Annotated in this window: 48 protein-coding genes and 2 tRNA genes (2 of these 50 running past the window's edge); 22 read left to right on the forward strand and 28 right to left on the reverse strand. The window is 71.5% G+C overall.

Annotated features, from left to right (window positions below; all coding sequences use genetic code 11):
- A protein-coding gene (tig, locus tag ACZ7L4_RS17590; RefSeq protein ID WP_472103411.1) for a trigger factor crosses the window boundary here: on the reverse strand, nt 1-1,026 show its 5' portion. 360 nt of this gene lie to the left of the window's left edge; 1,026 of the gene's 1,386 nt are visible here — the first part of the coding sequence; its start codon is at nt 1,024-1,026; its stop codon lies beyond the left edge, outside the window.
- A 160-nt stretch (nt 1,027-1,186) separates the two neighbouring features.
- A tRNA-Pro gene (locus ACZ7L4_RS17595) sits at nt 1,187-1,263 on the reverse strand.
- A gap of 139 nt (nt 1,264-1,402) precedes the next feature.
- Here ACZ7L4_RS17595 and ACZ7L4_RS17600 point away from each other — a divergent pair.
- Nucleotides 1,403-1,473: transfer RNA gene (locus ACZ7L4_RS17600), tRNA-Gly, on the forward strand.
- A 90-nt stretch (nt 1,474-1,563) separates the two neighbouring features.
- Here ACZ7L4_RS17600 and ACZ7L4_RS17605 read toward each other — a convergent pair.
- A complete protein-coding gene (locus ACZ7L4_RS17605; protein ID WP_399230785.1) occupies nt 1,564-1,758 on the reverse strand; it encodes a hypothetical protein in 195 nt (64 codons plus the stop codon).
- 510 nt (nt 1,759-2,268) lie between these two features.
- Here ACZ7L4_RS17605 and ACZ7L4_RS17610 point away from each other — a divergent pair.
- Both ACZ7L4_RS17610 and ACZ7L4_RS17615 read left to right on the forward strand, forming a co-directional pair.
- Entirely contained in the window at nt 2,269-3,420 is a 1,152-nt protein-coding gene (locus ACZ7L4_RS17610) for an acyltransferase family protein (RefSeq protein ID WP_472103413.1), read from the forward strand.
- Between the two features lie 30 nt (nt 3,421-3,450).
- Entirely contained in the window at nt 3,451-4,245 is a 795-nt protein-coding gene (locus ACZ7L4_RS17615; protein WP_472104046.1) for an SDR family NAD(P)-dependent oxidoreductase, read from the forward strand.
- A 35-nt stretch (nt 4,246-4,280) separates the two neighbouring features.
- Here the strand turns inward: ACZ7L4_RS17615 and ACZ7L4_RS17620 are convergent, their stop codons facing one another.
- Nucleotides 4,281-4,718: an HD domain-containing protein gene (locus ACZ7L4_RS17620; RefSeq protein ID WP_472103415.1), complete on the reverse strand. Its 438-nt coding sequence runs from the start codon at nt 4,716-4,718 to the stop codon at nt 4,281-4,283.
- 143 nt (nt 4,719-4,861) lie between these two features.
- On the opposite strand from ACZ7L4_RS17620, the gene ACZ7L4_RS17625 reads away from it, so the two are divergent.
- Nucleotides 4,862-6,043, forward strand: coding sequence for a cation:proton antiporter (locus ACZ7L4_RS17625; RefSeq protein WP_472103417.1), 1,182 nt, complete (start codon nt 4,862-4,864; stop codon nt 6,041-6,043).
- 6 nt (nt 6,044-6,049) lie between these two features.
- Here ACZ7L4_RS17625 and ACZ7L4_RS17630 read toward each other — a convergent pair whose 3' ends face one another.
- Nucleotides 6,050-7,222 carry a SpoIIE family protein phosphatase gene (locus ACZ7L4_RS17630; RefSeq protein ID WP_472103419.1) on the reverse strand — a complete coding sequence of 391 codons (1,173 nt, stop codon included), beginning with the start codon at nt 7,220-7,222 and terminating at the stop codon, nt 6,050-6,052.
- Nucleotides 7,223-7,361: 139 nt separating this feature from the next.
- Between ACZ7L4_RS17630 and ACZ7L4_RS17635 the strand changes: the two genes are divergently transcribed.
- The gene (locus tag ACZ7L4_RS17635; RefSeq protein ID WP_472103421.1) at nt 7,362-8,594 is read left to right on the forward strand and encodes a GNAT family N-acetyltransferase; all 1,233 of its coding nucleotides are present in this window, start codon (nt 7,362-7,364) and stop codon (nt 8,592-8,594) included.
- 10 nt (nt 8,595-8,604) lie between these two features.
- Here the strand turns inward: ACZ7L4_RS17635 and ACZ7L4_RS17640 are convergent, their stop codons facing one another.
- Both ACZ7L4_RS17640 and ACZ7L4_RS17645 read right to left on the reverse strand, forming a co-directional pair.
- On the reverse strand, nt 8,605-9,426 hold the full coding sequence (locus ACZ7L4_RS17640; protein WP_472103423.1) for an Fpg/Nei family DNA glycosylase: 822 nt from the start codon (nt 9,424-9,426) through the stop codon (nt 8,605-8,607).
- A 207-nt stretch (nt 9,427-9,633) separates the two neighbouring features.
- Complete coding sequence (locus ACZ7L4_RS17645) at nt 9,634-10,122, reverse strand: ribose-5-phosphate isomerase (RefSeq protein WP_472103425.1); 489 nt, start codon at nt 10,120-10,122, stop codon at nt 9,634-9,636.
- Between the two features lie 161 nt (nt 10,123-10,283).
- Here ACZ7L4_RS17645 and ACZ7L4_RS17650 point away from each other — a divergent pair, with 161 nt between their 5' ends.
- Complete coding sequence (locus tag ACZ7L4_RS17650; RefSeq protein ID WP_472103427.1) at nt 10,284-11,711, forward strand: amino acid permease; 1,428 nt, start codon at nt 10,284-10,286, stop codon at nt 11,709-11,711.
- Between the two features lie 53 nt (nt 11,712-11,764).
- Here ACZ7L4_RS17650 and ACZ7L4_RS17655 read toward each other — a convergent pair whose 3' ends face one another.
- Nucleotides 11,765-13,258, reverse strand: coding sequence for a serine/threonine-protein kinase (locus ACZ7L4_RS17655; protein ID WP_472103429.1), 1,494 nt, complete (start codon nt 13,256-13,258; stop codon nt 11,765-11,767).
- Between the two features lie 186 nt (nt 13,259-13,444).
- Between ACZ7L4_RS17655 and ACZ7L4_RS17660 the strand changes: the two genes are divergently transcribed.
- A complete protein-coding gene (locus tag ACZ7L4_RS17660) occupies nt 13,445-14,203 on the forward strand; it encodes an LPXTG cell wall anchor domain-containing protein (RefSeq protein WP_472103431.1) in 759 nt (252 codons plus the stop codon).
- A gap of 4 nt (nt 14,204-14,207) precedes the next feature.
- Here the strand turns inward: ACZ7L4_RS17660 and ACZ7L4_RS17665 are convergent, their stop codons facing one another.
- Nucleotides 14,208-14,789: a biotin transporter BioY gene (locus ACZ7L4_RS17665; RefSeq protein WP_472103432.1), complete on the reverse strand. Its 582-nt coding sequence runs from the start codon at nt 14,787-14,789 to the stop codon at nt 14,208-14,210.
- Between the two features lie 304 nt (nt 14,790-15,093).
- Between ACZ7L4_RS17665 and ACZ7L4_RS17670 the strand changes: the two genes are divergently transcribed.
- The 4 genes from ACZ7L4_RS17670 to ACZ7L4_RS17685 all read left to right on the forward strand — a co-directional run bounded on the left by ACZ7L4_RS17670 (nt 15,094) and on the right by ACZ7L4_RS17685 (nt 19,188).
- Entirely contained in the window at nt 15,094-16,449 is a 1,356-nt protein-coding gene (locus tag ACZ7L4_RS17670; protein WP_472103434.1) for an amino acid permease, read from the forward strand.
- A gap of 167 nt (nt 16,450-16,616) precedes the next feature.
- Nucleotides 16,617-18,035 carry an amino acid permease gene (locus ACZ7L4_RS17675; RefSeq protein ID WP_472103436.1) on the forward strand — a complete coding sequence of 473 codons (1,419 nt, stop codon included), beginning with the start codon at nt 16,617-16,619 and terminating at the stop codon, nt 18,033-18,035.
- Nucleotides 18,036-18,185: 150 nt separating this feature from the next.
- A complete protein-coding gene (locus tag ACZ7L4_RS17680; RefSeq protein ID WP_472103438.1) occupies nt 18,186-18,827 on the forward strand; it encodes a superoxide dismutase in 642 nt (213 codons plus the stop codon).
- Nucleotides 18,828-18,966: 139 nt separating this feature from the next.
- Nucleotides 18,967-19,188 carry a hypothetical protein gene (locus ACZ7L4_RS17685; RefSeq protein WP_472103440.1) on the forward strand — a complete coding sequence of 74 codons (222 nt, stop codon included), beginning with the start codon at nt 18,967-18,969 and terminating at the stop codon, nt 19,186-19,188.
- Here ACZ7L4_RS17685 and ACZ7L4_RS17690 read toward each other — a convergent pair.
- Complete coding sequence (locus ACZ7L4_RS17690; RefSeq protein ID WP_472103441.1) at nt 19,185-19,817, reverse strand: mycothiol-dependent nitroreductase Rv2466c family protein; 633 nt, start codon at nt 19,815-19,817, stop codon at nt 19,185-19,187. The genes ACZ7L4_RS17685 and ACZ7L4_RS17690 overlap by 4 nt on opposite strands.
- Before the next feature lie 138 nt (nt 19,818-19,955).
- On the opposite strand from ACZ7L4_RS17690, the gene pepN (ACZ7L4_RS17695) reads away from it, so the two are divergent.
- Nucleotides 19,956-22,541, forward strand: coding sequence for an aminopeptidase N (gene pepN, locus ACZ7L4_RS17695; RefSeq protein ID WP_472103443.1), 2,586 nt, complete (start codon nt 19,956-19,958; stop codon nt 22,539-22,541).
- Nucleotides 22,542-22,830: 289 nt separating this feature from the next.
- The gene (locus tag ACZ7L4_RS17700) at nt 22,831-23,892 is read left to right on the forward strand and encodes a hypothetical protein (RefSeq protein WP_472103444.1); all 1,062 of its coding nucleotides are present in this window, start codon (nt 22,831-22,833) and stop codon (nt 23,890-23,892) included.
- Between the two features lie 21 nt (nt 23,893-23,913).
- Here the strand turns inward: ACZ7L4_RS17700 and ACZ7L4_RS17705 are convergent, their stop codons facing one another.
- The 3 genes from ACZ7L4_RS17705 to ACZ7L4_RS17715 all read right to left on the reverse strand — a co-directional run bounded on the left by ACZ7L4_RS17705 (nt 23,914) and on the right by ACZ7L4_RS17715 (nt 28,053).
- A complete protein-coding gene (locus ACZ7L4_RS17705; RefSeq protein WP_472103446.1) occupies nt 23,914-25,056 on the reverse strand; it encodes a serine hydrolase domain-containing protein in 1,143 nt (380 codons plus the stop codon).
- Between the two features lie 131 nt (nt 25,057-25,187).
- Nucleotides 25,188-26,960 (reverse strand): TIGR03767 family metallophosphoesterase, encoded by a 1,773-nt coding sequence (locus tag ACZ7L4_RS17710; RefSeq protein WP_472103448.1) that lies wholly within the window; start codon nt 26,958-26,960, stop codon nt 25,188-25,190.
- Between the two features lie 643 nt (nt 26,961-27,603).
- Complete coding sequence (locus tag ACZ7L4_RS17715) at nt 27,604-28,053, reverse strand: NUDIX hydrolase (RefSeq protein ID WP_472103449.1); 450 nt, start codon at nt 28,051-28,053, stop codon at nt 27,604-27,606.
- 214 nt (nt 28,054-28,267) lie between these two features.
- Here ACZ7L4_RS17715 and ACZ7L4_RS17720 point away from each other — a divergent pair, with 214 nt between their 5' ends.
- Nucleotides 28,268-31,576, forward strand: a complete 3,309-nt coding sequence (locus ACZ7L4_RS17720; protein WP_472103451.1) for a S8 family serine peptidase — start codon at nt 28,268-28,270, stop codon at nt 31,574-31,576.
- A 618-nt stretch (nt 31,577-32,194) separates the two neighbouring features.
- Here ACZ7L4_RS17720 and ACZ7L4_RS17725 read toward each other — a convergent pair.
- Both ACZ7L4_RS17725 and ACZ7L4_RS17730 read right to left on the reverse strand, forming a co-directional pair.
- Complete coding sequence (locus tag ACZ7L4_RS17725) at nt 32,195-32,884, reverse strand: hypothetical protein (RefSeq protein ID WP_472103453.1); 690 nt, start codon at nt 32,882-32,884, stop codon at nt 32,195-32,197.
- Between the two features lies 1 nt (nt 32,885).
- A complete protein-coding gene (locus ACZ7L4_RS17730; RefSeq protein WP_472103454.1) occupies nt 32,886-33,401 on the reverse strand; it encodes a sigma-70 family RNA polymerase sigma factor in 516 nt (171 codons plus the stop codon).
- Between the two features lie 197 nt (nt 33,402-33,598).
- Here ACZ7L4_RS17730 and ACZ7L4_RS17735 point away from each other — a divergent pair, with 197 nt between their 5' ends.
- On the forward strand, nt 33,599-34,618 hold the full coding sequence (locus ACZ7L4_RS17735; RefSeq protein WP_472103455.1) for an aspartate-semialdehyde dehydrogenase: 1,020 nt from the start codon (nt 33,599-33,601) through the stop codon (nt 34,616-34,618).
- Nucleotides 34,619-34,683: 65 nt separating this feature from the next.
- Here ACZ7L4_RS17735 and ACZ7L4_RS17740 read toward each other — a convergent pair whose 3' ends face one another.
- Nucleotides 34,684-35,196 carry a DUF1203 domain-containing protein gene (locus ACZ7L4_RS17740; protein WP_472103457.1) on the reverse strand — a complete coding sequence of 171 codons (513 nt, stop codon included), beginning with the start codon at nt 35,194-35,196 and terminating at the stop codon, nt 34,684-34,686.
- 124 nt (nt 35,197-35,320) lie between these two features.
- On the opposite strand from ACZ7L4_RS17740, the gene pepN (ACZ7L4_RS17745) reads away from it, so the two are divergent.
- Both pepN (ACZ7L4_RS17745) and ACZ7L4_RS17750 read left to right on the forward strand, forming a co-directional pair.
- Nucleotides 35,321-37,894, forward strand: a complete 2,574-nt coding sequence (pepN, locus tag ACZ7L4_RS17745; protein WP_472103459.1) for an aminopeptidase N — start codon at nt 35,321-35,323, stop codon at nt 37,892-37,894.
- Between the two features lie 47 nt (nt 37,895-37,941).
- Complete coding sequence (locus ACZ7L4_RS17750; RefSeq protein ID WP_472103461.1) at nt 37,942-38,169, forward strand: DUF6332 family protein; 228 nt, start codon at nt 37,942-37,944, stop codon at nt 38,167-38,169.
- A gap of 22 nt (nt 38,170-38,191) precedes the next feature.
- Here ACZ7L4_RS17750 and alc read toward each other — a convergent pair whose 3' ends face one another.
- Together alc and ACZ7L4_RS17760 are read right to left on the reverse strand one after the other, a co-directional pair.
- Nucleotides 38,192-39,322 (reverse strand): allantoicase, encoded by a 1,131-nt coding sequence (gene alc, locus ACZ7L4_RS17755; RefSeq protein WP_472103463.1) that lies wholly within the window; start codon nt 39,320-39,322, stop codon nt 38,192-38,194.
- Between the two features lie 59 nt (nt 39,323-39,381).
- Entirely contained in the window at nt 39,382-40,329 is a 948-nt protein-coding gene (locus ACZ7L4_RS17760) for a LysR family transcriptional regulator (protein WP_472103465.1), read from the reverse strand.
- Between the two features lie 44 nt (nt 40,330-40,373).
- Here ACZ7L4_RS17760 and ACZ7L4_RS17765 point away from each other — a divergent pair, with 44 nt between their 5' ends.
- A complete protein-coding gene (locus tag ACZ7L4_RS17765; RefSeq protein WP_472103467.1) occupies nt 40,374-40,838 on the forward strand; it encodes a GNAT family N-acetyltransferase in 465 nt (154 codons plus the stop codon).
- Between the two features lie 3 nt (nt 40,839-40,841).
- Here the strand turns inward: ACZ7L4_RS17765 and ACZ7L4_RS17770 are convergent, their stop codons facing one another.
- From ACZ7L4_RS17770 to ACZ7L4_RS17810, 9 genes are all read right to left on the reverse strand, one after another.
- A complete protein-coding gene (locus tag ACZ7L4_RS17770) occupies nt 40,842-41,777 on the reverse strand; it encodes an arsenic resistance protein (RefSeq protein WP_472104048.1) in 936 nt (311 codons plus the stop codon).
- 556 nt (nt 41,778-42,333) lie between these two features.
- The gene (locus tag ACZ7L4_RS17775; protein WP_472103469.1) at nt 42,334-43,320 is read right to left on the reverse strand and encodes an alpha/beta hydrolase; all 987 of its coding nucleotides are present in this window, start codon (nt 43,318-43,320) and stop codon (nt 42,334-42,336) included.
- Nucleotides 43,321-43,370: 50 nt separating this feature from the next.
- The gene (locus ACZ7L4_RS17780; protein WP_472103471.1) at nt 43,371-44,345 is read right to left on the reverse strand and encodes a DMT family transporter; all 975 of its coding nucleotides are present in this window, start codon (nt 44,343-44,345) and stop codon (nt 43,371-43,373) included.
- A gap of 114 nt (nt 44,346-44,459) precedes the next feature.
- A complete protein-coding gene (locus tag ACZ7L4_RS17785) occupies nt 44,460-45,104 on the reverse strand; it encodes a response regulator (protein WP_472103473.1) in 645 nt (214 codons plus the stop codon).
- Nucleotides 45,068-46,330 (reverse strand): sensor histidine kinase, encoded by a 1,263-nt coding sequence (locus ACZ7L4_RS17790; protein WP_472103475.1) that lies wholly within the window; start codon nt 46,328-46,330, stop codon nt 45,068-45,070. Before ACZ7L4_RS17790 ends, ACZ7L4_RS17785 begins: the two co-directional genes overlap by 37 nt.
- A 44-nt stretch (nt 46,331-46,374) precedes the next feature.
- The gene (locus tag ACZ7L4_RS17795; protein WP_472103477.1) at nt 46,375-47,838 is read right to left on the reverse strand and encodes an FAD-dependent monooxygenase; all 1,464 of its coding nucleotides are present in this window, start codon (nt 47,836-47,838) and stop codon (nt 46,375-46,377) included.
- 127 nt (nt 47,839-47,965) lie between these two features.
- A complete protein-coding gene (locus ACZ7L4_RS17800) occupies nt 47,966-48,205 on the reverse strand; it encodes a hypothetical protein (protein ID WP_385769334.1) in 240 nt (79 codons plus the stop codon).
- 20 nt (nt 48,206-48,225) lie between these two features.
- Entirely contained in the window at nt 48,226-50,268 is a 2,043-nt protein-coding gene (malQ, locus tag ACZ7L4_RS17805; RefSeq protein WP_472103479.1) for a 4-alpha-glucanotransferase, read from the reverse strand.
- Nucleotides 50,269-50,272: 4 nt separating this feature from the next.
- Nucleotides 50,273-50,509: a hypothetical protein gene (locus tag ACZ7L4_RS17810; RefSeq protein WP_356376799.1), complete on the reverse strand. Its 237-nt coding sequence runs from the start codon at nt 50,507-50,509 to the stop codon at nt 50,273-50,275.
- 259 nt (nt 50,510-50,768) lie between these two features.
- On the opposite strand from ACZ7L4_RS17810, the gene ACZ7L4_RS17815 reads away from it, so the two are divergent.
- From ACZ7L4_RS17815 to ACZ7L4_RS17830, 4 genes are all read left to right on the forward strand, one after another.
- On the forward strand, nt 50,769-53,747 hold the full coding sequence (locus ACZ7L4_RS17815; RefSeq protein WP_472103481.1) for a beta-N-acetylglucosaminidase domain-containing protein: 2,979 nt from the start codon (nt 50,769-50,771) through the stop codon (nt 53,745-53,747).
- A gap of 112 nt (nt 53,748-53,859) precedes the next feature.
- Complete coding sequence (locus tag ACZ7L4_RS17820) at nt 53,860-54,402, forward strand: PadR family transcriptional regulator (RefSeq protein ID WP_472103483.1); 543 nt, start codon at nt 53,860-53,862, stop codon at nt 54,400-54,402.
- Nucleotides 54,399-55,091, forward strand: a complete 693-nt coding sequence (locus tag ACZ7L4_RS17825) for an ABC transporter ATP-binding protein (RefSeq protein ID WP_472103485.1) — start codon at nt 54,399-54,401, stop codon at nt 55,089-55,091. The genes ACZ7L4_RS17820 and ACZ7L4_RS17825 overlap by 4 nt, the downstream gene beginning before the upstream one ends.
- Complete coding sequence (locus ACZ7L4_RS17830; protein WP_472103487.1) at nt 55,088-56,440, forward strand: FtsX-like permease family protein; 1,353 nt, start codon at nt 55,088-55,090, stop codon at nt 56,438-56,440. The genes ACZ7L4_RS17825 and ACZ7L4_RS17830 overlap by 4 nt, the downstream gene beginning before the upstream one ends.
- A gap of 67 nt (nt 56,441-56,507) precedes the next feature.
- Here ACZ7L4_RS17830 and ACZ7L4_RS17835 read toward each other — a convergent pair whose 3' ends face one another.
- Nucleotides 56,508-57,158, reverse strand: the 3' portion of a protein-coding gene (locus ACZ7L4_RS17835; protein ID WP_472103489.1) for a mechanosensitive ion channel family protein. The gene runs 426 nt beyond the window's last position; 651 of the gene's 1,077 nt are visible here — the last part of the coding sequence; its start codon lies off the right edge, out of view; it ends in the stop codon at nt 56,508-56,510.

Raw genomic sequence — 57,158 nt, forward strand, 5'->3', positions numbered from 1 at the left:
GGCGTCGAACTCCTCGACCGTCTTGCCCTGGATCTCGAGGAACTTCTCGAGGTTCAGGCCCATCTGGGCGAGCTGGTGGTTCTCGAGGTTGTGCTTGCGGGTCTGGACCTCGTCCTCGAGGAGCTTCTCCGGGACGGGGACCTCGACCAGCTCGAGCAGCTTCTCGAGGACGCGCTCCTGGGCCTGGGTGGCCTGGTCGTTCAGCTTCTGGTTCTCGAGGCGCTTGCGGCTGTCCGCCTTGAGCTCCTCGAGGGTGTCGAACTCGGAGGCGAGCTGCGCGAACTCGTCGTCCAGCTCCGGCAGTTCACGCTTGGCGACCTGGGTGACCTTGACGGTGACCTCGGCGTCCTTGCCCTCGGCGGAACCGCCCTTGAGCTCGGAGTTGAACGTGGCCTCGCCACCGGCCTCCAGGCCCTTGACGGCGTCGTCGATGCCGTCGAGGAGCTCGCCCGAGCCGATGGTGTACGAGACGCCGGAGGCGACGCCGTCCTCGAGGACCTCGCCCTCGACCTTGGCCTCCAGGTCGATCGTCACGACGTCGCCGTCCTCGGCGGCGCGCTCGACCGGCGCGGTGGAGGCGAAGCGGTCGCGCAGCTGCTCGACGGCCTTGTCGACGTCCTCCTCGGTGACCTCGGTGGCGTCGACCTCGACCTCGATGCCGGAGTAGTCCGGGATCTCGATCGTCGGGCGCACGTCGACCTCAGCGGTGAAGTTCAGCGTCTCGCCGTCCTTCAGGTCCGTGATGTCGACCTCGGGCTGACCGAGGACGTTGAGCTCCGCCTCGTTCACGGCCTCGGTGTAGAACTTCGGGAGCGCGTCGTTGACAGCCTCTTCGAGAACCGCGCCGCGGCCGAAGCGCTGGTCGATGACGCGGGCCGGGATCTTGCCCTTGCGGAAGCCCTTCACCGTGACCTGCTGGTTGATCTTCTTGTACGCCGCGTCGAGGCTGTCCTTGAGCTCCTCGAAGGGCACCTCAATGCTGAGCCGAACCCGGGTCGGGTTCAGGGTCTCGACGGCGCTCTTCACGGTGGGTCTCCTTGGGGGCTGACTTCTGGGATCTGCCCGGCTTTAGAGACACACGGGCATGCAGCTTGCATAGTAACGGCACGCCGCTGCTGACCCACAATGCGATCTTGATGCGATCTCGGAGAACCCCGGGGCGGTCTCACGACCTGCGCCCGAACGCTGGTCGGGGTGGCGGGATTTGAACCCACGGCCTTCCGCTCCCAAAGCGGACGCGCTACCAAGCTGCGCCACACCCCGTCGGTGCGACACGTAGGGTACATGCCCGCAGGCAGTGCGGCTCCCGCGCTGCGGGCCGCCGGAAAGAGGGTGTGCACTCGACGCCCTCGACCCGCTACGATGCCTGCGTGCCGCGGTCACCGACCTGCGGTACGGCCGTGCGGGCGTAGCTCAATGGTAGAGCCCTAGTCTTCCAAACTAGCTACGCGGGTTCGATTCCCGTCGCCCGCTCTTGTGAAAAGCCTCCGGCCCGGATCCACTCCTCGTGGACCGGGCCGGAGGCTTTTTCGCGGCCTCCGCCGGGCGCCCTGGACCGCAGCCTCAGAATTTGATCGCGCTGACGCTGTCCGCGACCGAGTTGAGGAAGTTGTTGATCGCCGGCGCCATTCCGGTCGATGCGAGGAAGAAGCCGAAGAGCACCGCGACTATGGCGGGCCCAGCCTTGATCGAGCCGCCGCGCATGAGGACGACGAGAACGATCGCCAACAACAGCACCACTGACAGCGAAATGGCCACACTGATCACACCCTAGGTCGGTCCGCTCTCCCGGCCCGGAGGGTGAAGCCGCACCCCCCGCCAGAACCATCGTGCCACCAACCCGGCGCACCCATGCGGCCCGTGACGCATCGTCGGCCACGTACCGGCGGGTTTCGGCTTGATCGTTTCTATCGTCCCGGCCGGCCGGCGCGCCCGCCGCCGGCACGGCCTGCAGGCTTTCTCTCAGTTTCCCCTTGGTTTCCACACAGGAAAATCAAGGAAAAGCGATGTCCAATTAACGCCCGAACGGTACGGGACGAATCGGTCATTTCACCAAGGGCGGGCAAACCGATGGGGCACAACCGCACAAACCTCATGTCGACTTCTGCGCAAACGGGGTACCTGGAAACACCAAGGAGGAATCGAGTTGAGGGTTTTACGAAATCACAGGGGCCCCACTAAGGTGCCTCAGATGTTCCACACTGCCATCATCCCCACCGGCGCAGTGCGGCCCCCCACGATCTCCCCGAGTTCCTGGTGGGAGGGCCTGTGACCAACTCGCTGCACCCACAGGGCTCGCACCGCACCCCGCTCCCGCCGACCGCGCGGCCCGCCGCGGAAGTCGCCCCCCAGCAGAAAACGGCCCCCGCTCCGGCCGACACCCCCAAGCCCAAGCAGCGCGACGCGTTCTTCGACAACGCCAAATACCTGGCCATCGTCTTCGTCGCGATGGGCCATTCCTGGGAACCACTGACCGACGGCAGCCGTACCGCCGAAGCGCTGTACGAGATCGTCTACACGTTCCACATGCCGGCGTTCATCATCATCTCCGGCTATTTCTCGCGCAGCTTCGACATGCGGCCCGACCGGCTGCGGCGCCTCATCACCGGCGTCGCGGTGCCGTATGTGATCTTCGAGGTCGCGTACAGCATCTTCAAGAAGTACGCGGACGACGACCCCACGCATCCGATCAGCCTGCTCGACCCGTGGTTCCTGACCTGGTTCCTCGTCGCGCTGTTCATCTGGCGGCTCACCACTCCGCTGTGGAAGATCGTCCGCTGGCCGATCCCGCTCTCCATCGCCATCGCCGTGCTCGCGGCGGTCTCCCCCGACATCGGCGACGACCTGGACCTGCAGCGCGTGCTGCAGTTCCTGCCGTTCTTCGTGCTCGGCCTGTTCCTGAAGCCCGAGCACTTCCAGCTCGTGCGGCGGCGCGAGGTGCGGATCCTGTCCGTGCCGATCGGTGTGTGCGCCTTCCTGCTCGCCTACTGGGCGGCCCCGCGGATGACGTCCGTGTGGTTCTACCACCGCGACAGCGCGCAGGAGCTGGGTGTCCCGTGGTGGGTCGGCGTCGTCATGACGCTCGCCCTGTTCGGCTGCTCGATCGTGCTCACCGCGTGCTTCTTCGCCTGGGTGCCGGGTCGCAGGACGTGGTTCACGGTGCTCGGCGCCGGGACGCTGTACGGCTATCTGCTGCACGGGTTCCTGGCGAAGGGCTCCCGGTTCTGGGGCTGGTTCGACGCGGACTGGACACACACCCCGTACGGCGAGGTGGCCGTCACCCTCATCGCGGGCGCGGTCGTCACCGCCCTGTGCACGCCACCGGTGCAGCGGGTCTTCCGCTTCGCCATGGAGCCGAGGATGCCGTGGGCGTTCAAGAAGGACGCCACCGAGACGGCACGGGCCAGGCAGCGCGCCTGACCCGGTTCGGGTAAGGGTGGATCCATGACCGTGCAGATCGACCTCAACGGGCGCACCGCCCTGGTCACCGGATCCACCCAGGGCATCGGCGCCGCCATCGCGACGGGCCTCGCCCGCGCCGGGGCCCGCGTCGGCGTCAACGGCCGCACGCGGGAGCGCGTCGACGAGGCCGTGTCCCGCATCCGCGCCGAGGTCCCCGGCGCGGACCTGGTCGCGGTGGCGGCCGACGTCACCACCGAGGACGGCCTGCGGGACGCCGCCGAGGCGCTCCCCCACATCGACGTCCTGGTCAACAACCTGGGCATCTTCGGCTCCGCCGACCCGCTGGAGATCACCGACGACGAGTGGCGCCGCTACTTCGAGGTGAACGTGCTGGCCGCGGTCCGCCTCATCCGCCACTATCTGCCCGGCATGACCGAGCGCGGCTGGGGCCGGATCCAGAACATCGCGAGCGACTCGGCCGTGGTGATCCCCGCCGAGATGATCCACTACGGGATGTCCAAGACGGCGCTGCTCTCCGTGACCCGCGGCTTCGCGAAGCAGGCCGCCGGCAGCGGCGTGACGGTCAACTCCGTCATCGCGGGCCCCACCCACACGGGCGGCGTCGAGGACTTCGTCTACGAACTGGTCGACCGCGATCTGCCCTGGGACGAGGCACAACGGGCCTTCATGCGCGAGCACCGCCCGCAGTCCCTGCTGCAACGGCTCATCGAGCCCGAGGAGATCGCGAACATGGTGGTCTACCTGGCCTCCGACCTGTCGAGCGCCACGACCGGCGGCGCGCTGCGGGTGGACGGCGGATACGTGGACTCGATCCTGCCGTAGGGCCTCGGGAGGGCCATTACGGCCGTAGAGAGCACTCAGTCGATCCCCAGCAGCGCGCGCATCCCCGCGTACTTCTGGGTCAGGCGATTCCGGGTCGCCTCGTCGAGGACGGCGAGGCGGCCCGGATCCGCGTTGTGGGCCAGGTCCGCCTCCTTGACGAGGCGGGCGCCGGGGGTGTCGAGGATGCGCCGCGCGTATGCCTCCGGGGGCTCGCCCCTGCGCTTGGTCAGCGCGCGGACGACCGCCTTCGCCTCCGCCGGGAGCGGGGCCGCGTCGAGCCACTCCTCCGTGAGCGCGTCGTCCTCGATCGCGTCGTGCAGCCAGGCCGCGGCGATCTGGGCCTCGGTGCCTCCCCGGGCGCGCGTGCCCTCGGCGACGGCCGCCAGGTGCTCCGCATAGGGGCGGCCCGCCTTGTCCTTCTGCCCTTGGTGGGCCTGGCGTGCGAGGGCCTCGACCTCCGTCAGCGTGAGCATGCCGCAGAGCCTCTCACGCGGCTCCCGCACGCGCTCGGGACTTTCGACCCAGGTCGTTTGGTAAGCTAAGTATTGACGCTTTCTTGACGTTCTCTTGACCAAGGAGGAACGGGCCCATCGGACACGCAGACACCTTGATCGCCATGGGCGGCGCCTTTCTCGCCGCCGCCGTCCTCGCTCGCCTGGGCGGGCGCATAGGACTTCCCACCATTCCCCTGTTCATCCTGGCCGGGATACTCCTCGGCCCCCACACACCGGGCGTCGTGCTGCTCTCCGACCCGCACGACCTGGAGATGCTCTCCGCGCTCGGCCTCGTACTGCTGCTCTTCTATCTCGGCCTCGAGTTCCACATGGACGACCTCAAGACCGGCGGCCGCAAGATGGCCGTCGCCGGAGGGACGTACCTCGCGCTGAACGTCGGCGCCGGCCTCGGTTTCGGATTCGCCCTCGGCTGGGGCACATCCGAGGCTCTGGTCCTCGCCGGGGTGCTCGGCATCTCGTCGTCCGCGATCGTCACCAAGGTCCTCGTGGACACCGGCAGGCTCGGCAATCCCGAGACCAAGCCGATCCTCGGCATCATCGTGGTCGAGGACATCTTCCTCGCCCTGTATCTGGCCGCCCTCCAGCCGATCCTGTCCGGCGCCGACTCGCTGTCGGCCGCCGTGCTCGACGGCGGCAAGGCCTTCGGGTTCCTGCTGCTGCTCGCGCTCGCGGCGCGGTTCGGGACACGGATCGTCGGCAAGCTCTTCAACACCAAGGACGACGAGCTCCTCGTCATCTCGTTCCTCGGCACCGCCGTGTTCGTGGCGGGGGTCTCCGAGTGGTTCGGGGTCGCCGACGCCATCGGGGCGTTCATGGTCGGTCTGATGCTCGGCTCGACCGCCTCCGGCGAGCGGATCCGCACCCTTGTGCACCCGCTGCGGGACGCCTTCGGAGCGATCTTCTTCTTCGGGTTCGGGCTCTCCATCGACCCAGGCGACCTGCCGACCGTGCTGTGGCCCGTGCTCGCCGCGGTCGCGCTGACGCTCGTCATGAACGTCCTCGCGGGGATCGGCGGGGCGAAGATCTACGGGTTCGGGGCCGGGCCCGCCGCGAACATCTCCACCACCCTGCTGGCACGCGGCGAGTTCGCGCTGATCCTCGCGACGATGGCCGCGGGCGCGGGGCTCGACGAACGGCTCTCGCCGTTCATCGCGGGATACGTGCTGCTGCTCGCGGTGCTCGGCCCGATGGCCGCGGGCCGCTCCGCGTGGCTGGCCCGGATCCTGCCGATCAAGGAACGGGCACCGGTGCTCGACGAACCACGGGTCGGCGCCGGGGTGTAGGTCCCCTCACGCGTCCCGGCAGATCAGCAGCAGCGCCCGGTCGTCGTTGACGTCCTTGGCGACCGCCTCGATGAGGTGCCAGGCCGCACCGTGGAAGCCGCCGGTCACATACCGGTCGGCTTCCCCGGTGAGGCGGTCGATGCCCTCGCTGATGTCCCGGTCGGAGGTCTCGACGAGGCCGTCCGTGAACAGCATCAGCACGTCACCGGGGCGCAAGGTGCCCTTCGTGGCGTCGAACTCGGCCCCGTCGTAGACGCCGAGGAGCGGGCCCTCGGCCGCCTTCTCCTCCCAGCGCCCGGTGCCCGCGCTGAGCTGAAGCCCCGGCGGGTGGCCCGCGGAGTACAGCTCGTAGTCCCCCGATTCGAGGTCCAGGACGAGATGGATCGAGGTCGCGAAGCCCTCGTCCCAGTCCTGGCGGAGCAGGTAGCCGTTGGCCGCGGGCAGGAAGGCGTGCGGCGGCAGCGAGCCGAGCAGCCCGCTGAACGCGCCGGCCAGCAGCAGCGCGCGCGAGGCCGCGTCCATGCCCTTGCCGGACACGTCCGTGAGGACGACCTCCAGGGTGCGACCGTTGTTCGTACGGGCCGCGACAACGAAGTCACCGGAGAACGACTGGCCGCCCGCAGGGCGCAGCGCCATCTCGCGGTGCCAGCCCGGCGGCAGCTTGGGCAGCCGACTCTGCGTACGGATCCGCTCGCGCAGGTCGAAGAGCATCGTTCCGCCGCGCCGCCAGGGCACGCCGACCCGGCTGCGGAACTGGGCGATGAGCAGGCCGAAGAACCCGCAGGCCGCGACCGTGAGCACGGTGCCGGGCGTGACGCCGGCCGAGCGCTGCGTGTAGGGGCCGAGCTGGAACGACTCCACGATCAGCGCCGCCGCGGCCGCCGCGTACAGGCCGAGCAGGCTGGCCGGGCGCAGCAGCAGGCCGCCCGCGACGATCGGCAGGACCAGGACGGCGGGCGCGCACCAGACGGGGTTCAGGATCGTGGCCGCGGCGATCACGGGGATCGTGATGAGCAGCCCGACGAGCGCGATCCAGTCCGAACCGTCCCCGCGGAAGTAGTCCACCCCGGATTTGCGCACGGCTGTGCGAGCCCGGTGCACGCGCATTCTCAACCGGGCCGGGAACGTATCGGCTTCCGCGCGCTGTCCGCGCCCGCGCCGCTCTCGTCGTACCGCCATTGTTCGTGGACCTTATCCACCGGGTCCGGGGCTGTGCACGGGAGGTCCCACTTGTCCCCCTTTCCGGGCACGCCCGTCAGCTCCCGTACGGGAGGGAAAATCCCTCGCCCGTCGCTGCCCGCCCTGGTAGGGATGGCGTATGGCGACCGATCTGCGCACCTTGCGCGACAACGAGTGGGACGACTGGTACGGGAAGCTGGAGCGGGCCTTCGGAGGGATCGCGGAGGCTCCGGAGGAGCGCGGCCTGTACCGGGAGCTGACCTCTGTCGACCGCTCGATCGGCGTCTGGGACGGCGACGAGTGCGTGGGCACGGCGGGCGCCTTCCCGTTCCGCGTCTCGGTGCCCGGCGGGGCCTTCGTGGCCGCGGCGGGCGTGACCATGGTCAGCGTCGCCGCGACGCACCGCAGGCGCGGCATCCTGACCCAGATGATGCGCCGTCAACTCGACGACGTACGAGGGTGGGGCGAGCCCCTCGCGGTCCTCACGGCGTCCGAGCCCGTGATCTACGGACGGTTCGGCTACGGGACGGGGACCCGCAAGGCGACGGTGCGCATCGAGTCGCGGCGGGTGAGCGTCGACGCGCCCGCCGGGGCCGACGACGTGCGGCTGCGGTACGTGGACGTGGCGGAGGCCGCCGAGCGCTGCGAGGCCGTGTATCTGCGGACCGTGGGGACGCGGCCGGGGATGCTCGGGCGGCTGCCCGGCTGGGAGCGGCTGCCGCTGCTCGACCCGGAGAAGGAGCGGGGCGGGGCCTCGCCGCTGCAGTGCGTCGTCGCCGAACTGGGCGGGGAGACCGTCGGGTTCGCGCGTTTCCACGTGAAGCCGGAGTCCGCGCACGGCCTTGACCGCAGCACCGTCCTGGTGCGCGAGGTGACCGCGGTCGAGTCCGCGGCGTACGCGGCGCTGTGGCGGTTCCTGTGCTCCATCGACCTGACGGAGACCGTGGAGTGCGACAACCTGCCGGTGGACGATCCGCTGTTCTCGCTGGTCTCCGACATCCGGAGGTGCGAGGTGCGGGTGCGCGACTCGATGCACGTACGTCTGGTGGAGGTGGGCGAGGCGCTCGAAGCGCGTACGTATCTGACGCCCGTGGACGTCGTGTTCGAGGTGCGGGACGCGTTCTGCCCCTGGAACGAGGGGCGTTGGCGGCTCACGGGTGACGCGAAGGGCGGCGCGTCCTGCAAGCGGACCGAGGAGCCGGCCGATCTCGCCCTGTCCGTACGGGAGTTGGGCGCGGCCTATCTCGGCGATGCGTCACTGCTGGAGCTGGCAGGAGCCGGGCGGGTGCGGGAGCTGCGGCCGGGGGCGCTCGTGGAGGCGTCGGTGGCGTTCGGCTCGACGGTCGCGCCGTGGCTGCCGCACGGGTTCTAGTTCTCCGGTTCTAGTACGTGCCGGTGGGCTGGCAGGTCGGGCACCAGAAGAGGTTGCGGGCCGCCAGTTCCGCCGTGCGGATCTCGGTGCCGCACAGGTGGCAGGGCTGCGGTGCGCGCCGGTAGACGTAGACCTCGCCGCCGTGGTCGTCGACGCGCGGCGGGCGGTTCATCGCCTCGGGGGTGTGCTCGGGGCGGACGGTGTCGATGCGGTTGGCGCGGACGCCGTCGTGCATGAGCGCCACCAAGTCGTCCCAGATGGCCGCGAGTTGGGGGCTGGTGAGGTTCTTGCCGGGGGTGTACGGGTCGATGCCGTGCCGGAAGAGGACCTCGGCGCGGTAGACGTTGCCGACGCCCGCGATCACCTTCTGGTCCATGAGGAGCGCGCCGATGGTGGTGCGGCTGCGGGAGATCCGCGCGTAGGCCCTGGCGGGGTCCTCGGCGGGGCGCAGCGGGTCCGGGCCGAGGCGGTCGTGTATCGCCTGCTTCTCGGCGTCCGTGATGAGGGCGCAGGTGGTGGGGCCGCGGAGGTCCGCGTAGTGGGTGTCGTTCGCCAGGCGCAGGCGGACGGTGTCCGTGGGGGGCGGGGCGGGGGCGTCGCCGAAGGTGTACTTGCCGAAGAGGCCGAGGTGGATGTGGATCCAGGCGTCGTCGTCGCCGAAGCCGAGGAAGAGGTGCTTTCCGTGGGCCTCGGTGCGGGTGAGCTCTTGACCCGTGAGGAGCGCTGCGGCGTCGGAGAACTTGCCCTGCGGGCTGCTCACGGTGGCCTTGCGGCCGGCGAACTTCTCGGCGTGGTCCTGGGCGAGCCGGTGGATGGTGTGACCCTCAGGCACGCCGATTCCTCTCGGTTAACCGTGGTTGACGTCTCGGGGCTCTGCCCCGGACCCCGCTGCTCAATCGCCGCAGGGGCTTGAATTGCCCACCCGCCGCCGGGTGGGCAATTCAGGTGCGCCAATCAAGCCCCGCCGGCGATTGAGGCGCGGGGTCCGGGGCGGAGCCCCGGGGGCGCAACCACGGTGCAGGTGCAGCCCCGGAGGGGGTCAGTCCTGCTGCGGGTGGTGGGCCGGGATCGCGGGGAGGACGCCCGACGTCTCGTAGGCCGACAGCATGTCGATGCGGCGCTGGTGGCGCTCCTCCTGGGAGTACGGCGTCGCCAGGAAGATCTCGACGAACTTCGTCGCCTCCTCCTCCGTGTGCATCCGCCCACCGATGGAGATCACGTTCGCGTTGTTGTGCTCACGGCCGAGCGCAGCGGTCTGCTCGCTCCAGGCGAGGGCCGCACGGACGCCCTTCACCTTGTTCGCGGCGATCTGCTCGCCGTTGCCGGAGCCGCCGATCACGATGCCGAGGGCGTCGGGGTCCGCCGCCGTCCGCTCCGCGGCGCGGAGGCAGAACGGCGGGTAGTCGTCCTGGGCGTCGTAGATGTGGGGCCCGCAGTCGACGGGCTCGTGGCCGTGGGCCTTGAGCCATTCGACCAGGTGGTTCTTGAGTTCGTAGCCGGCATGATCCGAGCCGAGGTACACGCGCATGGGTCCGAGTGTGGCACGAGGCGGGCCGGGTAGCCGCCTCCGGGTGCCCGCCGGGGCGCCGGTCGTGGCCTTGACAACAATCCGGACTCAAAGCTTCCGATCGGGCCGCCCGGGTGCATTGAATGCGAGCGCACGTTTACCGCAAACGTAAGGACCCGTGCATGACCACGCAGTCGCCCCCCACCACTGGGGCCTCCTCCGGCACGCCGCCCACCGGTGGCGACGGAGACGGACTCAAGGCAGGGCTGAAGAACCGGCACCTGTCCATGATCGCCATCGGCGGCGTCATCGGAGCCGGCCTGTTCGTCGGCTCCGGCTCCGGCATCGCGGCCGCGGGCCCGGCCATCCTCGTCTCGTACGCCCTCGTCGGCGCGATGGTCGTCTTCGTGATGCGGATGCTGGGCGAGATGGCCGCCGCACGGCCCTCCTCCGGCTCCTTCTCCGCCTACGCCGACCAGGCGCTCGGCCGCTGGGCCGGCTTCTCCATCGGCTGGCTGTACTGGTTCTTCTGGGTCGTGGTGCTCGCCGTGGAGGCGACCGCCGGCGCGAAGATCCTCAACGGCTGGATACCGGGCGTCCCGCAGTGGGGCTGGGCACTGATCGTGATGGTCGTGCTCACCGTCGTGAACCTGGCGGCCGTGGGCTCCTACGGAGAGTTCGAGTTCTGGTTCGCCGGGATCAAGGTCGTCGCGATCGCGGCGTTCGTGATCGTGGGCATGCTCGCCGTGTTCGGCGTGCTGCCGGGCTCCGACAACCCGGGCGCCGGGTTCTCGCACCTCACCGATTCCGGTGGCTTCTTCCCGAAGGGGCCCGGAGCGATCCTCACCGGTGTGCTGATGGTCGTCTTCTCCTTCATGGGCTCCGAGATCGTCACTCTCGCCGCCGGTGAGTCCGAGGACCCGCAGAAGGCCGTCACCAAGGCCACGAACTCCGTGATCTGGCGCATCGGCATCTTCTACCTGGGCTCGATCTTCGTCGTCCTGACGCTGCTGCCGTGGAACGACCCGTCGATCACCAAGGACGGCAGCTACGTCGCCGCGCTGAACTCCATCGGCATCCCGCACGCCGGGCAGGTCATGGACGTCATCGTGCTGACGGCCGTGCTGTCGTGCCTGAACTCCGGGCTCTACACCGCGTCCCGGATGGCCTTCTCGCTCGGGCAGCGCGGTGACGCGCCGAAGGCGTTCGCGAAGACCACGTCGCGCGGTGTGCCGCGGGCCGCGATCCTCGGGTCCGTCGTGTTCGGCTTCCTCGCCGTCTGGTTCAACTACCAGTGGCCGGACACCGTCTTCAACTTCCTGCTGAACTCCTCCGGAGCCGTCGCGCTGTTCGTGTGGCTCGTCATCTGCTTCACGCAGTTGAAGATGCGCGGGATGATCCTGCGGGACCAGCCGGAGAAGCTCGTCGTCAAGATGTGGCTGTTCCCCTATCTGACGTGGGCGACGATCGCGATGATCTCGTTCGTGCTCGTGTACATGTTGACGGACGACGCCGGGCGGGAGCAGGTGCTGCTTTCCCTGCTCGTTGCGGCGTTCGTCGTGGTGTTCGCGCTCGTACGCGAGAAGGTGCAGCGGGCGAAGGCGGCGTGAGTGTTGCGGGGGCCGGGGTTGGCGTCGCGGGGCGCTGCCCCGGACCCCGCGCCTCAATCGCCGGCGGGGCTGAACGTGGTGAACGTCGACTTCACCTTTTCGTACGTCGCCTTCGCGCGCCCCTCCACCTCCGGGCGGTACCACGTCCCCACCTGGTACGACCTGTTTCCGCGGTCGAAGCCGAGGAGTTCCGCGTGCCAGCGGGCGCCCTTCAGGGTGAAGAGGTACTCCCAGACCACCGCGGGGCGGCCGCGGAACGTGGTGCGGGTCAGGCGGAGCTTCTTGTAGTCCTGGCCCTGGTGGGCGGCGCGTTCGGACTTCTGCCACGTCGCCAGGAGGTCGTCCTTCGCGAGGGCCGACTGGGCGACGAGTTCCTGGGTGCCGTCCGGTGACGTGTAGTGCACCTCGGACGCCGTCTTCACCACCCGCTCCCAGCCCTTCGGCGGCACCCACGCGTACCCCGCCTCCCGCCGCGCGCCCGCGGGGAGGGTCGCGGTGGGCGGCCGGGACGTGCCCTCGACGGTGGGCGGGCGGGATGTCGTGGGCGTCGAGCCGCCCGCGCGCGGGTCGCCGTCCGGCAGCGTGAGGGCGAGGGTCGCCGCGAGGCCCACGGCCAGCACTCCCCCGGCCGCGACGAGGGCCGTCCTGCGGCGGTTCGCCCGCCGGGGCCGCTGCGGCGGCGCGGGCTCCGGGCGGCGCAGGCCGATGTCGAGGGTGCGGGTCCCGGGCTGTGGCACCTCACGCACCTCCCGGGTCTCGACGGGAGTCAGCGCCCCGGTCACCGTGTCGACGTCGGGGCGGTCCTGCGGCTCCTTGGCCAGCAGGCCCGTGAGGAGCGGGCCGAGGCGGCCCGCCTCGGGCGGCAGCCGCGGCTCCTCGTAGAGGACGGCGTGCAGGGTCGCGAGGGTCGTCTCCCGGGAGAACGGCGAGCTGCCGCCGAGCGCCGCGCAGAGCGTCGCCCCGAGCGACCACAGGTCCGACGGCGGGCCCTGCGGGCGGCCCGCGACCCGCTCCGGCGCCATGTAGTCCGGCGAGCCGACCAGCATCCCGACCATGGTGAGCGCCTTGGCGTCCTGGATCGCGGCGATGCCGAAGTCGGTGAGCATGACGCGGCGCTGCCCGACGTTCTCCAGCAGTACGTTGCCGGGCTTGATGTCCCGGTGCAGCACACCGCCCGCGTGCACCTGGCGCAGCGCCCCGGCCAGGCTCAGCCCGATCCGCTCGACCTCGTCCGGCGACAGCGGCCCGTCCTCGACGAGGGCCTGCTCAAGGGAGCGGCCGTCGACCAGCTCCATGACGATCCACAGGCGTTCGCCCTCGTCGACGACGTCGTAGACGCGCACCACCCCTGGGTGGTCGATGCGGGCGGTGGCGCGGGCCTCGCGGAGCGTGCGCTCGCGGCGGGTGCGGGCGTCCTCGGGGTCGAGGCCGTCGATGCGCATTTCCTTGACGGCGACCCGGCGGTCGAGCATTTCGTCCACCGCGCGCCACACGCGTCCCATTCCGCCCTGGCCTATCGATTCGTCCAGGCGGTAGCGGGACGCCACCAGTAATCCCTGGACGCCTCCGCTCGCATTCCCAGGCAATCGACTGCACCCCCGAAACACAGAGAAACACAATTTCGACGCTTCCCGCCGCCCCAGCATAGTGCGGAGAAATCTTGTGGTACCTCTTCAAGTGCCGCGAATTCGGCCGCGGTTGGGGGAAGCGAAAGACCTAGGGGGACGACGAGCATGAGTTCACGACGTCAGATCAAAATCGCCGGGTCGCTGTGCGCGGCCGCCGTGACGGCGTTCATGGTGCTGCCGGGCGCCGCGCTCGCGGACGACGGGCCTGGTCCGGGCAGTGGCGAGGGCGGAAAGGCGATGGACGCGGCGCCCGCGGGCGTGAAGCTGACCACGACGCTGCCGGAGAAGATCTCGGCCGACAACTCGACCGGGCAGACACGGAATCTGGTCGCGAGTGTCGGAAATCAGGGGAGCAAGGACAGCGGCCCGGTGATCCTGGCCGTCGTGGGATTCGACGGGCTCGTGGTGAAGGATGTGCCGAACTGCACGGCGATACCGGAGAACAAGCTGCCTAAGGGGTCCAACAGCGGATTCTCCTGCGCCATCGACAAACTCGCGGCGGGAAAGTCGAAGTCGTACAAGGTCGCCGCGACATTCGATCTCGACAAGACCGGGAAGATCTGTCTTCCGGTGCAGAGCGGGGACACGAAGAAGACGTTCTGGCAGCAGGGCCCGGTGCCGTTCGGCACCACGAGTCCCTCGCCCAACGCGCCGGTCACTCCGCTGCTGCTCGGCACGGAGAACAAACCGGCCGCCCCTGCCGGAGACAAGGGCGGCGACAAGGGCGGCAACGATCAGGAGAACCTGCCCTCGACCGGCGTCGGTGACGACGTGCTGCCGCTGGGCGCGGTCGGGGCCGCGCTGCTCGCGGCCGGCGGGGCGGGCCTGTGGTGGACCCGCCGCACCGACCCCGGCGCGCGTTAGCGGCTTACTTGTCGGCGAGCTTCCAGGCGGTGGGCAGCGCGCCCATCGCCAGGGCCGCCTTCAGGACGTCGCCGAGCAGGAACGGCGTGAGGCCCGCGGCGATCGCGGCCGTGAGGCCCATGCCGGTGGACAGGGCCAGGTACGGGACACCGACCGCGTAGACGATGGCCTCGCCGAGGACGAACGTTCCCGCGGTGCGCAGCATCGAGCGGTCGCCGCCGCGCCGGGCGAGCGCGCCGACCGCAGCGGAGGCCAGCATCAGGCCGATGACGTAGCCGAACGAGGCCGACGCCATGCCCGAGCCGCCCTCCGCGAACCACGGCACGCCTGCCATGCCCGCGAGCGCGTACACGGCGAGCGCGAGGAAGCCGCGGCGGGCGCCGAGCGCGGTGCCGACGAGCAGCGCGGCGAAGGTCTGTCCGGTGACCGGGACCGGCGAGCCCGGGACCGGGATCGCGATCTGCGCGGCGATGCCGGTGAGGGCGGCGCCGCCCACGACGAGCGCGATGTTCTTGGCGCGGGAGGCGGGGAGGAGGTCGGCCAGGACCTTGCCCGGACGGGCGGTCGTAACGGCGGCGGTGCTCATGGGGACTCCGCGTTCAGTGAGAGGACCTTGCGGTCGGGCAGGGGCAGGACTTTGTGACGCTATCCCAAGGCAGTTGAGGCGATCACGGTCGCCGGTCGACAAAGGGGCCCACGCCGTGTTGGTGGGCTCTGAACAAACAACGCCGCGTACACCCCGTACAAGGTGATGCTCGTCACTGGGGGAGGCCGCAGCGTCGTCCGTTTTGCGCGCGGGGCCTCTCGAACGGGAGACTGTAGGTTCCCGCCAAAACCGCGCGCCCGCGTGCACACGCGCACCCGCACCACCCGAGATCGGCTGAAGCCCCATGCAAGACGAACCACTCTCCGCCGGGCTGAAGCAGCGCCACCTCACGATGCTCGGCCTCGGCGGGGTCATCGGCGCGGGCCTGTTCGTCGGCTCGGGTGCCGGTATCGCGGTCGCGGGGCCCGGCATCGTCGTCTCGTACCTGATCGCGGGCGCGCTCGCGATGCTGGTGATGCGGATGCTCGGCGAGATGTCCGCCGCGATGCCCGCGTCCGGCTCCTTCTCGGTGCACGCGGAGCGGGCGCTCGGCCGGTGGGCCGGGTTCAGCGCCGGCTGGCTCTACTGGTTCATGCTCGTGGTGGTCCTCGCCGTCGAGGCGACGGGCGCGGCGCAGATCGCGAACGGCTGGGTGCCGGGCGTCCCGCAATGGGCCTGGGTGCTGCTCTTCATGGTCGTGTTCACCGCCGCCAACCTGACGGCGGTGAAGAACTTCGGCGAGTTCGAGTTCTGGTTCGCGGCCCTCAAGGTCTTCGCGATCGTCGCGTTCCTGGTGCTCGGCACGCTCGCGATCTTCGGCCTGCTGCCGGACACCGACCCGGTCGGCCTCACCCATCTGACCGGGGACGGCGGGTTCCTGCCGCACGGCTGGCAGGGCGTCGTCTCCGGAGTGCTCGCGGTGGTCTTCGCGTTCGGCGGCCTTGAGGTCGTGACGATCGCGGCGGCCGAGTCCGAGGACCCGGCCCGCTCGGTGGCGCGCGCGGTGCGCAGCGCGGTGTACCGGATCCTGTTCTTCTACGTCGGGTCGATGCTGGTCATCGTGACCGTGCTGCCCTGGACGGTGCAGAAGGCGGGAATCAGCCCGTACGTCACCGTGCTCGACGAGATCGGCGTCCCGTCGGCGGCGCAGATCATGAACATCGTGGTGTTCGTGGCGCTGCTCTCCGCGCTGAACGCCAACCTCTACGGCTCCTCGCGCATGATCTTCTCGCTGGCCGAGCGCGACGAGGCACCCAAATCGCTGCTGAAGGTGAGCGGTGGCGGGGTGCCGCGCCGCGCGGTGCTCGCGTCGGTGGCCTTCGGCTTCATCTCCGTCCTGCTCAACCTGGAGTGGCCGGACACGATCTTCCTCTACATGCTCAACTCGGTCGGCGCGGTGCTGCTGTTCGTGTGGGCGCTGATCGCCGTGTCGCAGCTGCGGCTGCGGCGGCGCATCGAGCAGGAGGCCCCGGAGCGCCTCGTGTTGAGGATGTGGGCGTTCCCCTACCTGACCTGGGTGGCGATCGCCGCGATGGCCGCGGTCTTCGGCCTGATGCTGACCGACGACACGGCGCGGCCGCAGTTGATGTGGTCGACCGGGGCGACGCTGCTCGTCCTCGCGGTCGCGGGCGTACGGGAGTTGCGCGCACGGCGTGCCTGAACGGTGTCCGGGCGTTCACCGTACGTCGACATGATCGTCGCGGCGTGTGAGCGTGGTGTCCGTATACCGGAAACCTATTCCCTGTGAGCGGGCCGTCCGCGGAGACTGTGGCAGTTTTACGCACCGTTTACGCCAGGACCGTCACCGCTACTGAACAGGGCACACCCATGTCTGGGAACTCAGCGCAGTCCACAGCAGAGAGTGCGGACGCGCGGCCGGAGGGACAGGAGCCGGCCGAGCCGTCGCTGTCGCACGGCCTCAAGCAGCGCCATCTTTCCATGATCGCGCTCGGCGGCGTGATCGGCGCCGGCCTCTTCGTGGGCTCGGGCACCGCGATCGCCGCGGCCGGCCCGTCGATCATCCTCGCCTACGCGATATCCGGCGCGCTCGTCATGCTCGTGATGCGCATGCTGGGCGAGATGGCGGCCGCGTACCCGGCCTCCGGCTCCTTCTCGGTACACGCCGAGCGGGGCATCGGTCCGTGGGCGGGCTTCACGGCCGGCTGGTCCTTCTGGTTCCTGCTCTGCGTGGCCGTCGGCCTGGAGGGCATCGGCGCGGCGGGCATCGTGCACGGCTGGGTGCCGGGCGTCCCGGAGTGGGCCTGGGTGGCCCTCTTCATGCTGCTGTTCACGGTCACGAACCTGTCGGCCGTGAAGAACTTCGGTGAGTTCGAGTTCTGGTTCGCCGCCCTCAAGGTCGGCGCGATCGTCCTCTTCCTCGTCATCGGCGTCCTGGCGATCCTCGGTGTGCTGCCCGACGTCGACGCCCCCGGCATGTCCAACCTCACCGGCCACGGCGGCTTCATGCCGAACGGCACGGAGGGGCTGATCGTCGGCCTCCTGGCCTCGGTCTTCGCGTACGGCGGTCTGGAGACGGTGACGATCGCCGCCGCCGAGTCGGAGCACCCGATCCAGGGCGTCGCGAAGGCGGTCCGCACCGCGATGTGGCGCATCGCGCTCTTCTACGTCGGCTCGATGGCGGTCGTGGTCGTGCTCCTGCCCTGGACGGCGAAGGAGATCCCGACCAAGGGCCCGTACGTCGCCACGCTGGACTACCTGGGCGTCCCCGCGGCCGGCCAGATCATGAACGTGGTCATCCTCGTCGCCCTGCTCTCCGCGATGAACGCCAACATCTACGGCGCCTCGCGCATGGCCAGTTCGCTGGTCGCCCGCGGCATGGGCCCGAAGGTCATCGGCAGGATCACCAACGGTGTGCCGCGCGTCGCCGTCCTGATGTCGGCCGTCTTCGGCTTCGTGTGCGTGCTGCTCAGCTACTGGCGCCCGGACGACGTCTTCGCCTGGCTGCTCAACACCATCGGCGCGATCATCCTCGTCGTCTGGTTCTTCATCGCGGTCTCGCAGCTGGTGCTGCGCCGCAAGCTGGAGCGCGAGGCACCGGAGAAGCTCGTCGTGAAGATGTGGGCGTACCCCTACCTGACGATCATCGCGCTCGTCGGCATGGTCGCCGTCTTCGTCCTGATGGCCCGCGAGCACGACACGCGGATCCAGCTGTACTTCTCGGGCGGCCTGGCGGTCATCCTCGCGGTGGTCGGTTACGCCCGGCAGAAGATGGCGGAGAAGAAGTAGCCGCACCCGTTCGCGGTTCAACGCGAAGGGCCCCCGGACCACTTGGTCCGGGGGCCCTTTCGTTGTGCCCGCCCGTTGCGACCGGCACTCCTGCTGTTAGCCTGCACTTGCAATAGAGTTGCAATAAGCAGTCGGAGGGCACGGAGAGACATGGCCACGTACACGCTTCCTGAGCTTCCGTACGACTACGCGGCGCTTGAGCCGGTCATCAACCCGCAGATCATCGAGCTGCACCACGACAAGCACCACGCGGCGTACGTGAAGGGCGCGAACGACACCCTGGAGCAGCTGGCCGAGGCCCGCGACAAGGAACAGTGGGGCTCCATCAACGGCCTGGAGAAGAACCTGGCCTTCCACCTCTCCGGCCACATCCTGCACAGCATCTACTGGCACAACATGACCGGCGACGGCGGCGGCGAGCCGCTCGCGGCGGACGGCGTGGGCGATCTCGCGGACGCGCTGACGGAGTCCTTCGGCTCCTTCGCGGGCTTCAAGGCGCAGCTGACGAAGGCCGCGGCCACCACGCAGGGCTCCGGCTGGGGCGTCCTCGCGTACGAGCCGGTGAGCGGGCGGCTCATCGTCGAGCAGATCTACGACCACCAGGGCAACGTCGGTCAGGGCTCGACCCCGATCCTCGTCTTCGACGCCTGGGAGCACGCGTTCTACCTGCAGTACAAGAACCAGAAGGTCGACTTCATCGAGGCGATGTGGCGGGTCGTCAACTGGCAGGACGTGGCCAAGCGGTACGCGGCCGCGAAGGAGCGGGCGTACAACCTGCTGCTGGTGCCGTGACCGGCACCGCGTGATGCGTCCCGCCTCGTGATCGTCTTCTCACCGTTCACGCGCGGCGGGCGGAAAAGGGACGGGCCCCCGCGAGGATGTGACTCGCGGGGGCCTGTCGGTAGGGGTGGTTCCGGGGGAACGTAAGCGCATGGCGTTTACACAGAACCTGAGCTGTGCGGGGTGCGGCTCCCACGAGGAGCACGTACACCTCACGAAGACCCAGGAGGAGTGGCTCCGCACGAAGGAGCCCGAGCTGACGAGCGCGGAGAGCCACTCCTACTGGAAGTGCACCAAGAAGGGCTGCCGCACCCTGCGGCACCGCTGGCAGGCGGCCAAGACCTACACCTTGCCGCCTCCCGAGGACGGCTAGTCGAAGATCGGGCCCTGCGTGCGCGTGCGCTTCAGTTCGTAGAAGCCCGGGACCGAGGCGACGAGGAGCGTGCCGTCCCAGAGCTTGGCCGCCTCCTCGCCCTTGGGCGCCGGGGTGACGACGGGGCCGAAGAAGGCGATCTGGTTGCCGTCGGCTCCCGGCACCGCGATGACCGGCGTGCCGACGTCCTGGCCGACCAGGTCGATGCCCTCCTTGTGGGAGGCGCGGAGCTCCTCCTCGTACTTCGTGCCGTCCCAGTGGTCGAGGAGCGAGGCGGGCAGACCGACCTCCTCCAGCGCGCCGGCGACGGCCTCCTTCGTGGGGCCCTCGCCGCGATTGTGGATACGGGTGCCGAGCGCGGTGTAGAGGTCGCCGAGGACCTCCGCGCCGTGCTCCTGCTGCGCGGCGATGACGACGCGGACCGGGCCCCAGGCCTGGGTGCGCATCATCTCCTGGTACTCCTCCGGCAGCTCGTCCAGGCGCGGCTCGTTGAGCACCGCGAGGCTCATCAGGTGCCAGCGGACCTTGATGTCGCGGACCTTCTCCACCTCCAGGACCCAGCGCGAGGTCATCCAGGCCCAGGGGCACAGCGGGTCGAACCAGAAGTCGACGGGGGTCTTCTCGGACATGGTTCTCCTCAAGGTTCACCGGGTGGTCTCGGCTGCGGCAACGCGGTCCGTGCCCGGTCCATTCCCCGATGTCCGGTGTCGGAGCCGCGTGCGAGGATCGTAGGCGGCTGAACAGTTACGTCACAAAGGAGTGCCGCCGTGCCCGGTGAGAATCTGTCCCGCGACGAGGCCCGCGAGCGGGCCGGACTGCTGTCCGTCGACGGGTACGAGGTGGCGCTCGACCTGCGCTCCGCGGTCGGCGACTTCGCCGGCGAGGGGCCGCGCACCTTCCGTTCGGTGACCACGATCCGGTTCCGGTCGAACGACGCGGGGGCGAGCACGTTCGTCGACCTGATCGCCCCGTCCGTCACCGCCGTGTCGCTGAACGGCGAGGACCTGGACCCGGCGGCCGTGTTCGACGGCAACCGCATCCAGCTGGACGGCCTGGCGGAGGACAACGAACTGGTGGTCGACGCCCAGTGCGCCTACTCGCGCACCGGCGAGGGCATGCACCGCTTCGTCGACCCCGAGGACGGCGAGGTCTACCTCTACACGCAGTACGAGCCGGCCGACGCGCGCCGCGTGTTCGCCAACTTCGAGCAGCCCGACCTGAAGGCGCCGTACCGGTTCAGCGTGCAGGCCCCCGAGGGCTGGACCGCGTGGTCCAACGGCGCGGGCGAACTGGTCGACGGGGTCTGGCAGTTCGCCGAGACCAAGCCGATCTCGACGTACATCACGGCGGTCGTCGCCGGCCCCTACCACTACGTGACGGACACGTACGAGCGGTCCTTCGACGACGGCTCGAAGCTCGTCGTGCCGCTCGGCGCGATGTGCCGCAAGGGCCTCGCCCCGTACTTCGACGCCGACGACGTCTTCACCGTCACCAAGCAGGGTCTCGACTTCTTCCACGACAACTTCGACTACCCGTACCCCTTCGGAAAGTACGACCAGGCGTTCGTGCCCGAGTACAACCTCGGTGCCATGGAGAACCCCGGGATGGTCACGTTCCGCGAGGAGTTCATCTTCCGCGGGAAGGTCACGCAGGCGTCCTACGAGCGGCGCGCGAACGTGATCCTGCACGAGATGGCCCACATGTGGTTCGGCGACCTCGTCACCATGCGCTGGTGGGACGACCTGTGGCTGAAGGAGTCCTTCGCCGACTTCATGGGCGCGTTCTCGATGGTGGAGGCGACGCGGTTCACGGACGGCTGGATCACCTTCGCCAACAACCGGAAGTCGTGGGCGTACCGGGCGGACCAGCTGCCGAGCACGCACCCGATCACGGCCGACATCCGTGACCTGGAGGACGCGAAGCTCAACTTCGACGGCATCACGTACGCCAAGGGCGCCTCGGTCCTGAAGCAGCTCGTCGCGTACGTGGGCCGTGACGCGTTCCTCGAAGGCGCGCGCCGGTACTTCAAGCGGCACGCGTACGGGAACACCGAGCTGGGCGATCTGCTGTCCGCCCTGGAGGAGACGAGCGGGCGCGACCTCGCCGCCTGGTCGCGGTCCTGGCTGCAGACCGCGGGCGTCAACTCGCTTACGCCGCAGGTCACGTTGAGCGCGGAGGGGCGGATCACCGAGCTGGCCGTCGTGCAGGAGGCGGCCGAGTCGCACCCCGAACTGCGGCCGCACCGGGTGGCCGTGGGCCTGTACCGGCGTACGGCGGGCGGCGCGGTCGAGCGGTACGCGCGCGCCGAGGTGGACGTGGACGGGCCGCGGACCGTGGTCGACGAGCTGGCCGGGGCCGAGGCTCCGGAGCTGGTCCTGGTCAACGACGACGACCTCACGTACTGCAAGATCCGCTTCGACGAGGGCTCGCTCGCGACGCTGCGGGAGCGGCTGGGCGATGTCTCCGACCCGCTGGCGCGGGCGCTGTGCTGGTCGGCGCTGTGGAACGCGACGCGGGACGCGCTGATGCCGGCGCGGGACTTCATCGACCTCGTCCTGCGCTTCGCCGGTCGCGAGTCCGACATCGGCGTACTCCAGATGCTGCACGCGTGGGCGCGCTCGGCGCTCACCCACTACGCGGCGCCCGAGTGGCGCGAGACCGGCGGGCGGCTGCTCGCCGAGGGGGCGCTCAAGGAACTGCGGATCGCGGAGCCGGGGAGCCAGCACCAGCTGACGTGGGCGCGGTTCTTCGGCGCGGTCGCCTCCAGCGAGGCCGATCTGCAGCTGCTGCGGGGCCTGTTGGACGTGGACGGCGGCGCGAAGATCGACGGGCTCGAGGTCGACCAGGAGCTGCGCTGGGCGTTCCTTGAGACGCTCGCGACGTACGGGGTGGCGGACGAGTCCGTGCTGGCGGCCGAGCTGGCGCGGGACGACACCGCCTCCGGCAAGCGGCACCAGGTGCGGTGCCTCGCGGCGCGTCCTTCGGAGGCCGTGAAGGCGCAGGCGTGGGCGCAGGTCGTGGAGTCGGACGCGCTCTCCAACGCGCTGGTGGAGGCGACCATTTCGGGGTTCCAGCAGCCGTCGCAGCGGGCGCTCACCGCGGGGTACGCGGAGAAGTACTTCGCCGTGATCGAGCGGGTGTGGGGGGAGCGGTCGATTCAGATCGGGATGGATGTGGTGCGGGGGCTGTTCCCGGGGCTGCAGGATTCGGCGGCGACGTTGGAGGCCACGGATGCGTGGCTCTCCGAGCATGAGCAGGCGGCGCCTGCGTTGCGGCGGCTTGTGCTTGAGGCGCGGGACGATTTGGCGCGGGCGCTGCGGGGGCAGGCGTGCGACGTGGCTGCCTCGAGGTAACCGGGATGTGGCGGTACCCCGGGGTTGCGGCCTCGGGGCTCTGCCCCGGACCCCGCTGCTCAATCGCCGCAGGGGCTTGATTTACCGGCACCGGCGTCCTGCCGCCCAAGGCGGCAGATTGCCCGAGTCAGGTGGTGTTACCAAATGCTGGCATTCGTGGCCGTAACCCGGCGCTCGCCAGCGTTTTTCGGCAGGTTGGTGCGGGAGCTTTAGGGCGGGGATGTCCCGAGTTTCCTACGGGGACGTAACAGCGGTTAGGTGGGGGTTCCGGGGCGGGAATGGCCGGGTCATGAACCAGAACACCCCCGCCCCGCTCTCCCCCCGCCCCCTGCGTCACCTCACCCAGAACCAGCGGCAGCTGATGAGTGCCGCGCAGTTGAAGGCGCACGGTGTCGGCGCCGCCGCCGTGTCCGAGCAGTGCCGGGCCGGTGGGGCCTGGCAACAGTTGCTGCCAGGTGTGTACTTGTTGCACCCCGGCCCGCCCAGCGACGAGGAGCGGCTGCACGCCGTGCTGCTGTACTCGGGGCGGGCCCCCGAGCGGCGCGGGCGCCCCGACGGCGTACCCGCGCAGCACACGCCCGACCGCGCGCCGTACACCGACACCATGGTCACCGGGCTCGCCGCCCTCGCGCTGCACGGTTTCTCCGCCGCTCCCCCGCTGGCCTCGCTCGACCGCATCGACGCGCTCGTGCCGCGCACCCGCCGGCTGCGCTCCACCGCCTTCGCGCGGCTGACCCGGACCACCGTCCTGCCGACTCCCGTGCAGCTGCGGGGAGTTCCGGTCGTCCCCGTGCCGCGGGCGCTCGCCGACGCGGTGGCCCAGCTGTCCGACGCGAGCACCGTGCGGCGGCTGCTCACCGAGGCCGTGCGCGGCGGGCACTGCGAACCGGCCGTTGTCGTACGGGAGTTGTCGCAGGCGCGGCTGCTGACCAGGCCGTACGTCGTCGACGCCGTCGACTCGCTGCTCGCCGAGGGGCGCAGCATCGCCGAGGACCGGCTGTACGCGATGGTGCGCGAGCACGGGCTGCCCGACCCCGTCTGGAACGTGGACCTGCGGCTGCCCGGCGGCCCGCACCTCGGCGGCGTCGACGCGTTCTGGCCCGACCACGCGGTGGCCCTGGAGCTGGACACCCGGGCGCCGCGCCAGGGCCACCGGCAGGACGACACCGGGCTCTGGAGCGAGTACGCCCGCAAGCGCGAGCACCTGGAGCGGCTCGGGATCACGGTCGTGCACCTCACCCCGAAGAAGCTGCGCGAGTCGACCGAGCGGCAGGCCGCCATCGTGCGGACCGCGCTGATGGCTTCCGGGGACCGGGACCCGGCGGCGTACGTCGTGGTCCTGCCGAGGTGAGCGGGCGGGAGGGCGGGCCGGCTACTTGCCGCAGAACTCCGCAAGCACCACCTTCGCCTGGTCGCCCGCCCAGTCCCCGTTGAAGTTGAACGCGAGCGCGTGGTCGCCGTCCGCCGTGGTCAGGGCCAGTGTCGAGGAGCCGTGGATGCCGCCGCTGTGGCCCCAGACCGTCTTTCCGCAGGGCAGGTCCTCCCGCATCAGGGCGAGGCCGTAGCGGGTGTTGGGTGCCTCCGGGTCGGTGGGGACCGTCGTCTTCATCTCCTTGAGCTGGCGGGCCGGGAGCAGTTCGCCGCGCAGCAGTGCGGTGTAGAAGGTGTTCAGGTCCTTGGAGTCGGAGATGATCTCGCCCGCGGCGCCCGCGATCGACGGGTTGAGCTCGGTGACGTCGACCGGGGTTCCGCTGCCGTCCGCGGTGAGCTTGGAGTACGCGCGGGAGGCCGGGCGCGGGACCGTGGGGTCGGTACCGGGCAGCGACGTGCCGGTCATGTGGAGCGGGCCGAGGATGCGCTCGCGGATCTCCTCGGCGTACGGGCGGCCCGTGACGCGCTCGACGATCATGCCCGCGAGGACGAAGTTGGTGTTGGAGTAGGCCCACTTCGCGCCCGGGTCGAAGTCGGGCTTGTGGCGGGTGGCCACCCGGACGAGCTCGGTCGGGGTCCAGGTGTCGTAGCGGTGCTTCAGGAAGCCGTCCTTGGCGAAGACCTTGAGCTGGAAGTCCTTGTCGGCCGTGTAGTTGAAGATGCCGCTGGTGTGGTTGAGGAGCTGCCGGAGGGTGATCTTCGTGCCGTCGTTGCCGTTGCCCTCGATCAGACCGGGCAGCCAGTGGTCCACGGTGTCGTCGAGGCGGAGTCTGCCCTCGGCCTCCAGCTGGAGCAGGACCGTGGCGACGAAGGTCTTGGTGAGCGAGCCCGCGCGGTAGTGGTCGTGGGCGCCGCGGCGACCCGCCGTCCCGTTCCAGGCCCGGACGCCGTCCACGGCCCGGGCGGTGGCGCCGGGGACTCCGGCGCGGACCGCGGCGTCGAGCGCCTGTTGGGTCGCCCGGTGGTCGCCGCGGTCGGTTGCGCCGTCGGGCACCGCGACGGCCGGGGCGGCGAGTGCCCCGGTCGCGACCGTCGTGATGGCGAGTACGGTCGCCGCCCCCAGCTTGATCGTGCGCTGCAGCATGCTTCTCCCTCAATCCGTAAAGGCCGTGATCCGTAAGGGCCTTGGTCCGTAAGGGCCGTTGGTCGGTTCGGCCGGAGGGACTCGAGGGGCTGCTGCGGGGGTTGCTTCGGTTTGTTCCGGTTGAGCCGGTTTCAGCCCTTCCGCAGGACGAGTTCGGTGTTGCGGTCGCCCGGGGTGCCGGAGAGGGTGGCGCGGGAGCCGGGGGCGTTGAAGGAGAGCTCCCGGTAGAGGGCGGCGAGGCCGGTCTGCGTGAGGTCCGTGAAGTCGGTGCGGTGCGGGGCCGAGGACTCGATGAGCGTGGTGAAGACGGAGAGCGTGCCGTCGCGGTTGTCGGCGACCTCGATGATGCGCGCGAGCTGCGGGAAGTCGACGTGGGACGCGGTGGAGATCTCCCAGAACCCGGTGCCGCCGTCGGCGCCCGGATGTGGCGTGATGTCGTTCTTGTGACTGTGTCCGTTCACCCAGGCGAGGACGGGGCGGTGGGCCGCGAGCAGGGCGGCCAGCTCCTCGCCGCCGTGCCGCGCCTCACCGGCGTGGTTCGGGTCCTCGCGGAGGTTGCGCATCGTCTTGGACGTGTGGTGCGAGAAGACGAGGACGTGGTCGCCACGCCGCTCGGCCGCCTTCAACTCGCGCTTCAGCCAGTTCAGTTGAGAGGTTCCGATCGACCCCTCGTAGTGGCCGGCCGGGTCCGTGGTGTCGAGGCTGATGCCGAGGACGTCGTCGGAGATCCGGAACACGTAGTGCTGGGTCGCGTCGGCCAGGTTGGCCTGGGTGTAGCCGTGGCCGATCGGGCCCGGGCCCATGTGGGCGGGGTCGAGGTGGGCCGCGACGTACTCGGTCGGCGTGAACGGGGCGCGCGCCTCGTCGGGCGTCACCCGGCGCATCTTGCGCCTGTGCGAGACGAGCAGCTCCTTGAACGCCTTGCCCTTCGGGTCGCCGCCGCTCTGCACGTTGTCCCAGATCGCCTTGCCGGTGGCGGTGTCCAGGTCCATCAGCTTGCGGCCGCCCACGGCGAACTCGGCGAAGTACGGGTCCGCGGGCGCGTAGCAGCCGCCGGGCAGCGAGTCGTGGTTGCCGACCGTGGAGTACCAGGGGAGGTTCAGGCCGGGGCTGCGCAGTTCGGCGATGGCCGCGTCCAGGAAACCGGGGATGCGGGGGAAGCCGTGGTCCCGCTTGTCGGCGTCCCGGAAGGCGTCGTCCGGCTGCCAGTAGAGCGGGAGCCCGCTGTTCTGGACGCCCTCGTAGTGGCGGGGGTCGCCGGTGTTGGGGCTGATGCGGCCGCCGCTCATCGCCTTGAGGAACCAGTCGAGTTCGGAGCGGGCGTTGTTGTCGGTGTTGTCGCCCGTCGTCATGACGAAATGGAGGGGTGAGGCGGTGACGGGGGCGCCGCGCAGGGCGTTGACGCGCTCCACGAGGGCGACGGCCCCGGCGACGCTCAGTGCCTCCTGCGGGCGCCAGGCGCTCGCGGTCTGCGAGCGCAGGTACTCGTAGCGCAGGGGGTGTTGTACGTCGACCAGGTGGAGGTCGGTGAACTGGACGAACGCGGCGAGGGGCTTCCGCTTGGCCTCGCGGCCGCCGTGGGCGGAGCCGAGTTCGGTGCGGACGACGCGTTCCCAGGCCGGTCCGTCGCCCAGGCGCCGGTAGCCGGAGCCCGCGGCGGCGGTGGCGACCGCGGCGAGGGTGGTGCCGCGGGTGTACGGGGCGAGGGGGGCGGCGGGGGCGTTGCGGGACATCGCCCGGACCGGGGCGGTGGTGGTGGTCTGGTGGGCGGCGGCGCGGGTCGCGCCGCCAGGGCCCAGGGCGTATCCGATACCGGCCGAGAGGGTCACCGCGCCGGTCGCGGTCAGGAATGCGCGGCGGTCGATCTCTGCGGCGGCTGTGGTGACAGAGCGTATGCGCGGCATGGCGCGGTCTCCCCGAGTGCGAACGCGTCGACAGTGACGGCCAGGGCGGTCCGGTCGGACCGTCCTTCCGTACTGGATCGTTGGCAGCGGGGGTGACCTGCGCGTGAACGGCGCCGCAACGGGCGCCGCCGATCACGTACGTGGATCTAGGGCCGGTCGTGGGTGCGCCGCATCGTCACGCGGGGGTGGGCCCCGGGCGCCCCCGCGGTCACGCCGTGTTCATCTTCCGGGGAAGGGGGGGGCGGGACCCGTCATCCCCGTTGCGCTGCACCGGGGGCCGGGGCCTTGCCGGGGCGGCGCCCGTCGTCATGGGTGCGCTGCACCGGGCGCCGCCTTGCCCACCCTGCCGCCCAAGGCGGCAGATTGCCCAAGGCGGTTGCGGCCGACCGCAACGGGTGGGGAGCCGTTCCGGCGGCCGGTTGCCCAAGCCGGGTGCGGCACCCCGCGAGGCCGACGCCCCTGGAGGGGGCGGGTGGTGGGAGATGGGCGGCGGCAGGGGCCATCGGGGGCGGGTGGGCAATATCAAGCCCCTGCGGCGATTGAGCAGCGGGGCGCGGGGCAGAGCCCCGATCTTTTCCAGCCCCGCCGGCGATTGAGGCGCGGGGTCCGGGGCGGAGCCCCGTGGCCCGGGGACGGGTCGGCGTCACGCCAAGACGTGGCCGGAGGGCGGACGGTCGCGCCACAGAGACATGCCCACATCGACCAGTTCCACCCGGGGAAGGTCCTCGACCGCCGCGAGGTCGTGCCACGCGGCCATGTCCGTCGACCCGTTCTCCTCGTGGCGCAGCGCACCCCCGGTGATCACCCCCTCGTACACGATCCGCAACCCGTGGAAGTCCGCCATCTTCCCGAGCTTGCGCGGATAGCGCCGCAGCACCGAGTGGACACCGAGCAGGGCCACAGGATCGACGACGTACCCCGTCTCCTCGTCGACCTCCCGGATCACCGTGTCGTACGGGTCCTCACCGTGGTCCATCCCCCCGCCCGGCAGGGTCCACCGCTTGCTCCCGTCCCCCGCGACCCACCGGGCCAGCAACACCCGCCCCTCCCGGACGCACACCGCGTAGGCCGCCACCCTCAGCTCTTTGTTCATCCCCTGACGCTAGAGGCATCCGCCCTCCGGTGCAGGTGTTACGCGCCTTGCCGGTCCCGTCACGGTTTGGGCGGGATGACGCATGGCGGAAGTACGCCATGGCGAGTTCCCGGCTCGGGCAACTCTCCCCAAACTGTGGTCACTTACGTAAAGCTGAGCGGTCATCCGGCACCGAAATCCGGATTCCTTTCACCTTTTACGTACAGGGATGCTGATGACCACCGATCCCCAACGCGCCCCCATATCCGGCGCGAGACGCGCGGCCCGGCTCGCGGCGGCCGCGGGACTCGTGGCCGCGCTCACCGCGACCGGGCCGATACCCATGGCCTTCGCCGCGGACGCGGACCCCGCCCCGACCCCGAAGTCCGCGAGCGACAAGCTCGGCGCGCAGGACGCCGAACTCCTCGCCGACGCCAAGGCCGACGGCAAGAAGACCGTGACCATGATGGTCGCGACCACCCCAGGAAAGACCGAGCAGGTCGCCGACCAGCTCGACGCCGTCAAGGGCGGCTCCGTGGGCCGCACCTACGACAAGCTCGGCTACGTCCGGGCGACCGTGCCGACCGGCCGCGCCGAGTCCGCCATCGAGTCCGCGGAGAAGCTCGACTCCGTGCGCGGCATCGACCTGCGCCAGGAGATCGCGCTCGACGACCCGAGCCCGTCCGCCGACGCCGCGAAGGGTGCCGCCAAGAAGGCCACCGGCTCGTACAGCGGCCCGGGCAAGAGCACCCCCGCCAAGAACCCGTACAACCCGTCCTTCGAGACGGGCGCCGTCGACTTCGTGAAGCAGCACCCGAAGTCGGACGGCCGCGGCGTCACCATCGGCATCCTCGACTCGGGTGTCGACCTCGGCCACCCGGCGCTGCAGAAGACCACCACCGGCGAGCGCAAGATCGTCGACTGGGTCACCGCGACCGACCCGATCGTCGACGGCGACGCCACGTGGCGGCCGATGGTCACGAAGGTGAGCGGGCCGACGTTCACGTACAACGGCCGCACGTACAAGGCCGCCTCCGGCTCGTACGGGATCAGCACCTTCGCCGAGTCCGTCACGGCCGGCGGCGACGCCAAGGGCGACGCGAACCGCGACGGCGACACCACCGACAAGTGGGGCGTGCTCTACGACGCGGCCAAGGGGACGGTGACCGTCGACCTCAACGACAACGGCGACTTCACCGACGACACCCCGATGAAGCCGTACAAGGACGGCTACCAGGTCGGCTACTTCGGCAAGGACAACCCGTCCACCGATGTCGTCGAGCGCCAGCCGTTCGTCGTCGAGGTCCGCAAGGACGTCCCGATGGACCCGTACGGCGGCGACTGGGTCGGCAAGAAGGCCGACTTCGTCAACATCGGCGTCATCGAGTCCGAGCACGGCACGCACGTCGCGGGCATCACCGCGGCCAACGGCCTGTTCGGCAACAAGAACATGAACGGTGCCGCGCCCGGCGCCAAGCTGGTCTCCTCGCGGGCCTGCACCTGGACCGGCGGCTGCACCAACGTCGCGCTCACCGAGGGCATGATCGACCTCGTGACGAAGCGCGGCGTCGACATCGTCAACATGTCGATCGGCGGCCTGCCCGCGCTGAACGACGGCGCCAACGCCCGCGCGCTGCTCTACACCCGCCTCATCGACGACTACGGCGTGCAGCTGGTCATCTCGGCGGGCAACTCGGGCCCCGGCGCGAACACCATCGGCGACCCCGGCCTCGCGGACAAGGTGCTGTCCGTCGGCGCGAGCATCTCCAAGGACACCTGGGCCTCCAACTACGGCTCCCAGGTCGAGAAGTCGTACGCGATGATGCCGTTCTCCTCGCGCGGCCCGCGCGAGGACGGTGGCTTCGCGCCGCTGATCTCGGCCCCCGGCGCCTCCATCAACTCCACCCAGACCTGGCTGCCGGGCAGCCCGACCCCGGAGTCCGGCTACTCGCTGCCCGCCGGCTACTCGATGCTCCAGGGCACCTCGATGGCCTCTCCGCAGGCGGCGGGCGCGAGCGCGCTCCTCATCTCGGCGGCCAAGCAGCAGAAGGTGTCGCTGACCCCGGCGAAGCTGCGCACCGCGCTCACCTCGACCGCGAAGCACATCCCGGGCGAGCAGGCGTACGCGGAGGGCACGGGCCTCATCGACATCGTCGACGCGTGGGACTCCCTCAAGGACAGGCCCAGCGACCGTACGTACACGGTGAAGGCACCGGTCGACACCGCGCTCGACTCCGCGCTGAAGACGCCGGGCTTCGGCACCGGCATCTACGACCGCGAGGGCGGGCTCAAGGCCGGGCAGAAGAAGACGTACGACGTGGTGATCACGCGTACGTCGGGCTCTTCGAAGGCCGTCGCGCACAAGCTGTCGCTGAAGAACAACTCCGGTGACACGTTCTCGATCGTCGGCGCCGGCACGGTGTCGCTGCCGCTGAACAAGCCGGTGACCGTGAAGGTGCAGGCGAAGCCGTCCGCCGCGGGGCTGCGCAGCGCGATCCTGCGGGTCGACGACCCGAAGACGGAGGGCGTGGACCAGCAGATCATGGCGACGGCCGTCGTCTCCTCGCCGGTCAAGTACACGTTCTCCGCGAAGGGTTCGGTGCAGCGCAACAGCGTGAAGTCGTACTTCGTGACGGTGCCTCAGGGCGCCACGTCGCTCGAGGTGCGGATGGGCGGGCTCGCGGCGAAGAGCCAGACCCGGTTCATCTCCATCCACCCGTACGGCGTCCCGGTCGACTCGACGTCGACGCCCGACTGCTACCCGAACTACGGGGACGGCACGGGCAACGGCTGCCGTCCCGACCTGCGCTCGTACGACGCGCCGCAGGCCGGTGTCTGGGAGATCGAGGTCGAGGCGCGGCGTACGTCGCCGCTGCTCGACAACCCGTACGCGCTCGACGTCGCCGTGCTCGGCGCGGACTTCGACCCGGCGGTGCAGACGCTGCCCGAGGCGAAGGTGGGCACGCCCGCCGATGTCACGTGGAAGGTGGCGAACAAGTTCGCGGCCATCAACGGCGGCAAGCTGAAGGGCGGTGCGCTCGGCTCCTCGAAGACGGCGCGGCCGACCATCGCGAACGGGGCGTCGCAGACGTCGACGGTCGAGGTTCCCGAGGGCGCCGACAAGCTCGACGTCACCATCGGCAATGTGTCCGACCGGGCCGCCGACCTCGACCTCACGGTCCTCGACAAGGACGGCAAGGTCGTCGGGTCCTCGGCCGACGGCGACTCCGAGGAGTCCGTGAGTGTCGCGAAGCCGGCCGCCGGTACGTACACGGTGCAGGTCGACGGGTACTCGGTGCCGTCCGGGTCGACCGAGTACGACTACGTCGACGTGTTCTTCGCGCCGTCGCTCGGCACGGTGAAGGTCGACGAGTCGAAGCCGGTGTCGCTGGCGACGGGGGCGTCGGCGGATGTCTCCGCGCAGGTTGTCGCGGCGGCTGCGGCGCCTGAGGGGCGGGAGTTCTTCGGTGAGGTGCGGTTGCTGAATGAGCGGGGCGTTGCGGCGGGAGTCGGCAGCGTCAAGATCGCCAAGGTCACGCCTTAGCCTCCGGCTGAGCGGGATCCGGGGGGGGCGGTCACCTGCGGGTGGCCGCCCCTCCGCACGAATCCGCTTCTGCCGCACCGCCGTTACGGCCACGGGGCTCCGCCCCGGACCCCGCTGCTCAATCGCCGCAGGGGCTTGATTTGCCCACCCGTCGCCGGGGCTCGATTGACCAAGCCGCTGCAGGGGCCCATTGCCCCGCCGCTCGTCGCCAAGGCCAGAGTGCCCCGCCCCCCCCCACCCGCAGGCCATGGCCCCTGCGGCCCTTGCCCGGAGCCCCGCTCACCTCCCACCACCCGCCCCCTCCGGGGGCATCGCCCCGAACGGGGTGGCAGCGCCAACCGGTGCGCGACACCGACCACTTGCGGTAACCGCCGTCCGGGAACGGCACCGACAGCTCGAGGTCCGCGTCGTCCGTGAGCGGCACGGTCCCTGAGGTTGCCACGGGGCACAGCGCCGGTCGTTCTCGGCGCGCGGTGCCGTGATGTCCGGCCCTGCGTGATGCCTACCGGGAGCACTCCGGGGCTGGAGCCCCCGGAGGGGGCGGGAGGGTGGGAGGTGAGCGGGGAACGGGGAACGGGGTACGGCGTCCCGGCCGGGTATGGCGTCCCGCCCCCCGCCTCAAGGCGAACCGCATCGGAGGCTCCGGGCCTCCGGTAGCCACCGCAGGATGTTCGACCGCTCCTCCGTCACCGCCCGGCCCGTCTTCCAGTCCTGGCGGTCGGCCGGGCGCTCCGGTACCCGGATCAACGTGTACGTCCCCGGCCGGAGGTCCTTCTCGGCCGCGCCGTCCAGCGTCACCGTCAGCGTGTGGGCGCGCGTCGACCGTTCGGGGCGGTAGGAGCGCTTGACGTCGAGGACGACCCGGACGTCGCCGTCGGCGCGCGGCGTGATGCTGGTCACCCGGCCCTCCACCAGGATCCGCGAGCACGCGATCCGCATCGCCTCCGAGGAGGCGGCAGACTTACCGCCGCCCTGGGACACCGCCTTGTCGCTCGCCGAATCCGCGTCTCCGCCGCCCCCCGGCGCACTCACCCCGAGCCACACAAGGCCCCCGAAGAGCGACGCGGCGCAGGCCACGACGAGCCCGCCGAAGGCGAGCCGCAGCGGGCGGCGCGTACGTACCGGCACAGGTGGAGGCACCGGCGCCGGGTCCGGGCGGGACGCCAGCGCCTCGCCGAGCCCCCGCACCTGTTCCCGCAGCAGCGCGACATCCGCCGCGACCGCCGCCGCGTCGGGGTCGTCGGCCGGCAGCGACTCCCCGGTCACGGCCAGCATCAGCAGCCGGTCCTCGGACTCAGCGCCGTTCACGTCACACCACCTCCCCTTCGCGCAGCCGCACCCGCAGCATCCGCACCGCCGTGTGCAGGCGGCTCTTCACGGTGCCCTCCGGCACGCCCAGCTCCGCCGCGATGTCCCGCACGGGCAGATCCGCGTAGAAACGCAGCACCACCACCTGCCGCTGCTCGTCCGGCAGCTGGTCGAGGCCCTGCGCCACCGCCATCGACAGGACGCGGGTGTCGGCCGCGTCACGTGTGTCCTCCTGGCGCAGCGCGGCGAGCCGCTCGCCGAGGCGTTCCTGGCGGCGCCGCGCCCGGTGCCAGTCCATGGCGAGGTTCGAGGCGACGACCGCCGCCCAGGCCGAGACGTCGCGGGGCGCCTCCTGGCCCTTCGCGGCCCGTTCCAGGAGCCTCAGCCGTACTTGCTGCACACCGTCCGGCAGGTCCCCGTACGGCACTCCGCCGAGCGACAGCACGGCGCGCACCCGGTCCTCGACGGCCGCCTCCAGGGGGTCGTCCGGCCGGCCCCTCGGTTTTCTGCGCAGCACTGCGCCTCCCCTCCCCGCGTACGCCCTACGACGCCGAAGGAGCCGGAAACGTTCGCCGAGGGCGCTTGAAACTGTGGCCAGTGCCATACCGTCCCGGACCCTGGACAATGGATTGGACAAGGCGGGCCTGGACAGACGCATCATGGACACACCCGTCAGGCCGGATGGCCGCTTGCACGAAAATCACGGAGGACCCTGTGAAGGTCGGAATCGTCGGAGCCACCGGTCAGGTCGGCACGGTCATGCGCAAGATCCTCGTCGAGCGGGACTTCCCGATCGACGAGCTGCGCCTGTTCGCGTCGGCCCGCAGCGCGGGCAAGGTGCTCGACGGCGTGACGATCGAGGACGCGTCGACGGCCGACTACAGCGGGCTCGACATCGTCCTGTTCTCCGCCGGTGGCGCCACCTCCAAGGCCCTCGCCGAGAAGGTCGCCTCCCAGGGCCCGGTCGTGATCGACAACTCCTCGGCCTGGCGCAAGGACCCCGAGGTCCCCCTCGTCGTCTCCGAGGTCAACCCGCACGCGATCGCGAACCGCCCGAAGGGCATCATCGCGAACCCGAACTGCACGACGATGGCCGCGATGCCGGTCCTGCGTCCGCTGCACGACGAGGCGGGCCTGGAGGCCCTGACCGTCGCCACGTACCAGGCGGTGTCCGGTTCCGGCCTCGCGGGCGTGGCCGAGCTGCACGGCCAGGCGCAGAAGGTGATCGCGGAGGCCGACAAGCTGACGCACGACGGCGAGGCCGTCGACTTCCCCGAGCCGGACGTGTACGCCCGCCCCATCGCCTTCAACGTCCTCCCCATGGCCGGCTCGATCGTCGACGACGGGCTGAACGAGACGGACGAGGAGCAGAAGCTCCGCAACGAGTCCCGCAAGATCCTGGAGATCCCGGACCTGAAGGTCTCGGGCACCTGCGTGCGCGTCCCGGTCTTCTCCGGCCACTCGCTCCAGGTCAACGCCCGTTTCGCCCGCCCGATCAGCCCGGAGCGCGCCACGGAGCTGCTGGCGAAGGCGGAGGGCGTCGAGCTCTCCGACATCCCGACCCCGCTCCAGGCGGCCGGCAAGGACCCGTCGTACGTGGGCCGCATCCGCAACGACGAGACGCTGGAGAACGGCCTGGCGCTGTTCATCTCCAACGACAACCTCCGCAAGGGCGCCGCGCTGAACGCGGTGCAGATCGCGGAGCTGGTGGCGCAGGAGCTGTCGGCCAAGTAAGTCGCCTTGCGTCGCCGTAGGGGCGGTCACCGGATTTCCGGTGGCCGCCCCTCGCGCGTTCGGGGTCAGGGGCGCGCCACCGCGAAGTGCAGGCAGCCGTACTCGACGGCCCTGACGTGCACGAGCACCACGTCGGGGTCGGCGAACGCCTCGTCGAGGGCCGCGTCGATCCCGGCCGACGGATCGTCCGCCGGGATCTCCAGGAGGCGGCCGCCCGCGATGTGGCCGCGGGCGTCGTAGCGGCGCAGGGTGCGCAGCGCGCCGGGGCGGGCGAAGGGGTGGCCGGTCCGGTCGGCCGCCGGGCCGCCGCAGTCCTCGGCGTGGATGAAGACCGGGCCCTGCTCGTCGTACGCGCCGGGGGTCGCGCCCGTCCGTGCCGCCCAGCGGCGCAGCGGGGCGTACGAGACGAGGGCGATGCGCTCGCCCTCGGCGATGGGCCTGAGGCAGCAGCGCAGCGGCGAGCCGACCGAGGCCTCGCCGCTCGCCGTGAACGGACGCATCGCGCGGCCCGCGTCGTCGGTGACGCGGAGTTCCTTGAGGGCCGTCGGGTCGATGGGAAGTGCGGTGTACCTGGTCATGGCTCCACGGTCGCTCCGGGCACGCGTGTTCACCGGCGGGAAACGGACATCGCCTTCGCGTACCCCGCGTGGAAGGATGACCGGAAACGTCACAAACGTAGACCGCTTACTAGGAGATGACCGCGTGCCTGGCACCAATCTGACCCGTGAAGAGGCGCAGCAGCGGGCGAAGCTGCTCACCGTTGACTCGTACGAGATCGATCTCGACCTCTCCGGCGCGCAGGAAGGCGGCACGTTCCGGTCGGCGACCACCGTGCGCTTCGACAGCGCGGAGGCGGGCGCCGAGACGTTCATCGATCTCATCGCCGACGCCGTGCACGAGGTGGTGCTCAACGGCCGTTCGCTCGATGTCGCCGCCGTGTTCCGCGACTCGCGGATCGCGCTGAAGCACCTGGAGGCGGGGCCGAACGAGCTGAAGGTCGTCGCCGACTGCGCGTACACGAACACGGGCGAGGGGCTGCACCGCTTCGTCGACCCGGTCGACGAACAGGCCTATCTGTACACGCAGTTCGAGGTTCCGGACGCGCGGCGCGTGTTCGCGAGCTTTGAACAGCCGGACCTCAAGGGGACCTTCCAGTTCACGGTGAAGGCGCCGAGCGGCTGGACCGTGATCTCCAACTCGCCGACGCCGGAGCCGAAGGACGACGTCTGGGCCTTCGAGCCGACGCCGCGCATCTCGACGTACATCACGGCGCTGATCGTCGGCCCGTACCACAGCGTCCACTCGTCGTACGAGAACCCGGAGACGGGCCAGTCCGTCCCGCTGGGCATCTACTGCCGGCCCTCGCTCGCCGAGTTCCTCGACTCGGACGCGATCTTCGAGGTGACGCGGCAGGGCTTCGACTGGTTCCAGGAGAAGTTCGACTACGCGTACCCCTTCGCCAAGTACGACCAGCTGTTCGTGCCGGAGTTCAACGCCGGGGCCATGGAGAACGCGGGCGCCGTCACCATCCGCGACCAGTACGTGTTCCGGTCCAAGGTGACCGACGCCGCGTACGAGGTGCGGGCCGCGACGATCCTGCACGAGCTGGCCCACATGTGGTTCGGCGACCTGGTCACCATGGAGTGGTGGAACGACCTGTGGCTGAACGAGTCGTTCGCGACGTTCGCCGAGACCGCCTGCCAGGCGTACGCGCCGGGCTCGAAGTGGCCGCACTCGTGGACGACGTTCGCCAACCAGATGAAGACGTGGGCGTACCGGCAGGACCAACTGCCGTCCACGCACCCGATCATGGCGGACATCAGCGACCTCGACGACGTGCTGGTGAACTTCGACGGCATCACGTACGCGAAGGGCGCCTCGGTCCTCAAGCAGCTCGTCGCCTACGTCGGTATGGACGAGTTCTTCCAGGGCGTGCAGGCGTACTTCAAGCGCCACGCGTTCGGGAACACGCGCCTCTCCGACCTCCTCGGCGCCCTTGAGGAGACCAGCGGGCGCGACCTGAAGTCCTGGTCGAAGGCGTGGCTGGAGACGGCAGGCATCAACGTCCTGCGCCCGGAGATCGAGACCGACGCGCACGGCGTCATCACCTCGTTCGCCGTCCGCCAGGAGGCCCCCGCGCTGCCCGAGGGCGCCAAGGGCGAGGCGACGCTGCGCCCGCACCGCATCGCGATCGGCTTCTACGACCTCGACGACGAGTCCGGGAAGCTGCTGCGCGGCGAGCGCGTCGAACTCGACGTCACGGCGACGGAGTCGACGCAGGTCCCCGACCTCGTCGGCAAGCGCCGCCCCGCGGTGATCCTGCTCAACGACGACGACCTGTCGTACGCGAAGGTCCGCCTCGACGAGGAGTCCCTGGCCTTCGTCACCCAGCACCTCGGCGACTTCGAGGCCTCGCTGCCGCGGGCGCTGTGCTGGGCGTCGGCCTGGGACATGACGCGCGACGCCGAGCTGTCGACGAGCGCGTACCTGGACCTGGTGCTCAGCGGCGTCGGCAAGGAGTCCGACATCGGCGTCGTGCAGTCGCTGCACCGCCAGGTGAAGCTCGCCGTCGACCTGTACGCGGCGCCCGCCCACCGGGACGCGCTGCTCACCCGCTGGACCGAGGCGGCCCTCGCCCACCTGCGGACGGCGGAGGCGGGCAGCGACCACCAGCTGGCGTGGGCCCGCGCGTTCGCGGCGAGCGCCCGTACGCCGGAGCAGCTCGACCTCCTGGAGGCCCTGCTCGACGGGTCGCAGACGATCGAGGGCCTTGCCGTCGACACCGAGCTGCGCTGGGCGTTCGTGCAGCGGCTCGCGGCGGTCGGGCGCCACGACGAGGCGGAGATCGCGGCCGAGTACGAGCGGGACAGGACGGCGGCCGGTGAGCGGCACGCGGCCAGCGCCCGCGCGGCGCGGCCGACCCCGGAGGCGAAGGCGGAGGCGTGGGCCTCGGTCGTCGAGACCGACAAGCTGCCGAACGCGGTGCAGGAGGCGGTGATCGGCGGCTTCGTCCAGACCGACCAGCGCGAGCTGCTCGCGCCGTACACGGAGAAGTACTTCGCGGCGCTGAAGTCCGTCTGGGACTCCCGCTCCCACGAGATGGCGCAGCAGATCGCCATCGGCCTCTACCCGGCGATCCAGGTGTCCCAGGAGACGCTGACCGCGACGGACGCGTGGCTGTCGTCGGCCGAGCCGAGCGCGGCGCTGCGCCGCCTGGTGTCGGAGTCGCGGGCGGGCGTGGAGCGCGCGCTGAGGGCGCAGGGCGCGGACGCATAACGCCGCAGGCCCGGTCCCCGTGCCCCCGGTCGTGTGAGACTGGGCGCATGGGGGCCGGGCGGGAATCGCGGGTGGAGAAGGACGCGATGACGGTGGAGATCGTCTACGCGTTGGTGAGCGGCGTGGTGATCGGCGCTGTGGTGACGTTGGTCGCCGTCGCGATCTTCACGGTGCCGCTCACGCCGTACGGGGCGACGCTCGGCGGCCTCGTCGGCTTGGCACACATCGTGCGTGTACTGCGCCGGTTCGACCGGGAGCGCCGCCTCGGGCGGTGAAGTCCCGTGCGTACGGGGGCTGTTACTGCGTGAAGCGGTCGCGGAGCGCCTTGCGGCCGGTCTCCGTCAGGCTGCCGTGCACACGCATCCGGGCCACGCCCCCGTCGGGGAACGCGTCGAGGCGTACGTGAGTGGCCACGGCCTCCTTCGGGAGCTTGAAGCGGTGCAGAGTGTCGGGCTGCAGCTTGGTGCGCGGGATGATCTCGAACCACTCGCCGGTCTCGCCGTCGCGGCCGCTCAGCGCGATCCAGCCGGCCGAGTTGCCCTTGAGGTACGCCGTGTCGATCTCGACGGCGCGGATGGTGCCCTGCGCGGCGAGGCGGAAGCGGACCCAGTCGTTGGTGTCGCGGACGCGGCGACGGCGGTTCTCCCAGCCGTCGTCCATCTTCTGCGACGTGCCCGGCAGGATGATCTGCGTCGGCGACGAGTAGAACTTGTCGGACGCGTCCTCGTAGGCGCCGCCGTTGAGCACCGAGGCCAGGTCGAAGGTGCCGAGCAGGTCGAGCCACTCCGGGTCCGGGACGACCTCGCCGTGCACGCGCAGCCGGGCGATGCCGCCGTCGGGGTGCTGGCAGACGCGGAGGTGCGTGTAGCGGCGCTCGGACGTGATGGTGAAGGCGTTCGCCGCGTGGCCCTTGACCTGGCTCTTCGGGACGATCTCCTCCCACTTCACGTCGTCGGCGAGCAGCTCGTCGGGGCCGGGCGAGCCGGCCACGTTCGTCGCCTGGATGCTCACCTTCTGCGGGTAGTTGCCGCGGAAGTGGGCGGTGTCGACGATCACGCCGCGGATCACGCCGGGCGCGCCGAGCCGCACGATGGCCCAGTCGTGCTCCTCCGGTGCCGGGAACGGGGAGTCCGCAGTCCCCCTGCGCCTGCGGGTCTCCCAGCCGTCCATGACCTTGCCCTTGTGGCCGAAGTGCTCCGGGTCGAACACCGCGCGGTGGCGGAGCAGCAGGTTCTCGCGCATCGCGAAGAACTCGTCGTTCGCGGCGATGACGCCGCCGCCGAGCCGCCGGTCGGCGAGGTCGACGAGGTCGGCGAAGGCCTCGGCGTCACCGAAGGTGCGGTAGTCGGCGTACGGGTCGCCGCCTCCGTAGGGGGCGGCGTCGTTGGCGTGCGGGTCCTGGTCCTGGGCGGGCGTCGTCTGGGTCATGGGCCCACTTTCGCGCGCGACGCGCCGACAGGTCCATCGAAAGTTTTCGAGGTGGCCTTTCAGTTTTCCTGAACGTTTTCCCGAACGTCGTCCTGGACGGTCAGCGCTTCCAGGACCCTGCGCACCGCCGTCCCCTCCTCCGAGCCCTTCCGTACGGCCGCCACCACGTGCCGTACGGGGCGGTCCGCGCCGAGCGGGCACATCACGACGCCGTCCCTGCGCGCCGCCGCCATCCGCGGCACGAGCGCGACGCCCATCCCGGCCTCGACCATGGCGAGGATCGCGGTCCACCCGGCGGCGCTGTGCGCCTGCTCCGGGACGAAGCCGGCGGCCTCGCACGCGTTCGTGGTGATCTCCGACCAGGGCCCTGACCCGCCGAAGATCCACGGCTCCCCCGCGAGATCGGCGAGCCGCAGGCCCGGCTCGCCCGCCAGCGGATGCCCCACCGGCAGCGCGACGTCCAGCGGGTCGGCGAGCAGCGGCACCCGCGTGAACTTGGGGTCGCGGGGCGTCGGCGCGTGCGCGGCAAGGGACAGGGCGAGGTCCACGTCGCCGGTGGCGAGCAGCTCGTACGCCTCGCCTGCCTCCGCCTCCCGCACCCGGACGGTGATGCCGGGGTGCGCCGAGCGCAGCTGCCGCACGGCGGGCACCACGAGCGCGGGCACGGCGGTGGAGAACGCGGCGACCCGCACGGTTCCCGTCTCGCCGTGCACCCACTGCGCCAGCTCGGCGTCCGCGCGCTCCAGCTGGGCGAACACGACCTCCGCGTGCCGCAGTACGAGCTGCGCGGCGTCGGTGAGCCGCACGCGCCGGCCCTGCGCCTCCAGGAGCGGCACGCCGAGCTGCTTGGCGAGGTTGGTGAGCTGCTGCGAGACGGCGGACGGCGTCATGAGCAGCGTCTGCGCGGTGGCGGTGACGGTGCCGCACTCCCGCAGGGTGCGCAGGATCACCAGCTTCTTCACGTCCCACCGGTCGGGTCCCGGCACTCGTTTCTCGCTGCTGCTCATACGCCACAACGTATCCGCTCGCGCGCCGGTCCTACGCTGACCTCATGTCTCCTGACTGCCGCCTCCGCCCGGCCCGCCCCGACGAGGCGGCACGCCTTTCCGCCCTCGCGCTGCGCTCGAAGGCGCACTGGGGCTACGACGAGGCGTTCATGGCGGCGTGCGTGGACGAGCTGACGCTGCGCCCCTCCGAGGTCGTGCGCCGCCGTACGACCGTCGCCGAGGGCGCGGACGGCCGGCTCCTCGGCCTGGTCACGCTCGAAGGGCCGCCGCCGGTGGGCGAGCTGGGCCTGATGTTCGTCGACCCGGACGCGATCGGCCTCGGGGTGGGCCGGCTGCTCTTCGACCACATGCGGGAGGCGGCGCGAGCGGCCGGGTTCCGCGCGGTGGGCTGGTCGGCGGACCCGAACGCGGTCCCGTTCTACGAGGCGATGGGCGGGCGGCACGTGGGCGTGACTCCGTCGGGGTCGGTGCCGGGACGCACGCTTCCTTTGATGGAACTACGACTGTGACGCTCAGGCGAGCAGGCGCGGTACCGCCCGTACGTAGACCACCATGCCGACGACCTCGACCAGGGTCTGGGTGACGACCACGACCGCGGCGACGGCCAGGGGGTCCGGCAGGGAGAGGGCGAGCGGGAGGACGACGAGGGAGTTGCGGGTGGCGCCGGTGAAGACGACGGCCCGGCCGGAGGGCACGTCGAGCTTGAAGAGGCGGGCAACGGCGCGGCCCGCGAACGCCATCACCAGCAGGAACAGCACGTAGAACGGGACGACGCGCGCCACGTCCCCGAGGTTGTCGTCCAGCTTGGGCAGCTGGGAGGCGACGACGGTCAGCAGGGTCGCGGCCATGAGCGGCACCATGGCCGTGCCCATCGCGTCGGACACGCGCTGTCCGGCGGGGCGGCGGGCGGCCCAGGCCTGGGTGAGCCAGGCGAGGGCGAGCGGGGCGACGATGAGCGCGAGGAATGCCTCGACGAACGGGCCCGCCTCCACGACATCGCCCAATCCCTCCCCCATGAACAGATACAGATACCCCGGCAGCAGCACCATCTGCGCGAGCAGCAGCAGCGGTGTGGCGGCGAGGAGCCGCCTGCTCGCGGCGCCCGCGAGGCCGCTGAAGACGATCACGTAGTCGACGCACGGGCAGAGCAGCACGAGGAGCACGCCGAGGCGGACGGCGCGGTCGTCGGGCAGGAAGGTGAACATGGCGGCGACGACCAGGGGCACGACGAGGAAGTTGACGCCGAGCGCGGCGGCCAGGAAGCGGTCGGCGCGCAGCGACCGGAGCAGCTCCGCCGCGGGGACCTGGAGGAAGGTGACGTAGAGCAGGGCGGCGAGCACGGGATTGATACCCCGCTCGAGCCCGCCCCCGACACCGGGCACAACCACCCCGACGCCGCCTCCGGCCACCATCGCCCCCAGGTACACGGGCACCTGGTGCCGCTCCATCCACTCCGTCGCACTCACGCCCCGACGTTAACGGTTGGCCGTGGCCGGGACCGCCGCCCCGGTTGCGCGGCACCGGGGCTCCTGACCTCGCCCGCGGCCGGGGCCCCCTCGCCCGTTTCGCGGCACCGGGCGCCGCCTTGCCCACCCTGCCGCCCAAGGCGGCAGATTGCCCAAGGCGGTGGCGGCCCTCGCCGTCACGGGTGGGGAGCCGTGGTCGGCGGCAGTTCTCCCAAGGCGGTGGCGGCCGACCGCAACGAGCGCGGCACCCCGCGAGGCCGAACGCCCCCGGAGGGGGCGGGTGGGTGGGAGATGGGCGGGGGGAAAAGGCCGTTGCCCACGGGGCGGCGGGGCAGGCCGAGCCCCTGTGGCCGGGGGGACATCTCAGGTGCCTGCGGGTGGGTGGGCATTTCAAGCCCGTGCGACGGCTGAGCCAATCAAGCCCCTGCGGCGATTGAGCAGCGGGGTACGGGGCAGAGCCCCGATCTTTTCCAGCCCCGCCGGCGATTGAGGCGCGGGGGCCGGGGCGGAGCCCCGTGGCGTAGGGGCGGGCGGCCGGCTAGCGCAGCCCCCGCAACCACTCCACCAGCAAACCATTGACCTCAACGGGACGTTCCTGCTGAAGCCAGTGCCCCGCCCCGTCGAGAACATGGGACCCCACAAGCCCCGGCAACGTCACCGGATACGCGTCGATCGCCTCCGCCAACCACACCGTGGACGCATCCCGCCCACCCCCGATGAACAACGACGGCTGCCCGACCGCCGCCCCGTCGTACGCCGCGAGGTCCTCCCAGTCCCGGTCCATGTTCCGGTACCGGGCCAGCGCCCCACTCATCCCCGTACGCTCGAACTCCCCGGCGTACACGTCGAGTTCCCCCTCGCTCAGCCACCCGGGCCGCCCCGCAGGGAACCGGTCCCGCAGCCGCCCGCCCCGCGCGAGGAAATGCGGATCGGGCTCACCGCCCCCCGGCATCGTGTCGCCGGACAGCGCCGCGTAGATCCCGCCCAGCCACCCCCGCACATCCGGCTCGATCTCCGCCTCCGCCCGCCCCGGCTCCTGGAAGTACGAGACGTAGAACTCCTCCGCGCCCCCGCCCATCCCGGCGAACACCTCACTGGGCCGCGGCCCGCCCCGCGGCGCGTACGGCACGCTCAGCAGCCCCACCGCCCGGAACACCTCCGGACGGACCAGCGCCGACGTGGCCGCGATGTTCGCACCCCAGTCGTGCCCGATCACGACCGCCGACTCCTCGCCGAGCGCCCGCACCACGGCGACGTTGTCCTCGACGAGCTCCAGCATCCGGTACGCCGCGATGTCGTCCGGCCGCGACGACCGCCCGTACCCGCGCACGTCGATCGCGACCGCCCGGTACCCGGCGGCGGCGAGCGCCGGAAGCTGCCGGCGCCACGAGTACCAGGACTCCGGGAACCCGTGCAGCAGCAGGACCAGCGGCCCCGCCCCCTGCTCCACGAGATGGGTGCGGCCGGCCGGCGAGGGCACGAGGCGGTGGATCGGTTCGGGCAGGTCGAGCACGTCGGATGACATCGCTTCCTCCAAGTTCGAGGGGGAACCTCTCGGCTCCCTCGATCCTGCCGCTACGCCCGCCCGGCCCCCGCCTTTGTTGCCGTTCCGGCAAACCGCGGCGAGGCGACCGACGCCAGCACCACCCCGCCCAGGATCAGCGCCATGCACCCCACTTGCGCCCACCCCATCGACTCCCCGAGGACGAGGTACGACAGCACCGCCACGCACACCGGCTGCAGGTAGTACACGACGCCCGCCCGCGCCGCGCCCACCAGCGCGATCGCCTTGTTCCACGCGAAGAACGCGACGGCCGACGACACCACGCCGACGTACAGCAACGGACCCACCGTGCCCACCCGCACCTCGAAGCCGCCCTGCACCGCCACACTCGCCACGTACACGGGCAGCAGCATCAGCGCGCCGAGCACGAACGTCGCGAACAGGAAGGCGACGCCGCCGAGTTCGCGCGGCTTGCGGCGCAGCAGCGCGCTGTACGAGCCGAAGCAGACGGCCGCGGCGACCACCCACAGGTCACCGGCCGCGAAGTCGGGCGTGAGGGAACCCTTGCTGACGAGGAGGACGACGCCGGCGCAGGCGATCAGCGTTCCGGTCACCCGGCGCGGCCCGAGCCGCGCCCCGCCGAGCCGCTCGTACACCGACATGATCACCGGCGACGCGGCCATGATCATGCCCATGTTGCCCGCGGAGGTCGTCATCCCGGCCTGGTTGACGAGGGTGTTGTAGGTCGCGATGCCGAGCAGCGAGGCGAGCGCGACGAAGCCGAAGTGCCGCCGCAGCGCCGCCCGTTCACGCCAGGCCGCCCGCACCCCGAACGGCGCCACCGCGACGATCGCCACGATCCAGCGCCAGAACGCGTGCTGGATCGGCGGCACGCTGTCGTGCAGCCCGCGCGAGGTGACGAAGCTGCCGGACCAGACGACCGTGGCGAGCGCGGCGAGCGCGAGGCCGACACCGAGCCCGCCGGCCGCGCGGCCCGCCGCCGCGCTCGGCTCCACCGGGGTACGGGTACGGTCCAGGACTGCCATCAGGTGGGGGCCTCTCACGGTCGGGTTCTGTTGTCCCGACTACCGTCGCAGCACCCCACTCATCACGTCCATCGAAACTTTACGCCGATTACTCTAAGTATTGCTGAACGTTTGCTAGCCCTCCAGATACGCGAGGACCGCCAGCACCCGCCGGTTGTCGCTCTCCCCCGGATACAGGCCGAGCTTCGTGAAGATGTTCCCGATGTGCTTGGTGACGGCCTTCTCCGTGACGACCAGGGACTCGGCCACCCCCGCGTTCGACCTGCCCTGCGCGAGCAGCGCGAGGACCTCGCGCTCACGCCCGGTCAGGGAGCCGAGCCGCTGGTCGCGGACCTTGCGGGCGAGCAGCTTGGACACCACCTCGGGGTCCATCGCCGTGCCGCCGCCCGCCACCTGGTGGATGGTGCGCAGGAACTCGGCGCCGTTCGTGACCCGGTCCTTCAGCAAATAGCCGACCGCTCCCGCGCCGTCCGCCAACAACTCCCGCGCGTACAGCGGCTCCACGTACTGCGAGAGGAGCAACACCGGGAGTCCCGGCACCTGTTCGCGGGCTTCGAGGGCCGCGCGCAGCCCCTCGTCGCTGAAGTCCGGCGGCAGCCGGACGTCGACGATCGCGACGTCCGGCCGCTCGGCGACGAGGACCTTGCGCAGCTCGGGGCCGTTGTCCACGGCGGCGACGACCTCGTGCCCGTACGCGGCGAGGAGCCGCACGAGACCGTCCCTCAGCAGGAAGTGGTCTTCGGCGACGACAACACGCACGGCACCTCCATGGAGATCTGGGTCGGCCCGCCGGCCGGGCTGTTGACGGCGAGGACGCCGTCGAAGGTGGCGAGGCGGCGTTCGATGCCGGCGAGGCCGCTGCCCCGGGCCGGGTCCGCGCCGCCCCGGCCGTCGTCGGTGACGGCGACGCGCAGGGCCATGGTGCCCGCGTCGTAGGCGATGTCGATCCACAGCCGCTCGGCCTCCGCGTGCTTGGCGGCGTTGGTGACCGTCTCGGCGACCGCGAAGTAGACCGCGGACTCGACCGGCGGCTCGGGGCGGGCGGGCAGGTCGACCGTGACCTCCGCCGCCAGCGGGCTGAGCAGCGCCAACGACCGTACGGCGTCGCCGAGTCCGCGGTCGGCGAGGACCGGCGGGTGGATGCCGCGGACCAGGTCGCGCAGTTCCTGGAGCGCCGCGGACGAGGACGCGCGGGCCTCCGCGAGCAGCGCGCGAACGGCCTCAGGGTCGTCGCCCAGGCGGTGCTCGGCGGCGTCCAGGGTCATGCCCATCGCGACGAGCCGGGCCTGCGCCCCGTCGTGCAGGTCCCGCTCGATGCGGCGCAGTTCGGCGGCGGAGGTGTCCACGGCGTCGGTGCGGGTCGCGGAGAGATGGGCGATGCGGGCGGCCATCAGCTCCTGCTCGGTCGGGGAGAGCGTGGCGCGGACGAAGCGGGCGTGGCGGTCGACCATGGAAGGGGCGATCCACAGGCCGGTCTTGGCGATGGCGAGCCCGAGCAGGCCCGCCATGACGCCCGTCGGCACGTCCGTGACGGGGATCGCGGTGTACCAGAGGCCGCCCCACCCGGCGTCCTGGGACAGGTACGCGCCGAAGAAGGCGAGGAAGACGCCCCACAGTCCGTACAGGACGAGCGCGCCGGGCACGCAGGCGATGAGGCCGCCGACGAAGGAGTACATCGTCGTCCAGCGCCACTCGCGGAACCGCTGGGCGTCCCCGAACACCCAGCGGTAGCGGGCGAGCAGCCCGTAGCGCTCCCGCTCCTTGCCGAGCACCGGCGCGGGCGTCGACCCGACGGTGATGCCCGACCACTCGGCCGCGAGGGCCCGCTCGCGGTCCACGACGCGCCGCATGCCCGCGGCCGCCCAGGGCAGCAGGCCCGGGACCGGTGTCCACACCGCGATGTGCAGCATCGTCGACCAGTGCAACGCCACCATGGACAGCCACCACAGCCGGTGGCACCGCCTGACCGCCTCGACCCGCTTCATGTCGCCAACTCCCCCGTCTCGACCGCGTTCCCGGCTGTTCGCCGCTACCGGAACGAGTATCCGGCGAACTCCTCGGGCAGGTCGGTGGACTTAACTCCCCCATCCGGCACCGCGTCCGACGCCCACGCGGCGTACCCGTCGGGCCGCACCAGCAGCACCGAGCGCCGCTCGCTCGCCCAGTGCGCCACCCGTACGGAGTCGCTCTTGTACGCCTCTCCCCGGGGCAGGATCAGCACGAACTGGCCCGCGCGCAGGGCCTCGTAGAGCCTTGATCCGCCGTCGAGCGCGATGTCCGGCACCCGCTTGCCGACGAGTGCGTGGGCGCCCCTGGGCGACGGGTACGCGAAGCCGATCCCGGTGATCTGGCCGACCGCGCGGCGGCGCGCGGGCCGGGCCCGGCTCACCGCCGCGGAGAGGACCGAGCGGGCCGCGAGCGTCCAGGGCCGCTTGGCCATCGCCAGGCGGACCAGGCCGCCGCTGCTGCGCAGCACGGCCTTGCCGACGGGGTGGCGTTCCGTCTCGTAGGTGTCGAGGAGCTCCTCGGTGGCCCGGCCGCTCGCCACGGCCGCCAGCTTCCAGCCGAGGTTCGCGGCGTCCTGCATGCCCGTGTTCATGCCCTGGCCGCCCGCCGGGGTGTGCACGTGCGCGGCGTCCCCGGCCAGCAGCACCCGGCCGACGCGGTACTTCGGCGCCTGGCGTTCGTCGCTGTGGAAGCGGGACATCCAGCGGGCGTCGTGCATGCCGTAGTCCTGGCCGAGGGCGAGCCGCGCGGTCTCCTTGATCTCTTCGAGTTCGAGCGGGGCGTCGTCGGACACGTCGTGCGCGCGGTTCCAGGCGATCACCCGGTAGTAGCCGTCGCCGAACGGGGCGATGAAGGCGAAGGCGTCGCCGACCGTGTTCACGGTGAGGACGTTGTCGGGCTGCTCCCCGAGCCGTACGTCGGCGAGGACGACCGAGCGGATGACGGACTTGCCGGGGAACGGCAGCCCCACCGCGGTCCGTACGGCGCTGCGCATGCCGTCGGTGCCGACGACGTACGCCGCGCGCAGGTCCTTCGACTCCCCCTGCGCGCGTACGTGGAGCGTGACGCCGTCCGCGTCCTGCGCGAGGCCCGTCACCTCGGTCTCGTACGCGAAGGTGACCCCGGCGTCGACGGCCCGCCGCTCCAGGAGCTTCTCGACCTCGTACTGCGGGACGACGAGGAGGTGGTCGAAGCGCGAGGGCAGCTCGGCCAGTTCGAGGAAGAGGCTGCCGAACAGGCGCAGCCGCTGGAGCTGTTGGCCCTTGGCCTCCAGCTCGTCGGCGAGGCCCCGCGCGTCGAGCTGCTCCAGCGTGCGGGCGTGCACGGCGAAGGCGCGGGAGAGGTTGCTGATCTGGTGGGGGCGCCGTTCGACGAGGGTGACGGGCACGCCCGCGGCGGCGAGGTCCCCCGCGAGCAGCAGGCCGGTCGGGCCCGCGCCGACCACGATCACTGAACCGGTGGTGCGCGATGAGCGGGTGCTGTCCATGAGGCCTCCAGAAGCGGTGACGCCCGGATCGACCCGCCCATCCTGCCCGCACGAACGCGTCGAGGGCACCCGCCGCGACGGAACGCGGCGGGTGCCCTCGACGGGGAAACCTCGGTGGAGCCGGGCCTCAGCCCTGCTTCGGCTGCTTGCGGGACTTGTCGCCGAGCGCGACCAGACCGGCGATCACCAGGAACAGCACGATCGGCGTCACCACGTAGAGGCCGAGCGTCTCGATCACGCTCAGGCCGGTACCCGGGTCGTCGCCGTCGTCGCGCGTGAGCGCGAGCGCGGGGGACGACATGAGCAGCATCATCAGCGTCGTACCGGAGGCCAGGGCGCCGGCGCGCAGGGCGTTCTTCTTGTCCACGAGCCCAACGTAGCGAACGCCTAAACGGGCCGCGCGTCCGGGGGGCCTGTAAGGGGCACTTCGGTGCCTTCGCGCGCCTGAGCGAACACGCTCAGCAGGGCGTGCGCGCGGGGCGACTCTGCCAGTTCCTCCAGGGTGACGGGGCGTCCTTCAGCGTCGGCGACGGGCAGCCGCCAGTTCGGGTACTCGGCCCAGGTGCCGGGCAGGTTCTGCGGGCGCCGGTCGCCCACCAGGTCGGGCAGCCACACCCCGGTCATCCGGGCCGGCGTGCTCCACAGGAACCGGTGGACCGCCCGCACCGCCTCCTCCTCGTCGTGCGTCCCGTGCGCGAGCAGGCCCGTCCGGGCGAACAGCGCGAGCCACTCCGCGACCTCCGCCGCCGCCTCGGCGCCGCTCGCCGTCGACAGTCCGAGCCGCTCGCGCAGCCGTACGTCGTCGCCGCTCAGGCGGGCGGCTGTGGACGGCAGGTCGTGGGTGGTGGCGGTGGCGACGCAGTCCGTGCGCCACGCCTCGGCGGGGACGGGCCGCCCGTCGCCCTCCCAGTCGCGCTCGAACCACAGCACGGACGTGCCGAGCACCCCGCGCGCGTGCAGCGTCCCGCGCACGCCGGGCTCGACGGTGCCGAGGTCCTCCCCGATCACGTACGTGCCCGAGCGCGCGGCCTCCAGGAGCAGCACGGCGAGCATGGCCTCGGCGTCGTACTGGACGTAGGTGCCCTCGGTCGGGGGCCGGCCCTCGGGGATCCACCAGAGCCGGAACAGGCCCATCACGTGGTCGATGCGGACGGCGCCCGCGTGCCGCATCAGATTGCGCAGCAGATCGCGGAAGGCGGCGTAGCCGGTCTCCGCGAGGCGGTCGGGGCGCCAGGGCGGCAGGCCCCAGTCCTGGCCGCGCGCGTTGAACGCGTCCGGGGGCGCGCCCACGCTGATGCCCTGCGCGAAGACGTCGCGCTGCGCCCACGCGTCGGCGCCGCCGGGGTGCACGCCGACGGCGAGGTCGTGCACGAGCCCGATCGGCATGCCGGCCTCGCGGGCGGCCCGCTGCGCGGCAGCGAGCTGCCCGTCCGTGAGCCAGGCGAGGCGGCAGTGGAAGTCGACGCGGTCCATCAGCTCCCGGCGGGCCCGGTCGGTGGCCGCCGAGCGCGGGTCCTGGAGGTCGGCAGGCCAGGTGTGCCAGTCGGGTCCGTGCACCTCGGCGAGCGCGCAGTACGTGGCGTGGTCCTCCAGGGCCGTGCCCTGCGCGGCGAGGAAGTCGCAGTAGGAGGCGCGGCGGCCGGGCGTGAGCGGCACCGCGTGGATCGCTTCGAGGGCCGCCCGCTTCAGCGCCCACACCGCGTCCCGGTCGATCAGGCCGCCGCCGGTGAGCACCGCCGCGCGCAGCCGGGCGGCCTCCCGGGCGTGCTGGGGGACGTACGCGTACTCGGGGATGTCCTCGATCCGCAGGTGGACCGGGTCGGGGAAGCGGCGCGAGGAGGGGCGGTACGGCGACGGGTCCGTGCCGCCGTCGGGACCGCTCGGCACGGCCGCGTGCAGCGGGTTGACCTGGAGGAATCCGGTGCCGTGGGTGCGGGCCGACCAGGACGCCAGGTCGGCGAGGTCCGCGAGGTCGCCCATGCCCCAGGAGCGGGTGGACAGCAGCGAGTAGAGCTGCACCAGCAGGCCGTGGGTGCGCGGCGGCGGGGCCGGGGCGGTGGGCGGCGCGGCGATGAGGTGGGCCTCGGCGGTGCGCCCGTCGGGCGCGGTGACGCGGAGCCGGTGCGCGCCGGGCGGGGTGGCGGTGCCCGGGTCCCAGGGGTCGAAGCGGTCCCCGCCCTCCGGGCACAGCCGCAGCTCGGCCCCTTCGGGCAGGCCGGCCACCCATGGCGAAACGCTGCCGTCGGCCCACACCACGACCGTCGGCGGCAGCAGCCGCTCGGGCGTCTCGGCGGGGTCCTCGGTGACCTCCACGCCGAGCGCCGCGAGGGCCGCCGCCACCGCCGCGTCCGAGGCGTGGACGGTGCGGCCCGGCGCCGGGGAGTAGGAGGTGGCCACTCCGTGCAGCGCGGCGGTCCGGGCCAGGGTCATGGGCTCAGGCGAGGCCGCTCGGGCAGCCCGCGGCCAGGCCGTTCGGGGTCGGCTCGGAGGTGAGCGGCGCCTCGTCGTTCATGGGCGGCTCGGAAGTCAGTGGGGCGTAGTCCGTGAAGGCGGGCTCGCTGGTGAGGGGTGATTCGAAGGAAGAGGTGCTGGTGACGTCGGCGTCGTCGAGCATGCTGAGGTCCGCCTGTTTGGAGAGGGCCGAGAGCAGGAGCTGAGCTGATGCGGCCACGGGGGCCTCCTTCGTCGTAAGGCGTCGGGAGTCGAAGCCCTACCCAGAAGGTACGGGCGCAGACCTTTTCCGTGGGACAACGTGTTGCTGGTCACATTGTGTATGACGAAAGGAACTTGACCAGAGGACCGGGCGGACCGAAAAAACTCCCGTCCGACCAGGCAACTCGTCGGTAGGGCCGGTTCCCGCCCATCGACGACCTCCTCCCTTCTATCCTTGTGCCTCTTGAGTCGGATTTCGAACCAACGAGGAGTACGCCGTGCAGCTCCGGCGCAGGAAGAGGGCGGCCGCCCTCGCGGTCGCCGTCATCGCCGGGACGCTGGGCGGGGCCACAGGGGCCGCGGCCGCTCCCCCGAGGCCGGGGACGGCCACGGACGACGTGAAGCCGGACGCGAAGCTGCCCGCGGTGTGGCCGCGGCCGCAGTCCCTCAAGGCCTCGGACGAGGCGGACGGGGTCACGGTCCCGGACCAGGTGACGCTCCTGGTGCCGCCGGGCTCCGACACGTACGCCGTGGACGTACTGCTGGCGGCGCTCAAGGACGCGGGCGCGCGGGACGTCCGGCAGGTCCACGCCGAGGCCGACGTGCCCCGTGACGCGCGGCTCGTGGTGCGGCTCGCCACCGGGTCCCCGCAGGCCAGGGCCGGCGCGGGCGACTACCGCCCCGACTCCGGCAAGGGCCGCGGAGGACCGCTCGACGCGACACTGCGGGGCCTCGGCGCGAGCGCCCGCGGAGATCTGCCGTCCGGCGGCTACCGGCTCGCGGTGGGCCGCGCGGCGGGCACGCCGACCGTCGCCATCGAGGGCATCGGGGACGACGGCCTGTTCCACGCGGCGCAGACGTTCCGGCAGCTGATCGACGGGCGGACCGTCGCGGGAGTCGTCGTACGGGACTGGCCGGGCACGGCGGTCCGCGGTCTGACGGAGGGTTTCTACGGCACGCCGTGGACGACGGAGCAGCGTCTTGAGCAGCTCGACTTCATGGGGCGCACCAAGCAGAACCGCTACCTGTACGCGCCCGGCGACGACCTGTACCGCCAGGCCCGCTGGCGCGAGACGTACCCGGCGGCCCAGCGCGCCGACTTCCGCAGGCTCGCCGAGCGGGCCCGCGCCAACCATGTGACGCTCGGCTGGGCGGTGGCCCCGGGCCAGGCGATGTGCATGTCGTCGCCGGACGACGTCAAGGCGCTCACCCGCAAGCTCGACGCGATGTGGGCGCTCGGGGTGCGGGCCTTCCAGCTCCAGTTCCAGGACGTGTCGTACAGCGAGTGGCACTGCGAGTCGGACGCGCGGGAGTTCGGCTCCGGGCCCGACTCCGCGGCGAAGGCTCAGGCGAAGGTCGCGAACGCGGTGGCGAAGCACATGGCGGCCCGGCACCCGGGCGCCGAGCCGCTGTCCCTGATGCCGACCGAGTACTACCAGGACGGCGCGACGGAGTACCGCACGGCGCTCGCCCGCGACCTGGACGACGCGGTGGAGGTCGCGTGGACGGGCGTCGGCGTGGTGCCGCGCACGATCACCGGCGGTGAACTGGCGGGCGTGCAGAGCGCGTTCGGCGGCGGGCACAAGCTGCTCACGATGGACAACTACCCGGTCAACGACTTCGCGCAGGACCGGATATTCCTGGGCCCGTACATGGGCCGGGAGCCGGCCGTGGCCTCCGGTTCGGCGGCGGTCCTCGCGACGGCGATGGAGCAGCCCGCGGCGTCCCGCATCCCGCTGTTCACGACCGCGGACTATGCCTGGAACCCGCGCGACTACCGGGCGCAGGAGTCCTGGAAGGCCGCGATCGACGACCTGGCGGACGGCGACGAGCGGACCGAGGAGGCGCTGCGCGCCCTCGCGGGCAACGACGCGTCATCCGTGCTCGGCGCGGACGAGTCGGCATATCTGAAGCCCCTGATCTCGGCGTTCTGGTCGGCGCGCACGACGACGGACCCGGACGGCAACAAGAAGGCGGCGAAGGCCCTGCGGGACGCGTTCACGCAGATGCGCCGCACGCCCTCGGCCCTCGACGGCACGGATCTCGACTCCGAAGTGCGGCCCTGGGCCGACAAGTTGGGCCGCTACGGGCAGGCGGGCGAGGCCGCGGTCGACATGCTGGAGGCGGCGGGCCGCGGCGACAAGGCGGCGGCCTGGAAGGCGGCACGCCGCCTGTCCGCCCTCCGCGAGGACGTGGAGAAGTCGCACGTGACGGTCGGCAAGGGCGTCCTCGACCCGTTCCTGAAGCGGGCCGGGAAGGAGTTCGCCTCCTGGTCGGGCACGGACCGCGCGGACGCGTCGAAGGGCGCGAAGGCCGAACTCCCGCGCCCGCGCGCCCTGTCCACGGTCACGGTCCTCGCCGACCCCGACACCGCGGGCACGGTCGAGGCGCACGTCCCCGGCGAGGGCTGGCAGCGGATCGGCGCCCTCACGGCCGGCGGCTTCACGGAACTGAAGGCGCACAACACGCGCGCGGACGCGGTCCGCGTGCAGGGCGCATCGGACGACTCCATCGCCCACATCGTCCCCTGGTACGCGGACTCCCCCGCGGCCTCCGTCACCCTGGCCCGCACCGAGGCGGACCTGGAGATCGGCGGCGGGACCGAGCAGGTGACGGCGCACCTGACCGCGCAGCGCCCCGGTGACGTCCGCGGGAAACTCACGGCGAAGGCCCCGCACGGCATCAAGGTCGAACTGCCGCACCAGTCCGAACTCCCGCGCGGCACAAAGGTCGACGTGCCGGTGAAGGTGACGGTCCCGGAGGACACCCCGGCGGGCACCTACGAGATCCCCCTCCGCTTCGGCGACGAGACCCGCACCTTCTCGGTGCGCGCCTACCCCCGCACGGCGGGCCCCGACCTGGCCCGCTCCGGCAAGGCCTCCTCCTCGGCGGACGAGACCCCGGACTTCCCCGCCGCCGACGCCAACGACGGCAAGGCGTCGACGCGTTGGTCCTCCCCCGCGGCGGACGGCGAATGGTGGCAGGTGAAGCTCGCCGAGCCCACCCGCCTCGGCCTGGTCACCCTCCACTGGCAGGACGCCTACGCCAAGCACTACCGCGTCCAGACCTCCGCCGACGGCCGCACCTGGCGCACGGCGGCGACCGTCCGCGACGGCCAGGGCGGCCACGAGTCGGTCCGCATGGACGCGAAGGACGTGCGCTTCGTGCGGGTCGTGGGCGACAAGAGGGCGACGCAGTACGGGTTCTCGTTGTGGTCGGTGGGGGCGTACGGGGTGGCCGCGGACCGGCGGGACTGAGCCCGCGGGCCCGGCCCTCCGGGCCCGGCGGCAAACGGAGTTGGGTCTCCCACTTGCCCCGGCTTCCGCCTCACTATGTACTCGATACATATACGCCGTACATACTCACCGCATGAGTACCCGTCACGTCCTGCTGGGGCTGCTCGCGGACGGTCCACGCCACGGCTACGACCTCAAGCGGCGGCACGACGAACGATTCCCGCAGGCCCGCCCCCTCGCCTACGCGCAGGTCTACACGACCCTGCAGCGACTGGTCCGCGACCATCTGGTGGAGGTCGAGGGCATCGACTCCGACGGCGGGCCCGAGCGCACGCTGTACCGGTCGACGCCCGAGGGCAGACGCGAACTCCTCGACTGGGCGGCGGAACTCACCCCGCCCGCGCCGCACGTGGCCAACGAGATCTTCGCCAAGGTCGTCGTCGCGATCCTGGTCGCCGACCAGGGCGCGGACCCCGCCGCCCACCTGTTGCGGCAGCGGGCCGCGCACATGGCCCGGATGCGCGAACTCACCGCCGTGAAGAGCGACCCGGGCGCCGACCTGACCACCGTTCTCTCCGCCGACTACGCACTCGTCCACCTCGACGCCGATCTGCGCTGGATGACCACCACCGCCGCCCGGCTCACCACCCTGACCGCGGAGGTCACCGCAGCATGAACCCACTCCTGACCGCCGAAGGGCTCACGAAGTCCTACGGCAGAACCCCCGCGCTGCGGGGCGCCGGGGTCGACGTCCGACCCGGGGAGATCCTCGCCGTCACGGGCGCGAGCGGCAGCGGCAAGTCGACGCTGCTGCACTGCCTGGCCGGAATCGTCCGCCCCGACCGGGGATCGGTGACGTACGACGGCGGGCGGCTCGACCGGTTCGACGAGGAACGGCTCAGCGAGCTGCGCCGCACCGAGTTCGGGATCGTCTTCCAATTCGGTCAGCTCGTACCGGAGTTGGACGCCCTCGACAACGTCGCGCTGCCGCTGCTGCTCGCGGGGACGTCGCGCGCGGCGGCGCGGGCGGAGGCCGACGCATGGCTGGAGCGGTTCGGGGTGCGCGGGCAGCGCGACGCACGGCTCGGCGAGATGAGCGGTGGGCAGGCCCAACGGGTCGCGCTGGCCCGGGCGTTGGTGACGGGCCCCAAGGTCGTATTCGCCGACGAGCCGACCGGCGCCCTCGACTCGCTCGCCACCGAACAGGTCCTGGCGTCCCTGGTCAACGCGGCTCGCGAGACGCACACGGCCGTGGTCCTGGTCACGCACGAGGCGCAGGTCGCGGCCTACGCGGACCGGGAGGTGAGCCTGCAGGACGGGAGGGTGCAGGAGACGTCCGTGCCCGCGGTGGCGGTGACCCGGTGAGCGTCTCCTGCGATCTGCGCCTCGCCTGGCTGCTGACCCGCGGCGCGGACCGCCTGGAGCGGCGTCGGGCGGCACTCACCGCGCTCGGCGCGGCCGTGGCGACCGGGTTCGCGTGCGCGGCCCTGGCGCTCGCGAGCGTGCGGGGCCAGGTCCGGTTCCCGTACGGGAACGGCCTGTTGGACCAACCGGGCACCCGGCAGGGCGTCGTCGCGGCCCTGCTCCTGCTCCTCGTCCCGGTGCTCGGCTTCCTCGGGCAGTGCGCCCGGATCGGGGCCGTCCACCGCGACCGGCGGCTCGCCGGACTGCGGCTCAGCGGGGCGGGCCCGAAGCAGGTGCGACGGATCGCGGCCCTGGAGGCCGGCGTCGCGTGTCTGGCCGGAACGCTCGCCGGGAGCGTGGTGTTCGCGGCGGCCGTGCTGGGCCTGGGCCGGGCCGTCGACCCCCTGGCGTGGCTGGGCGTCGCCTTCGTGGTGCTCGCGATGCCGGTGCTCGGCGCCCTGGTGAGCGCGGTGGCGCTGCGCCGGGTCATCGCCTCGCCGCTGGGGCACGTGCGGCGGGAGCGGGCGGGGCGGGGGCCGGGGCTCGTCGTCGGCCTGCTGGTGCCCGTCCTGCTCGTCGCGCTCGGTGCGGGCCTGGTCCTTTCCCGTGGCAGTCTCGGCACGCTCGCGTCGCTGCCGCTGTTCGTCGTCGGCGCCGTCGTGCTGAGCGGGGCGGGCGCCGTCTGGGTCGCGGGGACGTCCGCCCGGATCATCGGGCGGCGGCTCGCCCCGCGCACCGAACGCCCCGCCGTGCTGCTCGCCGCGCACCGGCTCCAGGAGGACGCGTGGTCGGCGGCCCGCAGCCACGCGGCCGTCATCCTGGTCACCGTCTTCGGGGTCGGCCTGACCGGGATCCGGGAGATCCTGCTCGGCCAACTGGCGGCGAACGCGGCCGAGACCGGCGAGCCGCAGAACGTCGGCTACTACGCGTACGGCCTGAACCTCACCGCCGCCGCCGTCCTGATCGCCCTCCTGATCGGACTGTCGGCGCTCGCCGTCGGCACCGGCGAATCGCTGTCCTCGCGGCGCCGGGCACTCGCCGCGCAGGCCGCGGCCGGTGTGCCGCGCCGGACCCTGACGCGGGCCCTGCTCCTGGAAACGGGCCTCCCGCTGGCCCCGGCCCTCGCGCTGGCGACCGTCGGCGGCACGGCGGTCCACGCGGCGTACGCCGGCCTCACGCACCAGCCCGTCCCCTGGGCGCTGCCGCTCCTCGTCCCGCTCGGCGTCCACGCGTCCTGCCTGCTGGCAACGGCCGCGGTCCTGCCGCTGCTGCGCCGCTCGACGCACCCGTCACACCTCAGGGCGGCGTGACGGCTCCCGATACGAGGGCGGGGCGCGGGAGAGGAACTCCCGCGCCCCGTCCTCGTCGTACGGATGCCTACTTCGACAGATTCGCCGGCGGTATCGGCGACGCCGCCAGTGACTGCGGGGACGTGGAGGACGCGTAGGCCGACGGGGCCGACATGCCGGCCGTCGGGTCCGCCGGGGTCTCGCCCTCGGGCTGGGCGGGGACGCCGCCGACGATGCGGATGCCCGCCTCGTCGAAGGCCCGCTTGATGCGCCAGCGCAGCTCGCGCGAGATGGTCAGGGCCTTGCCGGGCATCGTCTTGGCGGAGACGCCGACCACCATGGAGTCGAGCAGCACGCTGTCCAGGCCGAGCACCTCGACCGGGCCCCACAGCATCTCGTTCCACGGCTCGGACTTGCTCATGTCCTCGGCGACCTCGGTGAGCGTCGCCCTGACCTTGTCGAGGTCCTCGTCGGCGCGGACCGTGACGTCGACGGCCGCGGTCGACCAGCCCTGGGAGAGGTTGCCGATCCGCTTGACCTCGCCGTTGCGCACGTACCAGATCTCGCCCTCGGCGCCCCGGAGCTTGGTGACGCGCAGGCCGACCTCGATGACCTCACCGGAGGCGACACCCGCGTCGATCGTGTCCCCGACGCCGTACTGGTCCTCGAGGATCATGAAGACGCCGGAGAGGAAGTCGGTGACCAGGTTGCGCGCGCCGAAACCGATCGCCACACCGGC

The organism is Streptomyces sp. NPDC107575 (assembly GCF_055657265.1).

Coding starts and splice junctions, on each gene's coding strand:
- ACZ7L4_RS17620 (WP_472103415.1), bottom strand. CDS start 4,718: ATGCTCACGCTGACGGAGGTCGAGGCCCTCGCACGCCAGGCCCACCAA.
- ACZ7L4_RS17625 (WP_472103417.1), top strand. CDS start 4,862: ATGGGCGGCGCCTTTCTCGCCGCCGCCGTCCTCGCTCGCCTGGGCGGG.
- ACZ7L4_RS17630 (WP_472103419.1), bottom strand. CDS start 7,222: ATGGCGGTACGACGAGAGCGGCGCGGGCGCGGACAGCGCGCGGAAGCC.
- ACZ7L4_RS17635 (WP_472103421.1), top strand. CDS start 7,362: ATGGCGACCGATCTGCGCACCTTGCGCGACAACGAGTGGGACGACTGG.
- ACZ7L4_RS17645 (WP_472103425.1), bottom strand. CDS start 10,122: ATGCGCGTGTACCTCGGCTCGGATCATGCCGGCTACGAACTCAAGAAC.
- ACZ7L4_RS17650 (WP_472103427.1), top strand. CDS start 10,284: ATGACCACGCAGTCGCCCCCCACCACTGGGGCCTCCTCCGGCACGCCG.
- ACZ7L4_RS17660 (WP_472103431.1), top strand. CDS start 13,445: ATGAGTTCACGACGTCAGATCAAAATCGCCGGGTCGCTGTGCGCGGCC.
- ACZ7L4_RS17665 (WP_472103432.1), bottom strand. CDS start 14,789: ATGAGCACCGCCGCCGTTACGACCGCCCGTCCGGGCAAGGTCCTGGCC.
- ACZ7L4_RS17670 (WP_472103434.1), top strand. CDS start 15,094: ATGCAAGACGAACCACTCTCCGCCGGGCTGAAGCAGCGCCACCTCACG.
- ACZ7L4_RS17675 (WP_472103436.1), top strand. CDS start 16,617: ATGTCTGGGAACTCAGCGCAGTCCACAGCAGAGAGTGCGGACGCGCGG.
- ACZ7L4_RS17680 (WP_472103438.1), top strand. CDS start 18,186: ATGGCCACGTACACGCTTCCTGAGCTTCCGTACGACTACGCGGCGCTT.
- ACZ7L4_RS17685 (WP_472103440.1), top strand. CDS start 18,967: ATGGCGTTTACACAGAACCTGAGCTGTGCGGGGTGCGGCTCCCACGAG.
- ACZ7L4_RS17690 (WP_472103441.1), bottom strand. CDS start 19,817: ATGTCCGAGAAGACCCCCGTCGACTTCTGGTTCGACCCGCTGTGCCCC.
- ACZ7L4_RS17700 (WP_472103444.1), top strand. CDS start 22,831: ATGAACCAGAACACCCCCGCCCCGCTCTCCCCCCGCCCCCTGCGTCAC.
- ACZ7L4_RS17705 (WP_472103446.1), bottom strand. CDS start 25,056: ATGCTGCAGCGCACGATCAAGCTGGGGGCGGCGACCGTACTCGCCATC.
- ACZ7L4_RS17710 (WP_472103448.1), bottom strand. CDS start 26,960: ATGCCGCGCATACGCTCTGTCACCACAGCCGCCGCAGAGATCGACCGC.
- ACZ7L4_RS17715 (WP_472103449.1), bottom strand. CDS start 28,053: ATGAACAAAGAGCTGAGGGTGGCGGCCTACGCGGTGTGCGTCCGGGAG.
- ACZ7L4_RS17720 (WP_472103451.1), top strand. CDS start 28,268: ATGACCACCGATCCCCAACGCGCCCCCATATCCGGCGCGAGACGCGCG.
- ACZ7L4_RS17740 (WP_472103457.1), bottom strand. CDS start 35,196: ATGACCAGGTACACCGCACTTCCCATCGACCCGACGGCCCTCAAGGAA.
- ACZ7L4_RS17750 (WP_472103461.1), top strand. CDS start 37,942: ATGGGGGCCGGGCGGGAATCGCGGGTGGAGAAGGACGCGATGACGGTG.
- alc (WP_472103463.1), bottom strand. CDS start 39,322: ATGACCCAGACGACGCCCGCCCAGGACCAGGACCCGCACGCCAACGAC.
- ACZ7L4_RS17760 (WP_472103465.1), bottom strand. CDS start 40,329: ATGAGCAGCAGCGAGAAACGAGTGCCGGGACCCGACCGGTGGGACGTG.
- ACZ7L4_RS17765 (WP_472103467.1), top strand. CDS start 40,374: ATGTCTCCTGACTGCCGCCTCCGCCCGGCCCGCCCCGACGAGGCGGCA.
- ACZ7L4_RS17770 (WP_472104048.1), bottom strand. CDS start 41,777: ATGGAGCGGCACCAGGTGCCCGTGTACCTGGGGGCGATGGTGGCCGGA.
- ACZ7L4_RS17775 (WP_472103469.1), bottom strand. CDS start 43,320: ATGTCATCCGACGTGCTCGACCTGCCCGAACCGATCCACCGCCTCGTG.
- ACZ7L4_RS17780 (WP_472103471.1), bottom strand. CDS start 44,345: ATGGCAGTCCTGGACCGTACCCGTACCCCGGTGGAGCCGAGCGCGGCG.
- ACZ7L4_RS17790 (WP_472103475.1), bottom strand. CDS start 46,330: ATGAAGCGGGTCGAGGCGGTCAGGCGGTGCCACCGGCTGTGGTGGCTG.
- ACZ7L4_RS17795 (WP_472103477.1), bottom strand. CDS start 47,838: ATGGACAGCACCCGCTCATCGCGCACCACCGGTTCAGTGATCGTGGTC.
- malQ (WP_472103479.1), bottom strand. CDS start 50,268: ATGACCCTGGCCCGGACCGCCGCGCTGCACGGAGTGGCCACCTCCTAC.
- ACZ7L4_RS17820 (WP_472103483.1), top strand. CDS start 53,860: ATGAGTACCCGTCACGTCCTGCTGGGGCTGCTCGCGGACGGTCCACGC.
- ACZ7L4_RS17825 (WP_472103485.1), top strand. CDS start 54,399: ATGAACCCACTCCTGACCGCCGAAGGGCTCACGAAGTCCTACGGCAGA.